A 57,671-nucleotide genomic window follows, 5' to 3' on the forward strand; every position below is an offset into this window, starting at 1 on the left:
AAGTATTGAATTAAGACTATTGCCAACGCGAAAACCAAGCAATGATAGCGGTAGTCTTTCTTGTAAATCTTAAGAGAAATATCGCGTCTGGCTAAGGCGTACAAGTCTACCAAGGGATAACCGCTCCCATGCTCCCGTTGAAGTAGAAAGTAAAGTCTAGATTTGTCTAGGTTTTATATAGCAGGTACAAGGGGTTGACCACTCTCACCAGACTTATCCTCAAATATGCCCAAATTTACTCAAAATTGAGCGGTAAAATGCCTTGACAAGGGCGATTAATGAATTTAAAATCGCGCAGAGGTAATAACCACCCCTGGAACTATGAAAATTTCCGGGTATGGCTAGCTCGGTCCAATCCTAAAGCCTGTGGATTAAGTCAGCGCCTTCGCTCTTAAAGTGAAGCAGGAAGATGATTTCGGACTTTTAGGTGAGTTTGAGGAAGTTTAGTAGAGCAGAATAACCACAGAAGTTATTAATGGAGTATCTACTCATCCCCTGACTTCCCCTATCTGGACAAGTTGTAGACAACTTGCGCTAAAACCATCTATACTTGAGCGTTCACTTTAACCATGAGGAGGGAATTATTGCTGAATCACTGAATCTAACCGTGAGCCTGAGAGGCACTCGCGAAGTCCGGGATAACTGTCAGCTATTCCGCCTCACAGGTTTGTTAGACGCATTTTCTGAGCCGACGTTTCGCAAGGTACTGGGCAATAAAATTGATGATGGTCCAAAGCACATTATTCTGGATCTCTCACAAATTGACTTTGTTGATAGCTCCGGTTTGGGCGCTCTGGTGCAACTGGCTAAACAAGCTCAAACCGCCGGCGGTACTTTGCAAATTGTCACAAATGCCCGAGTAACTCAAACGGTCAAGCTGGTTCGCTTAGAAAAGTTTCTAGCCCTGCAAACTTCAGTTGATACGGCTTTAGAAAACATCAAGTAATCTTGATCGCTTTATAGAGGCCGGGGAAATGCCGATATCGTCGATTTGATGCGGAGTAAGACCGAAAAATCCCAAGCTAGAAAGGTGTCTGTCGATGAAACCGGCAGCCTACACTTATCTACAGGAGAGTGTGGGTAATTTACCGAAGCTCAAACATAACCTCTCTCCTGGTGAGAGAGGTTTAACAATTAGCTAAAACAGCAAGAAGGCTCTGGGCTACCGTCAGGAAGGCGATCGCACTCAGTTACACAGGAGTTGACGACACCCCTGTGAACTAATGCCGGAAGCCAGATCACAGGATATGGAGGAAATGAGCAAAATATTTTGTTTGCGCCCATAAATTTGATAGAATAAGTCGGGTAGACCTCACCCCCATCGGTGTCTGAACAGCCTCTGTCCACTAGCATTGCGATTATTGGTAAGCGACTGTATTCCACAGAGTAGAAGTCAGTAGGCACATCTTGATTAATATAAGTCGTATCCGGGTGGGTCATCAGCTCGCGAAGAAGCCAGCATATCATCGGTGGGCAGTGAAATTTGTAGGAAGGTAAGAAATTTACAGTCGGCAATAGGGCATTAAGTGCACTTAAAACAAAGCCCATCGCCACCCAGTCTATGGGAGGCCTAGCCATAGCAATAGCTGGATTGGGTGAGAAGCCTACACTCAATTTCTCAAAGAAATTCAGTTAGGGGAGTATGTCACTGGGTGTCAACCTTGGAAGACATGACGGCTGGTATTGTCACTTTGAGATGCCTATAATATCCCAATAGTTTGATAAAATACATTAATACTCAAAATCAAGTGTGGATCAAAAAGGTTACAATTAGTCGGTAATATTTGACAGTCTCTTTTATGTTCGGTGTACCAACATGGCTGGCTTCAGAAGTCATCAATCTATGAAAGCTCTGTTGAAGATGCCTGCTAACTATAGCCCGTTGAGGAATGATGAATTTGTGACATCACAGGGACAAGAGCTATTAGAAGGGAAAAATGAACCCCCCCCGCCCAGTTCGTCTTGGCATCAAGCACTGTTGGCTACCACCGGGACACTACCTGTGCTTTCTCAGTCACAAATACAACAAATGTCGCCTTTGGCCTTGGCCTATATAGGTGATGCAATTTATGAATTGTATGTTAGGATGTTCTATCTGTTGCCAGTGCAACAGACCAAAACCTACCACTGTTTGGTGGTAGCACAGGTAAGAGCTGAAACACAAGCGCTACATTTGCGATCGCTGACTCCGCATCTGAGTCCAGCCGAATTAGAAATCGTCCGTCGAGGCCGTAATGCTGCTTCAGGACGGACTAAGCGGGTTGAACCCCAAATTTATCAACAAGCAACAAGTTTAGAAACTTTAATTGGCTACCTTTATCTTACGGATTTCCCCCGCTTAACCGAATTGTTGCAAAAACTCCATCTAGAGAAATAGTGAGCGACTCAGTCTCAAGATAGGAAAGTCAGCACTTGGGGTTGACTAAATTCAAAGAACCCCAATCTCCCACTCATAAACTATACCCAAAACTTATATGGCTAACAAACCCAGGAAAGTCCAGACTCCTAGCGAAGCGAATCGCATCAAACCTATAAAATTAAAGGGGAAGCGTGTTATTACTAGTTCGGTGCGCAGTCCCCGCCTCAGTGACAGGGATAAAAAACCTGTCTCCAGAAGCACAAGCCAACATCCCATTAATACCCACTCATCCCCAGTAGCACAATCGCCAGAAAATAGTGATCTCATCTACGGTCGCCATCCAGTTTTGACTGCTTTGGAAAGTGAACGGGGACTGAACCGCATCTGGATTACTACTCGTTTACGTTACGACCACCGCTTTCATCATTTGCTCTTACAAGCGAAGGAAAATGGCACAGTCATTGATGAAGTAGAGCCAAGACGCTTAGACCAAATCACCGATCAGGCCAATCACCAAGGTATTGCGGCGCAAGTAGCCCCCCACGCATATATTGAGTTACCTGATTTAATTGCACAAGCGAAATCTGTAACGGATCCTGTAATTGTTGTGGCTGAGGGAATTACTGACCCCCATAATTTGGGAGCAATTATTCGCACAGCCGAAGCCATAGGCGCTCAGGGTTTGGTGATCCCTCAAAGAAGGGCATCAGGAATTACTTCTACTGTGGTCAAAGTGGCCGCAGGTGCTTTAGAAAACTTTTCTGTAGCTAGAGTAGTTAATCTCAGTCGTGCCTTAGAAGAATTAAAAGAGGCGGGATTTTGGATTTATGGTACTGCTAGCACAGCCAGTGAACCCCTGCATACAGTTAAATTTACTGGACCTATCGTTTTAGTTATTGGTTCGGAAGGCGAAGGGCTGAGTATGCTCACGCAGCGCTCCTGCGATGTCTTGGTTTCAATACCCCTTTTAGGCAAAACCCCTAGTCTCAACGCCTCAGTAGCCGCTGGTATGGCGCTTTACGAAATCTATCGCCAAAGGTCATTAAACACTTTGTACCTAGATAAATTACAAAAACCCCTTTAAAAAAATAGGGGTAAGTTTCCACCCATAGGAATGCTAGATGCGATAAAAGCCAGGTGATAACGAAAATAGATGGGACTGATTCAAACCCAGGTTGATGAGAGAGTGAGGTGTTCATAGAGTCACAAATAGCTTCTCTTCATCTGGACTTTTACTACAATATATGTAGAATATTAACATAATGTAAAAGCAAGATCAGTACCATATCCTTTCCTTTAATATTCAGTACCACATTGATAAATCGGCTACAACTATGCAAACAATTTGGAATAACCTGAAGGAATCATTAACTAATCAGTTCCACAACATGGGTCTAGCCTGGTGGGTGGAAATTGTGACGCAAAATCCCCGGTGTACCTACTACTTCGGTCCATTTTTGAATTCTGCTGATGCTAAAGTGGCAATCAAGGGCTATGTAGAAGATTTGGAGGTTGAAGGGGCACAAGGAATACTTGTGAATGTCAAGCGGTGTAAACCCGGTACTTTAACAATTGCTGAAGACTTGGGGGAAAGGATTGACCGCAAAGTAAAGCCTGTCTTTAGCGGTCAGATATAATCAAAATTCAAGGGCTATCATGGTTCTCAGTCGGTTCCTCTGGGAACTATGCTTTTGGTATTTGAGCTATTCCTAAGCTGACAATTTTATAAACAAACCTATACTTATATAGACAAAAGTTAATTTCTCTTGAGTTAAAAAATCAACTACCTGATATATAATCGTCAGATATGAACTATTGAATTAAGACCATTGCCGACGGGCAAACCAAGCAATGATAGTGATAGTCTAGTTTTGTCTAGGTTTGATATAGCAGATTCGGATTCGACAACGCCGGGATTTGTGTCTTTCGGTATATGACTTGCATGGTGAAAAATCTAAAATAGAATTATGGCAAGAATCCTAATTATTACTTGTAATCACAGATAAACGTAGTTGTAGAGCCATTGTCAAAGATGGAATACCTTCCCATGAGGAATACATCTAAGTTTATCTGTGGTTTTTTCATGAGAATAATAGCGAATCGCGATCGCACAGGGGTGATTAATCAGCAGACCGGCGATACTGGTTTAATTTCCGGTCGGAAAACCTTCCAGGGGATCTTTGGGGAAGGTGTGAAAGTGTTTCACGCCATTAGTGGGTGTTTACTTGTCCCCAGATGCGACTTGCTGAGGAATTATAAAAAGATAACTCTTGGTAATTATTCTAAGATATCCTTAGATAAGTGAGAGAATTGCCAAATAAATTAAGCATGAAGCTGGCAGAACGAGTAAGTAAGGTGACCCCTTCTTTGACCTTAGCGATCGCAGCTAAAGCTAAGGCCATGAAGGCTGAAGGAATAGACGTTTGTAGTTTCAGCGCTGGTGAACCAGATTTTGACACTCCGGCCCACATCAAAGCCGCAGCAGCCAAAGCCTTGGATTCAGGTAAAACCAAGTATGGCCCAGCAGCTGGAGAACCAAAGTTAAGGGAAGCGATCGCCCAGAAGCTGAAAACCGACAACGGTCTCAATTATCAGTCGGAGAATGTGATTGTCACCAACGGTGGTAAACATTCTTTATTTAACCTGATGTTAGCCCTGATTAATCCGGGGGATGAGGTAATATTCGGTGCCCCCTATTGGCTAAGTTATCCAGAAATGGTAACCTTGACTGGTGGGAAGTCAGTAATTCTCACCACAGATGCGACGACGGATTATAAAGTTACCCCTGAACAACTACGTCAAGCAATTACACCCAAGACTAAGTTATTTATTCTTAACTCTCCATCTAATCCTACTGGGATGGTCTACACCCCAGATGAGATTAAAGCACTGGCCCAAGTGATAGTGGATGCAGATATTTATGTAGTGTCTGATGAGATTTACGAAAAGATTCTCTACGATGGCGCAGAACATATCAGCATTGGTTCCCTAGGGGAAAAAATCTTTGAGCGCACCTTGATTAGTAACGGGTTTGCTAAAGCTTATTCTATGACTGGTTGGCGACTGGGTTATTTAGCAGGACCTGTGGAGATTATTCGATCTGCTATTTCTATTCAGGGACATAGTACATCTAATGTGTGTACTTTTGCTCAATATGGAGCGATCGCAGCTTTAGAAAACTCTCAAGACTGTGTAGAATCAATGCGCCAAGCATTCGCCCAGCGGCGACAGGTAATGTTGGATAGACTCAACGCCATTCCGGGATTGAGTTGTAGTAAACCAGATGGTGCTTTTTACTTGTTTCCCGATATCAGTAAAACAGGTCTTAACTCCCTGGAATTTTGTAACGCCCTGTTAGAAACACAGCAAGTAGCTGTCATTCCAGGTATTGCCTTTGGTGCTGATCAAAACATTCGTTTGTCCTACGCCACTGATATGGACACGATTCAAAAAGGAATGGACAGGTTGGAGAAATTTGTGAGTTCCCTGGTTTAATCAACGGTATAACCTTACTCCTAAGTCTACCTCACAAGTTTGGCGGGAGTAAGGTCAAAAAGTGACATATAATTTAGGCTATTTTAAATACTGGCGCTACCTCAAATCAATTAAGTTTAAGTCTTATAACTTACCAGTAAACTACCTACACTGAACCAGCTAAAGCAACTTGTTAACAGCAGCAGTAAACTCTTCATAAGGGGAAACTCCCACAATAGTTTCTGCTAACTCACCATCCTTGAACATTAAAACTGCTGGAATGCTACGCAGACCAAACCTTTTGAAAATTGGCTTGTTATTGTCAACATCTACCTTCACCACCTGAAGGCGACCCTGATATTCTTCAGCGAGTTGTTCCATTAAGGGAGCGATAATACGACAAGGACCGCACCAAGTAGCAGTGAAATCAACAACAACAACTTTTTCAGTACTTAAAAGAGTATCAAATTCACTACCTTCAACATAAGCAACTGTATCAGTGGACATTAATTAAAGTCTCCTATTAAAACTTAGAGTAAAAACCTAACTTTCAAGACTATACTACTTTGTTGCAAGTTAAGAAACCATCATCTATGACTGGCTTCCCATTTTCATATATGAAACAAAATCAAAAGACTATAACTTACTCACAGGTCATACATCTAAGTCATATAATTGATATAGATATTCCCCAATGGCCAGGTGATCCCCCAGTGGAATTTACCACCGTCGCCAACATCCCAGAGGATGGCTATTACCTACGACGGTTGACCATAGGAGAACACAGTGCTACTCACATTAATGCACCCAAAAGTTTTTATCCTCATAGTGCGGGAATTGACCAATACCCACCTGAGTCCCTAGTGTTACCTGCGGTAGTTATCCACATCTGCGCAGATGCAAAGTTAAATCCTGACTACGCCTTGACTGTTGCTGATGTTTTGGCTTGGGAGAAAAAAAATGGTGAAATTCCTCCCAGTAGTTTAGTATTGCTTCATACTGGCTGGGAAAATAAATGGTTAGATAAAAAGCAATTTTTTAACCAAGATCCTCAAGGAAATATGCACTTTCCCGGTTTTAGCTATGATGCAACTGAGTTTCTGTTAGAACAAAGACAAATTGCTGGTTTAGGAACGGATACCCATGGGGTAGACCCTGGACAAGATCACAGTTTTAATATTAACCGTCTGGTATTGGCACAGCAGAGGATTATTTTGGAAAATCTCACCAATTTACAGCACTTACCACCAAAGGGTACTACTTTAATGATTGGTGTGTTGAGGTTGCGGGATGGTTCGGGTTCTCCTGTGGGGGTGCTAGCTTTAGTACCTTAGTGGTTTTTACTTCTATGACCTGGATGGTCATAATTTAGAACCTGTACATAAAATTGCAGGAGCAGTCCAGATTGATTAATCTCGACCACTCCTGCTACACCCCTTGCACAATCAAAAGATACCACTTTGAAAACCGGTATGTGTGCCAAATTGCCAAATAACCGTGTTTTCCCCATGCATTACCTGGGTGAAACACTGGGTTTATTTGTGATTTCTGAAGATGTTGGCTTTCCTGGGTCATATTTTCTCACATAGCTAGAGCGATCGCCTTGAGGACCTAGAGCATCGGAGATTCCTCCTGACTTCCTTCAGCAATCCGTAATATTTATCTTTTAGTGGGTCGTTATAGAATTGCTAAAATATTACTATTACTTGGTAAAAATTTGACAGGTTGAAAAAATTACATGACAGCACCTCAACCGAAAGTCTCGACAAACTCTCAACTTTACGACCAAGATTTTTATCTATGGCTACAGATGACGGCGGAACAATTAAAAGCGGGAAATTTTTCCGTCAAATTATCCAGCTAATGATTCCGGTACAGCCTACATAGATTTTTTTCAATTTGATACCAGGACGAATACGCGCAAAGGAATTATTGCTATAGATTTACAAAGGTGGAAACCATGATGATCAAAAATGAGCAACAGTATCAAAATTCCTTAGCTTGGTTGCAACGCTTTGAACAGTCTATAGCGGAATTGGATAACAATGAACAATTGAAGGCAGAACCAAAAAGGTGGAAACTTCACAGAGATTCATATCAGAGTCAAGTTGACGAGTTAAAGTCAGAAATCACCGAATACGAAAGACTGATTAATTGGGACACCAGTAAACCTTTAAAAATTCAAGTCGATTCTTTAAATAAACTGCCAGATGCTTTAATTAAAGTTCGGTTAGCAGCCAAAATTACTCAGCGAGAACTTGCTGATAGATTAGGAATTGCTGAACAAAGAGTCAAGGAATATGAGGATACAGATTATCAATGTGCCAGTTTTGTAGAAATTCTCGAAGTCAGCACCGCTTTGGGTGTCGAATTTGAAACGGCAACTGTGCAAGTAGATTTTGCGGAAATAGAAGCAGTTAAAAAAAGCGTGGATAAATGGCGCAAAGAAAAAATGAATATTAAAACTAAAGCCTCATAAGTATGGTTGACATTTTAATTAATAAGTTCAAAATTATATGATGGGGACTTAGAGGATGTTTGTCAAGTCATGATTAGTGTATCTAATATTTTTAGATCCCCCTAAATCCCCCTTGAGAAGAGGGACTTTGACTCTATTTCCCCCCTTTTTAAGGGGGGTTAGGGGGGATCAATAAGTGTCTAAAATCACCTGATAAAACTTATCAAATATCCTCTTAGACCATCGGAGATTCCTCCTAACTTCCTTCAGCAATCCGTAATATTTATCTTTTAGTGCGTCTTTATAGAATTGCTAAAATATTACTATTACTTGGTAAAAATTTGACAGGTTGAAAGAATTACATGACAGCACCTCAAACGAAAGCTTCGATAAACTCTCAACTTTACGACCAAGATTTTTATCTATGGCTACAGATGACGGCGGAACAATTAAAAGCGGGAAACTTTGCCGAAGTTGACTTAGCCAATTTAATTGAAGAAATTGAATGTATGGGGAAAAGTGAAAAAAGAGCCTTAGAGAGTAATTTAATTGTTTTATTAATCCACCTACTCAAATATAAATACCAGCCGGAGAAACGCACTAATAGTTGGTTATCTACTATATATGAGCATCGGCGGAGATTAAATAAAAATTTGCAAGATAGTCCAAGCTTGAAAAAATATCTTGGGGAAATCTTGGGAGAATGTTATCAAGATGCACGTCAACAAGCAGCCCTAGAAACAAGTTTACCCCTTGATACCTTTCCTCTAGAATTTCCATTCACCACCGCACAATGTTTACATCAAAACTTCTTACCGGAATAACTGGCGCGTGATATATCCCACATTTAATTACCGGGTAGATTAGGGCTTCCCTAACCCACCCTAGATCATTTTGTTAACAGCACCTACAGACCCAGTAATTCTTGTCTACGTCTCTCCCGTTCCTGTTGCTCAACTCTTGCACGTGCTTCCCTGTATTCTGCGATTGCTGCGTTGGATTGTTGCGATAGATTGCGACGCAGGTTTCTAGCATTATCTTCATCTCCTAAAAGGGACATCACTTGTCTTCTTTCTGATTTGTCAAGGGTGAGAAACCATTTCATAAAGGCTCTTAAAATCACTGTTTGTGAACCTGATACTTCATCATGGGCTACCACACAAGAGGGACAAACATAAATTAGGTAATCGAAGTCCCACGAAGTGTCCGAACAACAACGCAATTTCACGCCTGCAGCGATAGTATACCTAGTTGAGGAGCATACATCACTAGAAGCATCCTCAGAAATCAAACAGTCTAATAAACCCCTCAGTCCGTACTTATAGCGCGCCGCCAGTAGCCCAACAACTACAGACCCAGGATACCCACGTATGATTTCTCCCCCGGAACTCAGCCCAGGAAATTGCTCCAAAACTAAGGAGAAATGATATCGTTCCCTGATACATAGTTCAATAAATGCGTTTCCAGTCGAAGACTCCCTACTTAACCTTAATAACATTTGCTGATAATACCTTCGAGAAACCGCATCTTTCTGACAACTTTTTGCCACCTCAGCCAAAGTCGTCATATTCACTTGGGCGTGACTTTTGGTGGGTGTTAATAATAAAGCCGAGCCAGCAACCACTAAAGTAATTAAGGTTTTTACCGTCAATTTCACGATCAATTTCCTCCTCTTATGACCTGTTCTAATTTATCGGAAGCTCTGGGAATAGGATGTGTAGATTCCCAAGGTTTATTCACATCAACTACATGATGATGATGACCAGACCCAGCATTTTGCTGTTTTCTCCTTTCTATTTGTGGTGGGGGTGGTAGTTGTGGTTTTTTGGGAGTGGGGACATTTGTTGTTTGTCGGCTTTTTTGAGAACCTGGTTTAGCTTTTTCTGGTTGAATTACTGCTTTTTGGGGTTGTTGTTCTCCCATTGCAGCCCGCTTTTTCTGTTCTGCTAATTTAGCCGCCTGACGTTCCTTTTCTCGCCTCTGCTCATCAAGTTTTTTTTGTGCTGCTATGGCGGCTTGTATTTGTTGTTCAGCTTTTAAAGCAGCCGCACGTTTTTGTATTTCTATTTCTTGAGATGCAGTTACATTTACAGGAATTTGGGTAATTTTGGGTTGAGTATTTGGTGTCGGTTGAGTAATGGGAATAACTGGGGATGTATTAGAAATACTAGGACTGAATCCAGGGATTTTTTCTTGAGGTATAACTGTATTTTGATGATAAGGTTTCAAGAAAGTAGCAATAGCCAAACATCCCACACCTAAACCAATACTCCATTGCCAATATTTTACCCAGTTTTGAGTTAGTTGACCTGTGGCGTTATTCGATTTACTCAGACCAATGGAAACAGTGGGTAAAGAACTATGGTTTGATTGACTTTTAGTGGTGTTTATGGAAGTATGAGGTTTATTTAGACTTTTTTCAATTGCCTTCAACCTCTGCAAAATTACCTGTGTATTCTCAGGGCGCTGATTTGCAGTTGGAGCCGTTAAATGATCTATTAAATCTGCTAACAGCACAGAAAGATTAACGGCATATTTTCGCCAATGTAACTCATTATTGAGAGGATCATAAATAGCCTGATCCTGGGGTTGTTTACCGGTGAGCAAAAATATAAAAGTCCGTCCCAGTGCGAAAAAATCTGACTGTTGTACTGAATAACCGTTTTGTTGTTCTGGGGGTGAATAGCCCTGTGAAATAATTCTCGTATGGGAATTTCCTTCTAAAATCGTGGTTGTGATTTGTCGTACAGCACCAAAATCAATTAAAACCAGTTGCCCACTGGGTCGCAGCATGATATTTTGGGGCTTAATATCACGGTGAAAGTATTGATAGCCATGTACTAAGGCCAGAATTTCGACAAGTTGCTTCAGCCAATCAAGAGCTTGAGTTTGGGTAATTGGTTGATAATCACGGGAATCCATCCACTGCTCTAAATCAACACCTGAAATTTTCTCCATTACTAAGCAGTGTAATGGTACTTGGCTATTTCTAGGGAAAAAAGTAAAGTAACCATCCTGGTCTACTCTAGGTATACCTGCACTCTGAAGCTGAGTTAAAACTTTAGCTTCTTGTTGAAACAGTTCCACAGCTTTGGTGTTATTTTCAGTCAGTACCTTTAATACTTTAGTTTCCCCACTGTCATCAATTTCAAAAGTGTTACCAAAACCACCTTGACCTAGTTGTTTAACTACACGATAGCGATTTTTCAGGATTAATTCTGACCCACAGTTACGGCAAATACGATGATGAGCATTTGCTAGATCAAAGGGTTTGGGACAGTGGGGATTGATACAATAACTCATGTGGAAGTCAACCCCAGTAATAAGAGAGTTTAATCCTTGCCAGATACATTCGTGCCCTAGACAACTGAGTACTGATTTATTTTGCCATGATTTGATTAATGCTCAACCAAATTCCGTGATTAAAATTACTTATATTAAATTTTTCTGCCCAATTGGGGCGTTTATCCATTACTTGTTTTTGGCTTTCTCAATCTTCTTTGTCTCTAATCCCCATTTGCATAGAGTGTAAACACTTATACATTTTATTGATAAATTGACACTCCCCCGTCTAGAGGCACGTGGGCTTTATGCTGTGGTTTTTTGTAAAATGGACGGAGTAAGTTGTCAGTTGACAATTCACTCAAGAAATGATTACTTCTGAGGAGAGAGTAATACTTAAATGAGAGAATATGAATTTACTCTGAAATTCAAACTGCCAAATCCTATGACTGATACTGGTATGTTTGTCGATGCCCTTTATGAATCGGGCTGTGATGATGCTATTATTGGCACTGGGACAAAGGGTTTTATCGCTCTTGATTTTATTCGTGAAGCACCATCGGCCTATGATGCAATTTCTAGCGCCATAAATAATGTCAGAAAGGCTATTCCACAAGCGGAGATTGTCGATGCTTCACCCAATTTTGTTGGTGTGACAGATGTAGCGAAGCTTTTGGGATGCTCTCGACAAAATATTCAAAACTTACTATCAAAAAGCATTTCAGACCCTCCCCCTGCTATCTACGGAGGGTCGCAGTCTGTCTGGTATCTCCTTGATATCCTTACCTGGCTGATTGAACACAAGAACTATCAAATCGACGAATCTTTGGTAGAAATTGCTAAAACCACTAAGAGTTTAAATCTTGTCAAACAATTGGAAATGCTCGACTCTGACACGCACAGAAAATTTCAGGATCTTGTTTGTGCTAAAAAATAAATATTTAGGCTTGTCAATTAATAAACAAGGTATCAATGTGTGACTCATATCTTGTTTTCTTCCTTGGTGCGAAAAAAAGGGAGGAGCAAAACGCCCATCCCCCAAAAAGCAACTAGTTAATTAAGATTAGGTTCCAGACTGCCAAGAATTGATATACTCAACTTGCCCAGGAGTTAAGCTATCAATGTAAATACCCATAGCTTGCAACTTCAAACGAGCAATTTCTTGATCAACTTCTACAGGAATAGAGTGTAACCCAGGCTCTAATTTACCTTGATTCTTCACCAGGTATTCACAAGCTAAGGCTTGGTTAGCAAAACTCATGTCCATAACGGCGCTGGGGTGTCCTTCCGCAGCAGCGAGGTTAACTAAACGACCTTCACCTAAGACAATTACAGATTTACCACTGTTGAGTATGTACTGTTCGGTGAAGGGACGGACTGTTTTAATTTCTTTGGCTTGACCGGCTAAATATTTGAGGTCAATTTCAATATCAAAGTGACCGGAGTTACAAACGATCGCACCATCTTTCATGATATCGAAATGTTCGCCTCGAATCACGTGTTTATTACCGGTGACAGTAATAAATAAATCGCCTTCGGGCGCTGCTTCGGACATGGGTAATACCCGGAAACCATCCATAACCGCTTCAATGGCTTTGATGGGGTCAATTTCGGTAACAATGACGTTAGCGCCTAAACCACGGGCCCGTAAAGCAGTACCTTTACCACACCAGCCATAACCAGCAACTACGATAGTTTTACCAGCTAATAAGATATTTGTCGCCCGGATAATACCATCTAGGGTTGATTGACCTGTACCATAGCGATTATCGAAGAAGTGCTTGGTGTCAGCGTCGTTAACATTCATGGCGGGGAACGTAAGAACGCCATCGTTGAACATGGCGCGTAACCGCACGATTCCGGTGGTGGTTTCTTCGGTTGTCCCAATTAAATCGCCAATTTGGTGTTGACGGTGTTGCACTAAATCGGCAACCACATCACTACCGTCATCAATGATAATGTTGGGGCGATGATCTAAGGCGATTTGCACATGGCGGTTATAGGTCGCTGCGTCTTCGCCTTTAATGGCAAATACGGGAATTTCGTAATCGGTGACTAAGCAAGCTGCTACGTCATCTTGAGTTGATAAGGGGTTACTGGCGATTAAAACTGCATCAGCACCGCCCGCTTTGAGGGCGATCGCTAAATGTGCTGTTTCTGTGGTCACGTGGGCGCAAGCTACAAGGCGTAAACCAGCAAAGGGCTTTTCTTGCTCAAAGCGATCGCGTATCTGCTTTAATACTGGCATTTCCCGCCCAGCCCAGTCAATACGCTGTCTTCCCAAGGGAGCTAGGGCGAGGTCTTTAACCTCGTGCTTTAGTCGGGGAGAAGTTGCAGTCATTAAAAATTTCCTCAGAAAAATCAAAAAAGTTACGTAAAAATCACGTACCTTACTAGGGTATTGTACAGCTGATGATTTTGGCTTGTATTCACCAACAACCTTGTTAATTGTACTTTGTTCTAGGTTGACATTGCATGGTTTTCAGGTTAACCTCATCCCTAATTTTTGTGAGGAGTGGATCAAGATCATCTGTTACTTTAGGGAGGTATTTGAGTGCGCTTTCAAATTTTGGCGATCGCCAAGCAAGTCCTATGGTCAAATTTTGGTTATTTTGAGCATAAACAGACACTTTTAGGCGAAGGTCGCCTTAGTAATACCCGCAGTGCTGCCAAGCACAAATCAGGTAACAAGGTATCTGATCCAGCCTCTCTCACACCTAGACAGGGGGTATCATCCAAAAGAATTTTAGCTAGAGGTATGATAGTGACAATTGCCAGTTCAATGGCGATCGCTGTTGTTTCTATACCAAAAGCCTCCGCTCAACTCCCCATTTTGCCTTTTCTACAATCTCCCAGTACAACCGGTAGTGATGCAGATAATAGAATTGTGTCTGGCTGGATTTATCTAGATGGTTACCCAGTATTTCAAATAGCAGCAACCAGAACGAATTTTCCGGAGCGTTCCCGGAATATACAACAAAATCTCAATCAAATCCGCCAAAATTACCTAAGTTCCTCTGAACGAAATATTAACATTGAGACAGAGATACTGAATAACTCACCAGTAATTTATGTCAATGGTCAATACCTGATGACTGTGACAATGGAAGATGCCAGACTACGAAGAGAAGAACCATCTGTATCCGCAGTTCAAATTACCGAAGAGTTAAAAAAAGCCTTGCAACGAGCAGGTAAAGAGCGCACAACTGAAATTTTAATCGATCAAGGTAAGGTTACAGTTGGGGTGGGAGTGTTAATGATTGCGTTGAGTGGGGGAGTCTATTACCTTCAACGCCGTTTAAAAGAACATTCGCAACACCCCATCCTACCCATAGCAGATAATGCTCAACAGCTAACCACCCAACTACATCAACAGCAAGATCGAGATATTCAAGAAGTTAAAACCAGACTGTTTCAATTAACTCAAACCGGGATTTGGTCTGGTGGATTTCTGTTCATATTGGGTCTATTTCCTTATACCAGAGTATTTCAGGTAGGTATCATTACAGCTGCTCAAATTCCTATAGCATTGGTCGTGATCATAGTAGGAGTTTATGTCGCCACCCGGTTCACCTATGCGCTGATTGACCGGTTGACCTCGACTTTGATCAGCACTGGTGTTTTATTAAATACAGAAGCTTCCAGACGGATGGAACTACGAGTTTCTACATTTTCCGGTGTGACTAAAAGCATTATCACTGGAATTTGGTTAGTGGTCGGCATCTTACTATCTCTGCTGTCCTTGGGTATAGATATTGTTCCCCTGCTAGCAGGTGCGGGTTTAATTGGTGTGGCTGTGTCTCTAGCTTCCCAAAGCTTAATTAAAGATGCGATTAACGGTTTTCTGATCATTTTTGAAGACCAGTATGCTTTGGGCGATGTGATTGCTGTGGGGGATGTAGGAGGATTAGTAGAAAATCTCAATCTGCGGGTTACCCAGCTACGGGATGCCGAAGGGCGTTTGATTACGATTCCCAATAGTGAAATTAAAGTGGTTGCTAATCTTTCTAGCCGTTGGTCACGAGCCGATTTAACTATTCCAGTTGCCTATGAAAATAATATTGATGATGCCATGGAGTTGATTAAACAGGTAGGCTCGCAGATGAATCAAGATCCTCTCTGGAAACCTCAAATACTGGAAATGCCTCAAGTTCTAGGAATAGATAACTTTGGCGATCGCGGTTTAATGATTCGTGTGTGGATCAAGACACTACCACTTAAACAGTGGGATGTGGGGCGCGAGTTTCGTCGGCGCTTAAAAATCGCCTTTGATCAAGCTGGATTGTCAATTCCTGTACCTCAACAAGGTATTTGGCTGAATCAAGGTGAATTGCCGCACTCAAAAATCAATGGCAAATCTGAGTGATCAAGTAATTCACAGATCCCCGACTCTTTGCAAAAGTCGGGGAGTCAGTGTCTTCTGTACCTATATGATTTATTAGTGAGCAATTAAATAATTCAACGGTGGCTAAGAGTACTTTTTATACTAAAACTTATAGAAGACAAATTAGAACATTTGTACTATAATAGATTGCAGCGCGAATATTGCCTAACAAAGAGCAAAGGTTTGCTGCAACAGACTTCTGGAAGATGGATTTAAGGGTTAGTCCAATGATCAAGCATTATATTCTCAACCTCGATCCGACTGCCCGGCACGAATGGGACAGGTGTACTTTACGTGACCCACTGACGGCGAAACGTCCGGATATTGCTCAATTAATAGCTGAAGCTGTTGGTAATGAAACTGGTAGTTATTTAGTCAGTGTGAATATCGAAGTGCAAGTTTTAGAGCAAGCTGTAGCGCCACCATCCGAACAACTGTCACGACCATTCCCAGAAATAAACATCCCCTCACAAATGCGAGAAGTGGCGTAGTAAAATAACGTAAAAATTACGGGAGCGACACAAACTTATACCGATTGTCCCACCCTGTGGGACAATAGTTGAGCTATTTGCTGATTAATAGCTTTGATATCAAAACGCTGACAAGCCATCTCCCTGGAGTAACTGGCTATACTGGTAGTGATTTCTGTCTTTTGAAGACAGGTATTAATCACCTGTGCTAATTCCTCTGGTAAACCCGGTGTCACCAGAAAACCGTTAACGCCATGTTCTATTAATTCCATCGCCCCCCCAGCTTTTGCAGCTACCACAGGCCTACCGCATAACATAGCCTCAACAATCACCCTCCCAAAAGGCTCTGGGGCTATGGAGGTATGTGCTACCAAGTGACACGCTCCCATTAGCTGGGGGACATCCCCACGAAATCCTAAGAATTTGACCCGGTTTTCTAGTCCTAACCTTGTGACTTGTTCATGGAGTTCTTGGACATAATCTTGTTCACCAAACAGAGCATCACCAACTAAAATTACTGACACTTCTGGCGGACATTGAGACAAAGCGGCGATTAAAATATGTTGACCCTTCCAAGGTGCAAGCCGGCTGAAGTGTCCAACTATAAATTTTCCTTCTAGTCCTAACTGTTGCCGTAATTCTTTAACTACAGATGGAGAGCTTTGATAATTTTGAGACTCAAAACCATTATAAACAATTGCCGTCAGTTTTGAGTTTCCTCCTGCTTGGATAAATGCCCTTTGACTAGCTTGGGAATTAGCAATTACTAATGAGGCAAAACGATTTGCTAACGTAACAGCAATCCGCAGGTTAGTTCGGCTAAAATGTTCTGAGGAAAGAATATCATGTAAATGATAAACCAAGGGACGACGGGCTAAAAAGCTAGCCAGTGCGCCAATAACTAAGGCTTTTTGTGTATTGGCGTAGATGAGATCATATTTCCTTGCTGTTTGTACCACTTTAGCTAACAGTGGTATAAGTTGTCTAAAACTAGCCAAAGCTTGTAGAAAATTGCTTTGTTTATAAACTGGTATTGTTTCAGTGGCGAAAACTTTTACCGGGATATGATGCTGCTCAAGTAAGTTTGTCAAAGGGCCATCTGCGAACAAACCGACTAAGGCTTGTTGTTTATAGGGTTTAGCAATATCTATTAGACAAAGTTCTGCACCGCCAGGTTTACCACTTTGGTCTAAAAATAAAATTTTCATAGAAATATCTGATTATTGATAAAGTTATTAAAGCTCTTCTGTGTCGGCAATTAGAGTTGATATAGAACATAAATACAGCACATTTCATCTGAGTAGGTACAAGGGCGGGCAAGATGCCCACCCCACAAGATTTATGATCTTTATGCTCGATACTACCTCCGGCTGATTTGAATTTCAAGGCCGATTTAAAGACATAGAGAAATTGGATCTGCAAACTACATCTACAGCTAAATTATTGACTTTTATCGTACCATTTAACTGTTCAAATATGTATGTTGCTACAACTGTTTCTGAGCATTTATTATGCCACCAATTTAGTGATTTTTGGTGCATTTCTTCCATAAGTTGTGGATTGTGTAATAGTTGTTTTAAGACTTTTGACCATTCGCGCCCATCTTTAATTTGAATTACAGGTGCTCCATCTAAATACCAGCGAGAAGGTAAAGCTTCTGTGACTAGGACACAACCATATTTCATCCCTTCAAATAAGCGCGTTGTTTCAAAAGATGTGCCTCTAGGAACAAGACATATTTTTGTATCCATCATAATTTCACTATAGCTGCGCTCATCTTCGCGAGTTCGGTCGTGAAAGCCAGCGGTAATCCCTAATTCAACTCTAAAATTTTGGTTTTGGCGTTGGAATTTGATGACGTTTGAGATCATCAGTTTCCGTGCTAAACTTTTGGGAGTTCCTAACCAACGCTTAAAACACCATATCGGATAATTTACGTGGACAACACTACCAGAAAAGTAAGTATCATATAGACGTTCTTGGAGAGGCTTGATAGGTAAATGTTTAGAATTATTATACCCTAGAGGAATATCATAAATTTGAGTTATTTTACCTTTACCTAAGAACCAACTTTTGAAGTTTTGAAATTGATAGTTGACTAAGCCGGGTAAGCAAACAAATAAAATTCTGATAAATTGAATTAATGTCAGTAAGTTGAGCCAAGAAGGCTGAAGTATAGGATTACATCCTAAAATGGGGCGGGTACCTATACACTTAAATACAGCTTTTACTTTATGAAAATATTTTGGTATACGATACCATTCGTCTCCGATGATCAAAACAACCACATTCTCACCGTAGGAGGGGATTTCATCCATTGCATCCCAGGTGACGTAAAATACTAGACCAGTTAGAGTCGAATTTTCTTCTATGGCTTGAAATACTTTACAAACATAGTCAGCCAAGCTAAATTTAATTGGTGGATTGGTCTGGTATATATCCCAAGGAATTGGTTTTTGACCTTTTTTGATGTAGATGTAGTATTGATTAGCTAGTAAAGTATTCACAACCATGGTGCGCTCTGGGGTGTAGTATGTAAGGATTTCTGGTTACAGTGATTTGAATTAGGGATTTTGCAGCAGCAATTATTATTTTTTTGTTGCTTTTAAGCCAAGATAATTTGACGCACTTGTTGAGCGATTTTTTCCCAATTGAAGTTAGTGACAGCATACTGAAGACAACTCTCACGCGAAGGGGTTGATATTTGTCCTAGTAATATCTCTTCTAATTTTTCAGCAATAGCTGAAGCTGTGTGAGATGTGGTAATTAATTCTGGGGAAAACGGTTGTAAAATTTCTGGCATACCACCCACTGGTGTACACATAACTGGTGTTCCACAGGCTAAAGATTCCACAATTGCTAATCCAAATCCTTCAAAAGATTGGCTAGGTATAACAGTTAGGTTAGCTGCTTGGTAAGCTACAGGTAACTTTTCGTCTGGCAAAAAACCTAAAAATTTGACATGGTTTTCTAAGCCTAAATCTTTAACTTGTTGTGTTAGAGATTCTTGCATATGACCCCGACCTGCGATCGCCAACCAAACATCAGGTATTTTTGGTCTAATAATCGCCATAGCGGCTAATAATTTATCTACGCCTGTGCGATGAACTAAACGCCGGGATGTAAATAAAATGGGGCGACTTTCTGACCAGCCTAGCTGTTGACGGGCTGCTTTTTGCTCTAAGCTGGGTTGGAATTTATCGATATTAACACCACCGGGTATAATATGAATTTTATTCCATGAAACTTTATATTCTCTATGTAGAATATTAGCAAATGCTTGACTGAGAACAATAAAGCGATCGCAACGGTTATAAGTTGCTTGTTCTATCAGCCATCGCTTCACAAAAAAACTGAATTTATTACTAACTGTTTCCTCCTGACTTTCAGAAGCCCATGGTCCATGAAAGTTAAAAGTTATGGGTACGCCTTTGGGTAAAAGATCCAAAATTGGAAAGCTATATAATGCAAAATGGAGATTAACAGCATCCGGTTGACTAACTCGTGTTGTTTTGAAGTTATTACGAATAGTTGCTAGTCGTTGCAAGATTCCCTGATTTGGATCGGCTAAGTTAGTCAACTTTATGGGTAAATTTAGTTTAGATTCTGGTAGACCAACTCCGCACAGTTCCACTTTGTCTTGATTGGCTGCTAATGTATGAGTCAGTTCATAAATGTACCTTTCTAATCCGCCGGGTTTTTGAGGAAACCAGCCTGTTCCCACTGTGATAATAGATGCAGGTGTTGTTTGAGATTTTTCTTTTTTACTTTCCACCTACTACTTAGCTCCTATGATCTAGATGGATGCTATTCTTACCTCCTGCTATTATCTAAAGAATCAGTCATTTTCCTACTCTAGTCTATAGAGTCTTTAAGTATGTGTTTTTTGCATGAATATTCATTTTTGAATGGGGATTATTTGTTATGAAATAAGATATTTCATAATTGAACTGATATAAATTCTCTATGATGTATCACAGATTTAAACTTGTAAATTTTGTATCTATTATAGCTGTAGTCATAATTTTGACTTCTCTGGTATTTGCCAATCATGAGGTTAATAGCAGAACCCCTCAACGGACATATCAAACCTCTTGGATTGGTAATACCTTTGGTGGTGGAGAAAAATGGGTACAAAATTATATTCAGGCCATGTATGTTGCACCCAATGGTACAGTTTATACTAATAGTCTCTGGGATGAAGCAGGTAGAGAGGCGGGAATATACAAAGATGGTGATGTGATTGGGAGATTGGCGGATCTTCACGGTTGGGGTCGTCTCGGAGGACAGGCTGTGACAGCCAATGATAAATATGTTTATATTGGCATGCGCCAAGATTTTGTGAATAGGAAAGATCAAGACTATCCCCCAGAAGGGACAACTTGGCATTGTGTCAGACGCTACCACTTATCTGGGAAATCAGCACCCTTTGCTCAAGGACGTGGCTGGGATAAAAGTATGTTAATTGTCAGTAACCAAAGTCCAGTTACTGGATTAGCAACTAGGGGAAATGAATTATATGTTAGTGATGCTGCTACTAACCGTCTGCGTGTGTATAATACAGAAACCATGCAGGAAATACGCAGCTTTAGCGTTGGTAGTCCGGGGGGGATAGCTGTTGATAGACAGGGTAACCTCTGGATTATTAAAACCAAACATGGGAGTAATCCCGCGAAAATTGTCCATTATTCCCGGGAAGGAAAGCGGTTACCCCAGGAAATAACCAATATTGTAGAACCCAGTGCGATCGCAGTTGATCTGCAAAACCGAATTTTGGTAGGAGAAAATGGTCCTCGTCAGCAAGTGCTGATTTACCAAGTTAAAGATCAACCTGTTCTGGTGAGTACCTTCGGTACTCCGGGGGGAGTTTATGCGGGTGTTAGTGGTGAAATCCAAGATTTAAAACTGTACGGTTTGACGGGAGTCGGTACAGATTTTGCAGGTAATATCTATGTAAATAGTAATGGGTTTAACAACTCAGGTACAGATTTACGCAAGTTTTCATCATCAGGAAAATTATTATGGCAGTTAATGGGATTGATGTTTGTTGATAATGCTGATGCTGACCCCACCAGTGATGGAGTACGCTTATTTACCAAACAAGAAGAATTCTTGATGGATTATAGTCAACCTGCGGGTAAGCAATGGACTTATAAAGCCTACACCTTAAATCCTTTCAAATATCCCCAAGATCCACGGTTACATACCTCCCCTGATGCTACTTGGGTGCGTCGTATCCAAGGGAAACCGTTTATTTTCCTGGTTGATATGTATGAAAGTTTTCTGCAAATTTATCGCTTTAATCCTCAGACGGATGGTAAAATCGCGATTCCGTCGGGAATGTTTGTGGGAACTCGTGGGGGTGGGGGAAAATCAATTCTGGGAAATTGGCCTCCTGATCAGCCACAAGAGGGAGAATGGATTTGGCGCGATCGCAACAATAACGGTAAGTTTGATCGCATCGAATACGACAACACCAAAGATTATCCCTACATTGGGGGATGGTGGGTAGATACTCAAGGGGATGTGTGGAAAACCGTACGAACTAAGGAGGGTATCCGACACTATCCTTTGCAGGGACTAGATGACCATGGTAACCCCATCTATACCTACGCATCCATGGAAAAGGAAGCAACCCCGACTATGTTTACCGATTTGCGGCGGATTGAGTATTTACCCGAAACCGATACCATGTATTTATCAGGCTTTACGCTAGATCATCCAGCGGTTGGAGATGATACTAAAGTTGTGGGTTCTGAGATTGTGCGTTTTGATAATTGGAGTCGGGGAAATAGAACACCCCGTTGGCGGATAGTAGTTCCCTACGATAATACCGGTAAACGTGAAGTTTCTACCTCAGCCATGAGTGTAACGGGTGACTATGTTTTTGCTGTGACGGGGAAAACCGCAAAAGTATATATATATAATGCCAGAACCGGGGCGTTTGTGAAAAACTTAACACCCGGTCCAGAAGTTGCATCGGAAAGTGGTTGGATTGATATCCCCTATGGGATTCGTGCTATGCGACGAAATAATGGTGAGTATCTCCTATTTGTAGAAGAAAATGCCAAAGGTAAAGTGATTATCTATCGCTTCAGACTGTAACTATATCATCTAAATGGGTTTCTGGACATTCTCTAGTCACCCATTTTTTTTGTTTGTGTTAGTCCTTAACTTGATTTTAATAATGCTTTTGTTCCTGACTCCCCTAATGTTTTTAATTGGCGTTTAATTTGCCAGAGTAATAGCCCGAAAATAGCTATATGTCCCATAATTGCGATCGCATTAGTTATGGCAGCAGTTTCTGAGGATATAATTAGCAGTCCTGGTGCGAACACAGAAAACAATAGTGAAGTGTGAGCAGAGTCCGGAAAAAGCATTGTGAGCAAAACCACTGGTACGATCATCACAGCAGCTAAAATCACATTAGTCCATAACAACCGCTGCCCATTTTTCATCAATAAAAGTAATTGTGCTAAGGCTGCATGAATTATTATTAGAGTAAATGCAAAAGTTAAAGCAAGAAAAATATTTAACTTATACAATATAGGCTCTGATAAGGCTAAAATGAGTATACTGCTACCGATGACATAAATTATAGCATTGATGGCGATCGCCAATATATTGGGACTTTTTTCACCCCAAATTAAATCTTTGATTGATTTGTGCTTTCCAGGATAAGTATGACTATAAACGTGCTGATATCTCGCCCACTCTTGAATTGTTTGCCGATGGGGTGTTAATGCAGCAATCAGATATAAAAATAGCCAGAAATTGGCAAACATTAACATTAAAATTTCAATATTATCTTTATTAAGATATGTCAAGTCTTGCCAACCAGCGGCTCCTACAGTTAGGATAGTAAAACTACTAGTTAATAGATAACTCTGCTGTTTACTTAACATGGTAGTATGGCATAAACTATAGCAACGCTTGAGAGATTGCCATAAAAAGTAAGTGCCAACTATGGAAATTAATAAACTAAAGCTGATAGTCATGGCAACATTATTTCCTAGTGATATACCGAACCAATGAAAATTCCTAAAGCTGAAATCACCCGAAGAGTTAGGAATGAAATATTGCGGCATAATTAGCTGCAATGCCATCAGTGTATATGGTATAAAATTCCTGCTATCTATAACTTTATAGAATAGAAAAATAGCTATAAGTAAACCAGTTCCTACCCAACTTTGAACCCCACCTAACCAAGAAGCTATTAAACCAAATAGTAATGCACCGCTATAGTAGAAAATGGTAAAGACCAGGGAAATGCCATAAAAAATTAGGATCTGTTCTAAGGATATTTGAGCATTTAAACCTAACCACAAATGCCAAGGAATTGCGAATAAAATGGCAATATATAAATTGATGGGAACCCCAAGGATTTTACCCACAAGAATGCTTTGAGGTGATTGGGGAGCTAGACGTATAAAACCGAGGGTATCTCGGCTGGTTTCCCTGGCTAAATCATCGATGAGTAAATAAACTCCGACCAACACAAGAGCAAAAACGATGATTAGACTCAGAGAAGAGAAAACATCATCATGCCATGCTCGCCAATTAATAATTACCTTACCATACTGATCAACAGCACATTTAAATTCTGAATTTATCCATTCACCTTGACAATAACCTGGAAGGGAATAATAGATACTTTCCTTTGTTGGTAGTTCAGCTTGGTAGTAAATAAACAGCATCAACTGAACGAGAAAACTGATAAATAATGCTAATAAAACGTTGCGAGTTTTTAAACGTCCCTTAATTTCTCGTAAGAATTGAGGGTTTAATTCACCTAAGCCAGAGATCATATTCCCCATCATGAGCCTACTCCCCGAACAGATATACACAGATAATTATTGACTTGTTAGGATGCTTGTTTGTGCCCTAATTTTAAGAAAATACTTTCTAAATCTTCTTGTGTACTGTGAAAGTTACTGATAGAACAACCCGATAGAACCAGAGAACGCAATAAATCAGCGCCATCTTTTGGTGTTCCGGTAAAACTGACCTTGAGACTGTTTTCACCGGGGATTTTTTGCCAACTTTGCACCAAGGAATAGTTTTGTAATTCCTGCTCGATTAACTCTAAACTTCCAGGGGTTGATAAGATAATGTGTTGTTGAGAAAATCGTTGGTAGATTTCTTCCAGGGAAGCGGTTTCTACTAAACACCCCAATTCCATAATGCCTATACTAGTGCATAGTTCCGCTAAATCACTGAGAATATGGGAAGAAATTAAAATAGTCATTCCCGCAGATTGCAAAGCTGTAATGATGTCGCGAAACTGCATCCTAGCAATAGGGTCAAGTCCAGAAACCGGCTCATCTAAAATGAGTAAAATTGGTTCGTGAATAATCGCCCGCGCCAAACCTAAGCGCTGCTTCATCCCCCGGGATAGGGTAGAAATTAGGGCTTGACGTTTATTCTCCAGTTGGATAAGTTCTAAAACTGCGTGTAAGCGTTGGGTACGATATGGTTCCCGCAAATGATACAACCGGGCAAAATAGTCTAAGTAATCCCAGACTGTTAAATCTTCATATAGGGGATAGTTATCGGGTAAGTAGCCAAGACGACGCTTGAGAGTTGAGTTACTCTTGTCAAATTCTAGGGGATGACCATAAAGATAAATTTCCCCCGTGGTTGGTTGTTCAGCAGTGACCAACATCCGGATGAGAGTGGTTTTCCCGGAACCATTGGGGCCAATTAATCCATATACTTCACCCTCTGGGATTTCTAAATCAACATTGTTGACAACAATATGTTGATCAAATTGCTTAGTTAATCCGCAGGTACGAATTGCTAATTCTTTTACCATAGCTGTTTTGGTGCAGTTATGTTTGAGATAGTAACATACCTTTTGGATACAGCTTTGATAAATATTGTGACAAAATTACGATGGACTGCGAAGCAAAGCGATCGCGATAACGTGAAACTAGAATCCGCCGGACTCTAGCCGTGGGGAGTGTCAATAGTTTGACCATGTTTGGTTAATCAAAGCAGGTTTGTGTAGAGGGATAAACTGTTTGCCAAACTTGGCGTAGAGAGCCGGAATGACTAATAAAGTCAAAGCGGTAGAAGTAAATAAACCGCCCAAAACCACAATTGCCAAGGGTTGTAGAATTTCATTTCCTGCTCCACCGGCGATCGCCAAAGGCAGCATACCTAGTGCGGAAGTAAACGCGGTCATCAGGATAGCATTAACTCGTTCTAGAGAACCGTTGACAATCACATCTTTGAGGGGCATTCCCTGAGCCAACTTATGGTTATAGTTGTCTACCAACAACAAGCCATTGCGGACAGCAACCCCAAATAGGGTAATGAATCCAATCAAAGAAGCAATGGACATCACACCGCCACTCAAGGCAATAGAGACAATACCACCCACCAAAGCCAAAGGCAGATTGAGCATGATGGCGATGGTCGCGCTGAGGGATTTAACACAGAAGAACATCAACACCGCAATCAAGATCGCTGCCAAGATACTAAATACCAGTAGATTATTAGTAGCCCGTTGCTCCGATTCAAACTGTCCGCCGTACTGGATGAAGTAGCCATTGGGGAGTTTGATTTTCTGTTTAATTTGGGATTGAATATCACTAACAACACTGCCCAAATCACGCTCGGCAACGTTTGCCGAAACAACTATCAGCCGCGATACATCTTCCCGATTCACCACATTTATTCCCATACCGTAGTCTACCGTAGCTACAGCACCCAGTTCGATGGTTTGCCCAGTAGGGGTAATCAGAGGAATAGCGCGAATGGCATCTAAACTATTGCGGGCTTTCTCCGTCAAGGAGACATAAACATCAATGAGTTGCTGATTTTCTGCCACTTGCGAGACTACACGACCATTGAGGGCAGTTTCCACCACGTTCGATAACTGCCCCATACTCAATCCATAATTAGCGGCCGCCGCGCGATCGTAATGGATTTGTACCTGACGAATGGGCAGTTGGGGTTCGAGCTGCAAATCTACAACCCCAGGGATGGGCTGAATCACATCTTGTACTTGTTCGCCAATCTTCCGCAGTTCGATTAAATCAGGGCCAAAGATTTTGACAGCGATCGCACTTCTCACCCCCGACAGCACTTCATCCATGCGGTGAGAAATAAACCCACCAATGTTAGATGCCACACCAGGCAGTTTATTGAACTCTTGCCGCAATTGTTTAATGCTGGCTTCCCGGTCTTGGAGAGCGAGATCGCTGAGTTCTACATCTACATGAGCCATACTTACTCCCGCCCCGTCTGCATCCCCTGGAGTGCGTCCCGCCCGTACTTGCACCCACTCATATAAAGGATGATCTTTAAGCGCACTAGACAGAGCCATCCCCGCCCGATTGGTCATATCCAGAGAAACCCCTGGATATAAAACCATAGAATTTACCAATGATTTCTCCTGAAATTCCGGCAGAAACACCCGTCCCAGGGAGGGAATAATCGCAAAAGCGGCAACCAATGCTGCCAGGGCCACACCCAGAATGATTTGAGGGTATCGCAGGGACAGATTTAACAGTGGACGATATAACCGTTCTGCCCCACGGGAAATGAATGTACCTTCAGGCGGTAGGGTTTGGTTTGCCAGCAGAATTGCACACAGGGCAGGGGAAAGGGTCATAGCCACCAAAGTAGAAGCACAGATGGAAAGCAAATACGCCCAACCCATTGGGGCAAAAATGTTGCCTTCAACCCCTGTCAAACTAAAAATTGGTGCAAACACGACGACGATAATCACTGTAGAAAAAATCACGGCTAACCGTACTTCCACAGATGTGTCATAGACCACCTGAAAGGGATGCTTGGGGTTGCCCTGGGCCTGATTGCTTCGCAGACCCCGATAACAGTTTTCCATGTCCACGATTGAGTCATCCACAACTGAGCCAATGGCTACGACTAAACCCCCCAAGGTCATAGTGTTAATGCCTAAGCCAAAAGCTTTCATGAACATTAAGCCAATTAACAGTGACAGAGGAATTGCACTCAGTGTAATTACCGCAGTACGCCAATTCATCAGAAATAACAGCATAATTACTGATACAATGATGATGCCTTGCATCAGGGAACTGCTGACATTGACAATGGCAGTATCAATAAAGTTAGACTGCCGGAACGTTTGTTTCACTTGCACATCAGGGGGAAAGGTTGTTTGCAGGGATTGCATTACCGCTTCTACTGCTTTTGTCACCGTGGGAGTATCAACATCAGGCTGTTTGTTAATCATCATCACCACAGCCGGCTGCCCATTAAAACTAGCATCACCCCGCTTGAGTGCCGCACCGGTTTTTACTTGCGCCACATCTTGAAGCAAAATCGGTTTCCCATCTTGCACCTTGACCACCGATTGCTGCAAGTCTGCAATTGATTTTACCTGGCCAATACCGCGTACCAACAGTTCTTGACCGCCACCAATGAGAAATCCACCAGGAGCGTTAGAATTTGCACCCTTAGCCCCATTGGTAACTTCCGTCAAGGAAACCTTGAGCGATCGCAATTTTGCCGGATCAACTAACACTTGTTCCTGTCGTTCATCCCCACCGTAAACGCTAACTTGGGTGACTCCCGGCACAGACAAAATTTGATTGCTCAGGGTAGTATCCACCAGACGGCGCAAATCCATCAGGGAGGTTTTACCCTGGCCATTCACAGTTAAGGCATACTGTAAAATTGTCCCCAATGGTGATGCTAAGGGTGAAATTGCCGGCGGATGCACCCCTTCAGGTAACTGATTGGTCACCTGTTGGAGTCGTTCGGTCACTGATTGCCGGGCTTGATAAATGTCGGCATCCTGGTCAAACACCACCTGCACCATTGACAGACCGACTTTGGAGGAAGAACGCACCGTAGTTACCCCTGGCAAACCATTCACCGCGCTTTCAATCGGCACGGTAATTTGTGATTCCACTTCCTCTGCAGCTAGTCCAGTCGCTTCGGTGTGAATATCCACCTGGGGGGGCGCAAATTCAGGAAACACGTCTAGTGGCATCTGAGTGACAGTGAACACTCCCCACAGGGTCACTAAAATCGCACAGATAACTATGAACCAACGCTGGGTAATTGAGTTTTTGAGAATCTGATTGACAATGGAGTTCAACATCTCAATTAAACGCCTCCCTTGTTCTTGCGATTCCCTGCAATAACAGCGATCGCACCGCCCACAAGGACGACTCCACCACCGACTCCTGCTAAGATACCCATTGGTAATCCACTAGCCTGCTGTGTAGTATCCTGATTTTCTGCTTCAGCTAGGGTTGTGGGAGTCTCACTGGCTGTTGGAGTCCCAGGGGTATCCGCAGTTTGGGTTTTGCGCGATTCGGCATATAGGGACAAACCACCTTGAGTAACCAGTTTTTCGCCAACTGACAATCCTGTGGTGACTGCGATTAGTTCGCCTTTGGTCGCACCGGTGGTGACTTCCACAGGCTCATAAAAATTCTCATACTGTACAAAGACTATCTGCTTACCGTTGGCATCAACCAATGCTGTCACCGGAATCATCACGGCAGACCCGCCTTGAGCAGAGGAGGCGATCGCTGTGACCACAATACCTAATAGTTGATCGGTTTGGGGATTGACTTTCACCCGATTAATGCCACCGGTTGCTTGAAATTCATCACCATGTCCGACATGAGGAAACCCGACTGTAGGGACACAAACAATTAAACTGGCTGCCAGAATCGAACTCATTAGGCCAAAGGATTTCATGATCACTCCTCACAAGATAGGGGTTAAACAAAAGTTCTCCATAAGTTTGCCAAAGGGCAGATGAAATTCAGGTGAAATGGCAGATGTTTTTGTAAAATATATGAAGCTCCCTCATAGTTGATTCTCTGGAGCAATGCGAATTTTACTGGTAGAAGATGAAGCGGATTTGGGACTGGCAATCAAGCAAGTCTTAATTAGCGAAAGATATGTAGTGGATTGGTTGACAGATGGCACTCAAGCCTGGCTATGGCTAGAAAGCCAGTGGACAGATTACACAGTTGCGATTGTTGATTGGCTGCTCCCCGAAATGTCGGGATTGGAGTTATGTCGGCAGATCAGACTGCACCAAAATCCCTTACCAGTGCTGATGCTCACTGCTTTGGGGCAGCCGTCAAATCGTGTGGCGGGGCTGGATGCGGGAGCTGATGATTATTTGGTCAAACCGTTTTTCATGGAAGAATTGCTGGCACGGTTGCGGGCGCTACAGAGGCGATCGCCTCAACTACAACCATCCACCCTGACTGTTGCAGGTTTTACTCTGGATACAGCCAACAATGTCCTAGGAGTGAATTTAGATCGGTCTACGCCCCTGCTGATTCCCTTAACTACCAAAGAATTTCAGCTGCTCATGTATTTGATGCAGAACCCCAATCGGATCATTCCCGGTAGCAAATTGCGTCATCAACTTTGGGACATGGAAGAAGAACCTATTAGTAATGTAGTTGCAGCGCAAATGCGCTTATTGCGGCGTAAGTTAGCAAATCATGGCTGTCCCTGTCCTATTGAAACTGTTCCAGGTGCTGGCTATCGCTTTAACCCTCAACTTGATTCTCGGCTATGAATAGCTACTCACTTTTTTGGCGCAGTCGTCTACGGCTAGCCCTTTGGTATGCTGGGGTCATGGGTGTGATTTTGAGTGTTTCTGGGTTGGGGATGTATCGAGCAATGGTACAAACAAACTGGGCAGCAATGGAGCGCGAAATAGAATCAATTGCGGGAACTTTACACGATAGCGTCGAACCACTACTACCCGCTGGGGAAGAACCTACTGCTGTGCTGCAACAAATTTTTCCTGATCTGTGTTTGAGTGGGGAACCTTGTCAGGCTACGCCAACCCTGATTCAACGACACACCATTGGTATCAGCGATCGCACCACATATTATATTCGGCTGTTCAATCATCAAGGGAAACTCCTGGCTTTTTCACCCAATCAACCCCTATCTGTGCCGCCAACTCTCAACCGCAATTCATGGCAAACCTTCCGCACCGCTAAGGGTATTCGCTATCACCAATTCACCACGATTTTACATAGTGCCAATGCTGATTCATCCTGGGGCTATTTGCAAATTGGGCGCACTTTAGAACATTTTGATCAGGAAATCAGGCGAATTCAATCGATTATGGCCATTGGGTTGCCTATTGCTTTGAGCTTGGTTGCTACTTCTAGTTGGTGGCTTTCAGGATTAGCAATGCAGCCGATTTACCACTCCTATCAGCAACACCAACAATTTACCGCCAATGCAGCCCATGAATTGCGATCGCCCCTGGCTAGCCTGTTGGCAACTGTGGAAGCTATTCTGCGCATACCCCAATCAAATCCACAGGATATGCAAATAATGCTTTATACTGTTGAGCGCCAAGGACGACGATTGAGCCATTTGATCGCGGACTTACTCTTGTTAACCAGTCTTGAGCAAAATTCAGATGGAGAGCAATTTTCGGTTCCTTGTTGCTTAAATGATTTGGTGAGCGATTTGACCGAAGAATTTTTAGAGATGGCCACTGCTGGTGATATTCACTTAACCTGCCAAATTCCCACTTACGAGGTTTATACTTTAGGTAACGAATCCCAACTTTACCGTTTAGTGTCAAACTTGATTGCCAATGCCATTCAGTACACACCCACTGGGGGATATGTAACTGTTAGCCTAGTCAAGAGTGATTACACTGCTGTGATTGCGGTGAAAGATACAGGGATTGGCATTGGGCTTGCTGATCAGGAGCGAATTTTTGAGCGCTTTTACCGTGTTGATGGCGATCGCTCTCGTAAAACCGGAGGTACAGGGTTGGGGCTAGCGATTGCTCTGGCGATCGCCCAAAAACATCAGGGGATTCTCAAAGTTGAAAGTCAGGTGGGAAAAGGTAGCATTTTCATGCTAGTATTGAAAATACAACGGCTAGAAACACGTGGCACTGAACTACCTCACGAGTAGTATGGCTAGCGCCACGCTATCGCTATCAGAAACTATGACAGCGGTAAACCAATTTTCTGTGCTGTCTCCCTGGCCATATCCCAGACATCTTGGGATGTGATGCCGCCGGTACCTCGCCAATTGCCACTGATGCCTGTATAATCTCCCATGGGCTGAAATACGTTACCGTCGGTGATGTGGGCTGGTTTGTGATCCTGAAAGTGATCCTGATCAACTTGCTTTGCCATCATCGGTTCATATAGGTCTGGGGCTAAGGTTTTTTGTAATATCTGCAAGTATACAGCTTGACCAACGACAATTTCTCGCTGTGGTTTATTCACTAACTCGACAATGGCATCAGCTACCTGTTTAGCCGGGTATACAGGGGTCATGGCCTTAGTTTGGCGACCGGTGTAATTGGCAGCGTGTTGAAAAATTGGTGTATCTATAGAACCTGGTAGTACTGTGCAAACATGAATGTCTTTGGCATTATCTAAATACAATTCCATGCGCAGAGAGTCGGAAAGACCACGAATCGCATATTTACTGATGGTGTAAGGGCTGGTGTATGGCTGACCGGTTACCCCCACTACTGAGGAAACATTGATCAGGTTACCGCTACCTTGTTCTCGGAAGTACGGTAACACAGCCCGCGCACCGTAAATATAACCAAATAGATTGGTTTCAATTACCTGGCGAAATACTTCCGGGGGTGCTTCTTCAAATCTGGCAAATAAACTAACAGCGGCATTATTTACCCATACATCAATTCTGCCAAAAGATGCGATCGCCCGCTGGGTTAATTCTTGAACTTCCGACTCATTACTAACATCGGTTGGTATGGCTAGAGCCGTTCCACCCAAGTGTTGACATTCTTGGGCTACTTCTTCGAGTGCTGTTTGATTCCGTGCTGCTAAAACTAATGTTCCCCGTTTTTTGGCAAATTCTAGAGCTGTCGCCCGTCCAATACCGGTTGATGCACCTGTAATTACAATGACTGAATTTCTAATCGGTCGTGTCATATTTCTTTCTCCACCAGAGGATGTATGATTTAGCGTTATTGCCTTTAATTACTTAAAAATACTCGTACCAATCCTATAGAAAATATTGACATTTTTATCACAACCTTAAGATAGATATTTCTAATTATGATTATTCCCAGTCCAGGAGTAACTTGCAGTTCATTAAAGCCTTTTTCAGGCTCATGAAGTACACACCAATTCCCTATTCCCTGTTCCCTGTTCCCTGTTCCCTCAAACTAAAAAAAATTGTATCTCACGACCATGGGAAATGCTATATAAATCTACCTCTGAATATTTCCAGTGATGGAATAAAAAGCGTCATTACCGAGCTAAAGTCAAATTACAATCATTCTCTGGCGGTGTTATGAAAATTGGCACTGATTATTTAGGTGATGGTGTTTGTACATTTACCGTTTGGGGTCCCAATTTAGCAACAGTCTCACTGGAAATTATCTCCCCCCAGCGGCGTTTACTTCCGATGCAGCAGTTAGGGGAATATTGGCAATTTACCGGGAGAGATATTGCTCCAGGAACACAATATTTATATCTATTAAATAATAGTGAGTCTCGACCTGACCCAGCATCACATTTTCAGCCTTTAGATGTACATGGACCTTCCCAAGTGATAAATCATAGTTTTGGTTGGAGTGATCACAGTTGGTCTGGTATTCCATTGGAAACCATGATTATCTATGAGTTGCATGTTGGTACTTTCACCCCGGAGGGAACCTTTAGGGCGATTATTCCCCGACTCCCAGATTTACGAGAATTGGGAATAAATGCTATTGAACTTATGCCTGTAGCCCAATTTCCCGGAGAACGCAATTGGGGTTATGATGGTGTTTATCCCTTTGCGGTCCATAATTCTTATGGTTCCCCTGAGCAGTTAAAACAATTAGTTGATGCTTGTCATCAAGAGGGAATAGCTGTAATTTTAGATGTGGTTTATAACCACTTTGGCCCAGAGGGTAATTATACAAGTCGCTTCGCACCTTATCTCACAGAAACTTATCGCACTCCTTGGGGTAGTGCGATTAATTTTGATCATGCACATAGCTATAATGTCCGGCAATTTTTTATTCAAAATGCCATATATTGGTTAACTGAATTTCATATTGATGCTTTACGCTTAGATGCTATTCACGCTATTTATGATTTGGGTGCAAAACACTTTTTAGCTGAACTGGCTGAAAATGTAGCTGTGCTTTCTGCGCAACAGGGACGGAAACTTTATTTAATTGCTGAAAGTGATTTAAATGACCCGCGTATTATTCGCCCACCTGAGTTGGGTGGTTATGGTATTGATGCTCAATGGAGTGACGACTTTCATCATTCATTATATAGTTTGTTGACAGGCGATCGCACAGGATACTATCAGGATTTTGGTCTGTGTGAACATCTAGTAAAAGCTTACCAAGATACTTTTGTTTATGACTGGCAATATTCCCATTATCGCCAACGTTATCACGGAAATAACCCCAGCGATCGCCCTCCATCTCAATTTATAGTTTACAGCCAAAATCATGACCAGATAGGTAACAGAGTTTTAGGTGAAAGATTATCGCAACTGGTAAATTTTGACTCCTTAAAATTAGCTGCTGGTATAGTTTTGCTTTCTCCCTATATTCCCCTGTTATTTATGGGGGAAGAATATGGCGAACAATCACCATTTATATACTTTGTTAGTCATTCAGACCCCCATTTAATTCAAGCAGTTAAACAAGGACGTAAACAGGAATTTTCGGGTTTTTCTGCTCAAGGAGAACCTCCACCCCCAGAGTCAACTAACACCTTTAACCTCTGTAAGCTGAATTGGGAAAAACGCCAAGCAGGTCAGCATCAAGTTTTATTATCATTTTACCAAAATTTGATTCAGATACGCCGCGAAAATCTCTCTTTATTACAAAGCAGCAGAGAAAATTTAGAAATAGGATTTTATGAAGATAAAAAGCTAATTTTATGGTGTAAATGTCGGGAAAATAACCAGATATTTTGCGCCATGAATTTTCATAATTATCAAGTTAGGTTTAACCATAACTTTGCAAGTAATAATTGGGTTAAAGTTTTAGATTCTGCTGCAACTAAATGGTTAGGTAGGGGTTCACAGTTACCGGATAAAGTTAAATTACAGCAGCAATTAACCCTACCTCAGCAAAGTTTTGTAGTTTATCAAAAATCAACACCCACAGACAAAGAATAACCTAAAAAGGAGTTATTTTTGCTATGCGCATACCTACAGCAACTTATCGCATTCAATTCAATTGTACATTTAATTTTAATTCGGCTGAAAAAATTGTCAATTATCTGGATGATTTAGGTATTTCTGACCTATACGCATCACCAATATTTAAAGCCAGAATAGCTAGTACTCACGGCTATGATATAGTTGACCCTAATCAGTTAAACCCAGAGTTAGGAACACCAGCAGATTTTGCGGCTTTAGTTGCAGAACTAAAACAGCATAATATGGGGTGGTTACAAGATATTGTTCCTAATCATATGGCTTATGATAGCCAAAACCAATATCTGATGAATGTTCTAGAAAATGGTAGTAATTCTGTTTATGCAAACTATTTTGATATTTCTTGGAATTCTCCCATAGTTAATGGATTTGGTGAGAATCAACAACAACTATTAGCACCTTTACTTGGTAACTTTTATGGTGATTCTTTGGAAAATGGGGAAATTAAACTTAAATATGGTCAAAATGGCTTGAGTGTTAATTATTATGATTGGAGCTTCCCCGTTAAACTGGAATCTTACGCTACATTTCTGAATCAAAATATAGCTAAATTATCTGAAGTTTTAGGGAGAAATAACCCCATATTTGTCAGACTTCTAGGTATTCTTTATATAGTCAAACATATACCTGCTGATGTCACAGCAAAGGAACGACAAGACCAAATTGATTTTGTCAAAGGATTGTTGTGGGAACTCTATACAGATAATAGAGATTTTAAAGGATTTATTGATAATAATATCAATTTTTTTAATGGTCAACCCGGTAACCCAGAAAGCTTTAATCTTTTAGATAGTTTACTCTCTGAACAATTTTTCCGCCTCGCTTTTTGGAAGGTGGGCGCAGAAGAGATTAATTACAGGAGGTTTTTTACTATTAACGAGTTAATTTCTGTTAAAAGTGAAGATTTTCAGGTATTTGAACACACCCACAGTTTAATTACTAACTTGGTGAAGGAAAATCAAATTACCGGTTTACGAGTTGACCATATTGATGGTCTTTATAACCCAACTGAGTATTTGCAGAGATTACAAGCAAAAGTAGGTGATACATACATCATAGTTGAAAAGATTCTGGAAGCGGGAGAAGATTTACCTCACCACTGGTCAGTTCAGGGGACTACGGGTTATGATTTCTTAAATTATCTGAATGGTATTTTTTGTCAATCTGTAAGCGCACAAGCTTTAACCAAAACTTACTACAATTTCACAGGTTTTAGAACCCCCTATGAGCAACTGACTGTTGATAAAAAACACTTAATTTTAGAAACAAATTTAGCAGGAGATGTTGATAATTTAACTTATATTTTTAAGAAAATAGCGAGTAAACATCGTTATGGTAATGATTTCACCATTAATGGTTTAAAAAGAGCGATCGCCCAAATCCTCACTTTATTTCCCATTTACCGCACTTATACCCATCAGAGTGAGATTTTAGCTGCAGACCGCCAATATATCACAGCAGTAATTCAACAAGCTAAATCAAATCTACCTCTATTACACCATGAATTAACTTTTATTGAAAAAGTCCTGTTACTGGAATATGAAAATTCTCTCACACCAGAAGACCAAGAGCAATGGCTGTATTTTGTCATGCGACTACAACAGTATACTGGTCCGTTAATGGCTAAAGGCGTTGAAGACACTGCATTATATGTTTATAACCGGTTTATTTCCTTAAACGAAGTCGGTGGAAACCCAGCTAAATTTGGTTTGAGTATTACCGATTTCCACGACTTTAACCAACAGCGCCAAACTCGTTGGCTAAACTCGGTGAATACTACCTCTACCCATGATACTAAAAGAGGTGAAGATGTTCGCGCCAGATTAAATGTTTTATCAGAAATACCCGAAGAATGGCAAAAACAAGTTTATGGATTTTGTGAAATTAACCGTGTTCACAAAACCAGTATAAATAAAACTTTATCCATACCAGATACTAATGACGAATATCAATTATATCAGATGCTCATAGGGGCATTGCCATTTTTTGAACATGAGTATAGCAATTTTAATAAACGCATTCAAGATTATGTACTCAAAGCTGCTAGAGAAGCTAAAGTTTATACAGCATGGCTGCGACCCAATCAAACCTATGAAAATGCTTTAACTAAATTTGTGGCCGAAGTGTTAAAATTATCCCCAGAAAATAAATTTTGGCAGAAATTTTTACCCTTTCAGCAAAAGGTCGCCTACTATGGTATTTTTAACTCTTTATCTCAGACATTAATAAAAATCACATCCCCAGGAGTTCCAGATTTTTATCAAGGAACTGAACTTTGGGATTTGAGTATGGTAGACCCGGATAATCGTCGTCAAGTTGATTTTGAAATTCGCCAGGATCATCTCAAATTCATTAAACAACAAATCCAGAGGGATATTTTAAACTTGATAGATGAACTATTAGCCACCAAAGAAGATGGTAGAATCAAGTTATTTCTCACTATCCAAGCCTTAAAAGCCAGAAGGGAAAACATCAGACTTTTTCAAGAGGGTAGCTATATCCCGTTAGAAACTGGGGGAAAATTCTCAGACCATATCATTGCTTTTGCGAGAATACATGGTGATGCTCAAATAATTACCATTGCACCCCGCTTTCTTACCAGTGTAATTCAAGCAGGTGAATATCCTCTTGGTTTATCAGTCTGGGATGACACTTATATTAGTTTACCACCATCCGCGTCTTTGATGTGGCAAGATAGCATTACCGGGGAAAAGCTCAAAGCTGATCAAAATATCATAGTTGGGGAAGCACTGCAAAACTTCCCCGTAGCACTCTTAAAAAAAGTGTAACTCGGATCAAAAAACTTGGCGATAACGTGGCTTAAACTATGCCTTGATAAATTTCAAGGAGCTAACCGAGCTTTACCTTGACGCTGCTTTTCATACCATTGTGCGATCGCCGGTGTCCATTCTACAAAATGAGGCCACATCAGTTCACACAACTTTTGAATTTCCAATTGAGCATCCTTTTTATATCTCATATCACAAAAGTGCATGAAGGAGCGTAAATTGAAACTGACCACAAAATGCTGGCGATAATCAAAAGGTACCTTACCTCTAGCGTGTTCCTCAGACATTCCCCCCTCAAAATCGGCTTTATAACGCTTCGCAGCTTCCAGACACCATGCTAAGTCCGCTGTGCGTTGTTCGGGAGAATAGTAATATTTTTTACCATTTCTATCGGAGTAATGACCAACTGGACGCAGGTAAAAAACCTCTTCAATGTCTTTTTTGCCTTCCACTACATCAATAAATTGGTTACCCGTATACCTAAAAGACTGGACATCGAAAGATACAGATATTCTATGAGTACGAGCCTGCTGCATCACACTATGGGGGAAATAACCACAGTTGAAAACAATTTGGGGATGCTCCAATGGTCCATAATGTCCCCTCTCCCCCGCTAATAGTCGCTTAAGAATAATTTCGCCACATTTTGACTCTGTAGGCCAGGAGTCACGCTGATCATACACCAAGCCATCACTATAATCTTGGTGCATCGCGGCGTAAATCACCTGCTGAGGATTTGGTGTTTTGGCAATAACCTCTACTCGAAATCGATCCATTGATAAATTGCAGCCTGTTCGTTAAATTTATGTCAACCTAATTTAACCCACTACGCAACCAAGATCAGGGACTATCCTCAAAATTAATTCAGTTCAGGTAGTTTACAAAAATTAATCTGTTTGTTATAATTATTTACATAAGAAGTAAAAAACAGGAAAAATTATATGCGTAGCAACACAAGCATTGTTGACGACCAAGGTCTAATGAACAACTTTGCCATTGAGCCAAAGGTTTATGTAGATGAGCAAGGCGATCGCACCGGGTTTACTCCCTACGCCGAATTACTCAACGGTCGTTTAGCAATGATTGGTTTTGTCTCTCTTATAGCCTTAGAAGTATTCACAGGACATGGTATCTTCGGCCTTTTGGCAAGCCTGTAAAAATTAATCTTGACTTTAACATATAAAATATTATTAAGACGTTTATAGTAAACGTCTTTAATTTTATGGAGAGTTCGATGGTATTTTGACAGTAACGCACCAGCAAGAGCCGTTGTCAGATTAAATTATCAGGGTGAACTATGGTTTTAACTGCTTCCACAATGTTGCCATTAGGCACACAAGCACCAGATTTTCATCTACCAGAAGTGGTATCTGGAAAAACAATTTCCCTAAATACATTTGCTGATAAAAAAGCATTGTTAATCATGTTTATTTGTCAGCATTGCCCATTTGTCAAACATATTAAAACGGAATTAGCCCTGCTAGGAAAAGATTATTTCAACAGTGAGTTAGGTATCCTTGCTATCAGTGCCAATGATGCGGAAAAATACCCAGATGATGGGCCAGAGTCTTTGAAAGCAATGGCCAGAGAACTTGATTTGAAGTTTCCTTTGTGTTACGACCAGACCCAAGAAACTGCAAAAGCTTATACAGCAGCTTGTACACCTGATTTCTTCCTATTTGACTCAGAAGGTAAACTGGCTTATCGGGGACAACTAGATGATAGCCGTCCCAGTAATAATCAACCGGTGACAGGTGCAGATTTACGCAGTGCGATCGCCGCAGTGTTGGCCGGTCAACCCATTACCATAGAACAAAAGCCTAGTATTGGCTGCAATATTAAATGGAAACCCGGTAATGAACCCAGTTATTTTGGGTGATTGCGGTTGGGGATGAAAGCAATTCATCCCCGGTTCCCAGTCCCAAAAAAACCTTGGTTAGTGATGAATTTCCAGATTCAAGATGTAACTTCCCAATTGGACTTTTTCAGCCCATAATTCATATTCCAGATGCAAATACTCTGGTAAATAACTTCCCTTGAGTGAGAGGATTTTCGTAAAATTTCGTAACCGCATGGGGGTATGAGATTGCAAAGACTCTGTAGGTAACCAATAACGGCTCAGTCCATAAACGCCTTGTTCCCAGAAATGACGATAACTAACTTGATCATGACCTTGCATAGTCATAATTACGCGGTAGGGCGAAATCTCCAGCCACAAAATTCGCGGACTTCTGGGGGTTTGAGCTTGCTTGTGATTTCCGTGATAGATGTCTTGTGAACCTAAAGAACTGGCCACTTCACAGGTAATTAGGGGCGGTACTGTCAACAGTAAATGGAATTTATCAGTATCTTTTTGATACAGTGTACCGTCAGTCTCAACCACAGACCGGAGGGGCAGATCAGTGGAAATAAGTGATAAACATACGGGTTTGCGGTGATGGGTGAGCATGGGAGCGAAGGGAGCTAAACGCTATTGAATGAGAGAAAAATAACACTAATACTTTTAGCTGTGACAATCAGCAAGTAAAGGGTCAAACATCCTCAATACTAACTGAATTTGCTGATTGGGTAAGTGAAATAAGTTAACACAAAAATCCATATAAAAATCAAAAAATCTAAAATATTTTAGAAGGAACTACCTCTAGTTGGCTTCCCCTAAACTGGAGGTATAGCAGTAACCACAAGTGTTAGGACATTTCCCTGTTCCCTGTTCGGTGTGTTCCCTGTTCCCTTAAAACCACAATTATGATGTCCTAACGTGTATGCGTAGTGCTATAGTTCATACCAAGCCGTCAAAGCCACCGCCAAAGCATCAGCAGCATCATCTGGTCGGGGGATCTCATCTAAGTCCAATTCCCGCGCCACAGCATCTTGCACTTCAGACTTATCGGCATTACCATAACCCGTTAGGGCTTGTTTAATTTGGGCGGGAGTAAATTCCACATAGGTCAGCTGATGCTGTGCTAAAGCTAACAAAAGCACACCTCTAGCCTGTGCCACAAGAATTGTACTCGACATCCGATAGAAAAATAATTTTTCTACCGCTACCAAATCTGGCTGTAATTCCTGAATCACAGTGTGTAAATCGTCAAATAAGGTACATAGGCGCTGTCCCATCTCCATTTTAGCAGAGGTCTGGATGACCCCGAAATCTACCATTTTCACCGATGTATCGGTGATTTGAGCCGGATTCTGGGTGCAACTAATTAGCCCGAAGCCCAAAATTGCTAATCCCGGATCTAATCCTAAAATACGTTTTTCCATTAAATTCAATTTGAAAGTCACACTGGCAAGTTTGACCACTTGCTGCTAATCTAAAATCCTGAATCAAGTTGAAATTTCACATTTGATGTTAAGACCAAGTAGGGTAAGTTTCCTGTTAATCATTTATTTTGTAGCACTGGTCTGAATCAGGTATGTCAATTGGTTTTCTCAATCGGCTTCTTAAAGCCCTGCAAAAGCAGTCTACCTGCTTCACCTCTCACCGTCTCAACCAGTGGTTCAAGTGGTTATCCCCAGGACTAGCTATAAAACGTTGGTTACTTATCAGTCTGGGGGGTGTACTGTTGGCAATTTTGGGGTTAGCAATATCGGTGAAGCTAACCCCAATTTTTTGGGCCATAGAGTTGCTTAGGAGTTTTTTGGCAGTAATTGCTGAGGTTTTACCCCACTATATTAGTGGACCGTTGGTGTTACTGGCTGGTTTACTGTTGCTGCTTTGGGGTCAAACTCGGACTGTAGGCTCAATTACTCAGGTGCTACGACCAGATAGCGAAGAGGAATTAATTGACGTTCTGATGGCACATCGCCGATTATACCGCGGTCCAAAAATTGTCGTGATTGGTGGTGGTACAGGACTTTCTACTTTGTTACGGGGATTGAAAACCTACAGCGCCAATATTAGCGCTATTGTAACTGTAGCTGATGATGGTGGGTCTTCGGGGCGGTTACGTCAGGAATTTGGTGTTTTACCACCGGGGGATATTCGTAATTGTGTAGCAGCACTGGCAAATGAAGAAAAGTTATTAACAGAATTATTTCAATATCGTTTTAAGGCTGGGGATGGGTTGATAGGCCATAGTTTTGGCAATTTGTTTTTAACTGCTATGACTGATATTACTGGGGATTTAGAACAGGCGGTAGCAGCCAGTTCTAAGGTGCTAGCTGTACAAGGACAAGTGTTACCGGCTACTCTAAGTGATGTTAGTCTCTGGGCAGAATTAGAGGATGGTCGTCGCATTGAGGGAGAATCTAGTATTCCTGAAGCCGGGGGTAAAATTGTCAAAATTGGCTGTATCCCCCCAAAACCGCCGGCTTTGCCCGCAGCAATTAAGGCCATTAAGGAGGCTGACTATATTATTATTGGCCCTGGTAGTTTGTATACTAGTATCATTCCGAATTTACTTATACCAGAAATCGCCGATGCGATCGCCAAATCTACAGCCCCTCGCATCTACATTTGCAATATCATGACTCAACCGGGAGAAACCCAGGGATATACTGTTGGTGACCATATTCAAGCTATTGATGCAGTCTGCGGAAACAGACAACTGTTTGATGCGGTTTTAGTACACAAAAAATCTCCCTCTGCGACATCACTCATACGTTATGCTCAACAAAATTCCCATCCAGTATTCTTGGATAGAGAAAATGTCACCCTATTAGGGCGGCGAATTGTTCTAGCTAATGTCTTATATGAAGATGAAACAGGTTACGTGCGTCACAATCCCCAGAAACTAGCACGAGTGTTATTACGGTGGTACAGTGGAAATCATCATGGCAAGTGAATTCAAAATGGAACCAGAAAAAATATCCCATTTTGACCCGTCTGGGAATATTGTACTTACAGATGCACAGGCAACTGTCAGCTTAGGCATCACACTTGGTCAAAACCTCACTCCTGGGACTGTAATTTTATTAGAAGGTGATTTAGGCAGTGGTAAGACTACCCTAGTGCAGGGAATTGGTCAAGGTTTAGGCATCACTGAATCAATTGTTAGTCCTACTTTTACCCTGATTAATGAGTATACCCAAGGGCGTATCCCTCTATACCATTTAGATTTATATCGCCTAGAACCCGCTGAGGTTGTGGCTTTGAACCTAGAAACCTATTGGGAAGGTGTGGAGGTGATACCGGGAATTGTGGCCATTGAATGGCCAGAACGAATGTGCTACAAGCCAGATAGTTATCTGAGGGTGTTATTGACCTATGGGGAAGACGGGACTCGTCAAGCCCAAATTACTAGGCTCTAGATATGGTTTACCTGTAGGCTAAAAGAGCGATCGCCATTGCTTCCCTCGCCCTAGGTATCAGGTTACCTAAAAAATGGATGAACTCAAACTAAAGTAGCAATTCTCTAGATTACCAAGATTATATTGCCAATCTTGGGTAGTATTGCACATAAAACTAAAGGAGGGGGAGAAGAAAATATTGTGAAAACATCCTCTAAGAGACCACCAGAGCAAAGATGAAGACCTCACAGAACAGCATTGACATCTCCCCACCCATTTATAACGGGGACCGGTGAACTTCAATAGAAATTCAGTTGTCAAGGTGCAGCATTTTCCTTATAACCTTTCTTGTCCCCCATTCATACTAAATGCATGAAGATACCGCTATCTACCACTACCACGCTCATCAGCAAAACTTACAGTTATCATTGTTGTTTTCATGATTCCAAAATCAATTAAATATTCCTCAACATTTAAACCGGTGATAATTGACATCTAATAGCTGTTCACTGCGGTTAACTAGAGTTACCTATTCTCGCAGATGATATGGTACTAGATGAACGTCAACTAACTCAAACCATCCGATGAGATTGCTTTGATTAGCAATATCTGTGAACTTACCAGCAGTTTTTAGTAGTTACCCTGTTTTTTTATCTGCTGCTACTACTGTTATTCCTATTGCTTCATTGTTTTGACTGTCCCGGTAAATAGTGATTAAGTTTGTGTGATAAGATGCTGATTTATCTGGTTGTGCTTCGACTGACTACCTGCTGTTAAGCTAGTGATCAAAGTTACAGAAGAGAATCAAAAATAATCTAAAATATCAGAATTAAGTTTTCAGACGTTCAATTAAATGAATACAAAATTTTTATATGTATCAAACATAGTTTTGAAAAAAATGCCTGTTTACTTAACCCTAGTTATTGAATACGTGGTTTAAATCCAAAATCCGGATAGTTTCCACACAAAAACTCATATTTTAAATATATATCCTGAACTTATATTCCTCAGTGGTATTCCCCGGTGGGATTCGGGATTTACAGAGCAACAGTTACTGATAGTAGATGAATGAGATTAATTTATTTAAATGATTTTTATCAGAAGTTATACTTATAAATCTATGTAGGTGAAAATAGCTATAAACATCAGATTATATATTGACATATAGTATTTCCCATGATCGTGAGTTACAAAGTTTTTTAGTTTGAGGGAACAGGGAACACCGGAACAGGGAACAGAATATCAGGGGGTATTGTGGTTTCGACTTCGCTCAACCACCGAAATCAATAAGTTCCCGTAAGCGCAGTCGAAGGGAACAATATCAGGGGGTATTGTGGTTTCGACTTCGCTCAACCACCGAAATCAATTCACTAGATAAAGCTTAAAGCCCGTCCCCGTACTTGTGTATTTACCTTACCTTGGTCATAAACAATTTCACCACTGACGATAGTGGTTACAGGCCATCCTGTGAGGTTCCAGCCCTCAAAAGGACTCCAACCACACTTAGTTAACAGTTCCTCCCGGCGTACAGGATGATAGGTGTTTAAATCTACTAGAACTAAATCCGCATCGTAACCAGGAGCGATCGCCCCTTTATTGGGGATACCATAAGCCACCGCCACGGCGTGAGACATCCAATTAACCACTTGAGACACAGTACAGCGACCTTCCTGAGCCGCAGTTAACATCACTGGTAGAGAAGTTTCTACCCCCGGCATTCCAGAGGGGGTATTGGGGTATTCTTGAGCCTTTTCTGCCAAGGTGTGGGGGGCGTGGTCTGTAGCAATAAAATCAATCACACCGTCGCGCAGAGCCTGCCACAGTACCTCATTATCGTGGGGCGATCGCAAAGGTGGATTCATCTGGGCTAAAGTGCCAATTGTATCATAAGCACTAGTATTTAATACTAAATGCTGTGGTGTTACCTCTGCTGTCACCCAACTTGGTTTATCCTGACGCAGTAACTCAGCCTCCTCCGCCGTGGACATATGGAGGATATGCAGACGGCGTTGATATTTACGAGAAAGTTTTAAGGCTAATTGAGTGGCTAAAAGTGCCGCTTGATTATCTTGAATCTGAGAGTGAACCGCCGGATCATGAATACCAGCAAATTCCTGACGACGTTGGTTAATTCTCGCTTGGTCTTCCGCATGAACAGCGATTAGGCGATCGCCTCGAGCAAATATAGCATCTAAAGCTTCTTCTTGATCCATCAGTAACTGACCATGCATCGACCCCATAAAAACTTTAATTCCTGGGGTCGGCGTTGCCAAAAGTAAATCTGGGAGATTCTCAGGGGTAGCGCCAATAAAAAAGCCATAATTAACCACGCACTTACTGGCTGCACGTTGCAACTTATCATCTAAAGCTTGCTGAGTGGTAGTCAGCGGGCGGGTGTTAGGCATTTCCAAAAAGGAAGTCACACCACCTTTGGCGCAGGCACAACTGGCCGTAAACAAGTCTTCCTTATATTCTAGGCCTGGTTCCCGGAAATGCACCTGGGGGTCAATAACTCCCGGCAACAAAGTTAACCCTTGAGCGTCAATTTCTGTAGTTGGTGCGGTGGTGGAAATCTGGGGCGCAACTTCGACTATTTGGCGATCGCGCGTTAGCACATCCCCCACCATTGACTCACCATTGGGGAGAATAATATTAGCGCCGCGAATTAGTAAACTATATGGAGATGACATGAGGTTAATAGGATTTGAACAGATACTCGTGCTTTTAGGATGAACTTGATTGCCAGTTAATTTCCCTGATTGGGATGTATTTTTACATATCCTGACTACCTTTGGCATCCCAAAGCACAAAAACTTAATTTTTAATGGCTTCAAGCTTCTATGATCAATGATCACTTCGACTCAGAAAACAGAATTTACTCGTTAAGATTAAAGAATATATTCTCCGCCAACGAGTTAATTACTGTCCTCCTGCCAAATTTTCAGTAATTTCATGCAAAATCAAGTGTCTGATAACAACTCCGCTCAACAATCTGATAATTCGTGGTTTGCCGAACTAGCTAGAACAGTTGTATTAAGCATTGTGCTAGCTCTAGGCATTCGTACCTTTGTAGCCGAAGCTCGCTGGATTCCTTCTGGCTCTATGGAGCCTACACTCAATGGTACTCCCGACCAGTGGAAGGCAGACAAGATAATTGTCGATAAATTGAAATATAGGTTTTCTCGCCCACAGCGCGGAGATATTGTCGTCTTTTCTCCCACACAAACACTACAAAACGAACAATACAAAGACGCCTTTATTAAACGTATAGTAGCCCTACCAGGAGAAAAGGTACAACTTAAGGATGGGCAAGTGTACATTAATAATCAACCCCTGAAGGAACTTAGCTACCTATCCTCCGAGCAGCGCACGGAAATTGATGTTTGTACATCAGCCGCGCAGCAAGCATACTTAGCACAAACGCAAACCATACCCCCTGACTCATACCTAGTTTTAGGTGATAATCGCAACAGTAGCTATGACAGCCGCTGCTGGGGTGTTGTTCCCCGGGAGAATATTATCGGTCGTGCTGTACTCCGTTTTTGGCCGCTAAATAATATTGGGGGACTGAATTAGCCGCTATTGTATGCCTAGATTCAATTACAGTCAAACCCCCCGGATGGGGAATTGCGCTCAATTCCTGGCGTTCATTCTTGTTCAGCAGCAATGAATACCAGGAGGTATGAATTTATGCAAAAAATCAAATAGTCACAGCCAAATATCTATCTATAGAGGCTTGACAGACTATTCACACAATGAGACTCTAACTACTAAGAACTCAAGATTCACAAAATCAAGACTTTTTTATATATTCGAGACTACTATTTTTAGTTTGATAACAGCATAATAGAAATGTGACTGATTTGTTAGCCCCTTTACAATCCTTGAAAGCAGGAAACTGGTTCAAACTGATCTGCGGAGCCAGCTACCAACATTTGCCGGCCGTCAGAAGTTTAACATTAGCCTATACATTGGCGGGTGCTGACTGTATAGATGTGGCCGCTGACCCTGCTGTGATCGCAGCAGCCCAGAAAGGGTTACAAGCAGCCAAGAGTTTGGTCAAGGATGCACAACTGAGGGGTTATAGCTATCAGGGCAATGTACCTTTTTTGATGGTGAGCTTGAACGATGGGGAAGATCCCCATTTTCGTAAAGCCGAGTTTAACTCTAGTGAGTGTCCCCCAGATTGCTCTAGACCCTGTGAAACTATTTGCCCAGCACAAGCGATCATATTTAACAGTATAAGTGAATTTTCGGGGGTTGAAGCCCAAAAGTGTTACGGCTGTGGACGTTGCCTACCCATTTGCCCATATGATAAAATTTATACAAAGTCCTATATATCCAGTGGGACGGCGATCGCACCATTAGTGATTTCCCAGGTAGTAGATGCCTTAGAAATTCATACAAAAGTCGGAAATTTGGCAGAATTTAGGCAACTATGGCAAACAATTGCACCATGGGCTGACCAACTGCAATTAGTAGCCATTAGCTGCCCAGATGGGGAGGGAATAATTGACTACCTCCGAGAAATTACTGAGATAATCACACCCTTATCTGGTGCCTTAATTTGGCAGACAGACGGCCGCCCTATGAGTGGTGATATTGGGGATGGCACCACCTTAGCAACGGTGAAATTAGGGCAGAAAGTTTTGACAGCTAACTTACCGGGGTATGTCCAATTAGCAGGTGGCACTAATAGCTACACAGTTGCTAAGTTAAAAGCAATGGGGCTATTGAAATCTCTCAACAGTGCTCATGTTTCTGGCATCGCTTACGGTAGCTACGCCCGTGTGCTGCTGTCACCAGTGCTCGAACAGTTAGAGAATCAGGAGGTGAGTCAAACCAGTGTTAAGGCCAAACCGCGCCTGGAAGAAGAACCCGAATTACTCTGGCGAGCAGTCAAGCTTGCCCATTCCCTAGTTTCCCAGATCAAGTCATAGCAGGAGCTATAACTCCTCCTTCACTTTGGCCGCCTTCAGTGTAAACGTTATCTCTCAAAAGGTCACCATAGAAAGCATGACGATTAAAGAAGACCTTCAAAAGTTATTAGACATTTTACCCCAAGACCTGCAGAAAGTTCTAGAAAGTCATCCCCAACGAGATAATTTAGTAGAAGTGGTCTTGGATCTTGGGCGTTGTCCAGAGGCTCGCTTTCCCAATCAAGCTGAGTATCTGAGCGAAACACCGGTGACTCAAGCACAAATCGACGATTGTATTCAGCGCGTGGGAATTTTTAGCGGAGATAACCGAGCCGGAATTGAGCTAACTTTACACCGTATCAGTGCTATCCGTAACCGCAGTGGTAAAATTATTGGCTTGACCTGTCGTGTGGGTCGGGCAATATTCGGCACTATTGGCATGATCCGCGATTTAGTGGAAACTGGTAAATCAATTCTGATGCTGGGGCGACCAGGTGTGGGTAAAACCACGGCTTTAAGAGAAATTGCCCGGGTTTTGGCGGATGATTTACGTAAGCGAGTAGTAATTATTGACACATCCAACGAAATCGCCGGGGATGGTGACGTGCCGCACCCGGCTATTGGTAGGGCTAGACGGATGCAGGTAGCACAACCGGAACTACAGCATCAGGTGATGATTGAGGCTGTGGAAAACCATATGCCAGAAGTGATCGTTATTGATGAAATTGGTACGGAATTAGAAGCTTTAGCGGCTCGGACTATTGCGGAACGGGGTGTACAGTTAGTTGGTACTGCTCACGGTAATCAAATTGCCAACCTGATTAAAAACCCGACCCTTTCTGATTTAGTTGGCGGTATTCAGGCTGTGACTTTAGGGGATGACGAAGCTAGAAGGCGGGGTAGTCAAAAAACGGTTCTGGAGCGCAAAGCCCCACCGACTTTTGAAATTGCTGTGGAAATGTTAGAACGGCAGCGCTGGGTAATACATGAAAGTGTAGCTGATACTGTAGATACCCTCCTGAGAGGTCGTCAGCCTAGCCCACAAACTAGAACCGTAGATGACCAGGGGAAGGTTTCCATTACGCGGCAGTTATCCCTGGTTAAAGGTCTGGGTGGGGAGTTTCCCAGCACAGAGGAATCTTTGCCACCAGTGCGACCAACTAATGGCTGGCGTTCATCAGGACAAATGGTAGCACTACCTCCCCTGTCTTTAGAACGGGAGCGGGTAAGTGCACCTACTGAGTTTGACCGCTTGCTGGATGAGTCTTTTAACTATTCTGAGAGTTTTGATGTCAAGACCAGTAGATACACCGGCCCCAATGGTGAAGATTTACCACTACATATTTATCCCTATGGTGTCAGTCGTCACCAACTAGAACAGGTGATTGGTGTATTAAATCTGCCAGTGATTTTGACTAAAGACATTGACACATCTGATGCAGTTTTAGCACTGCGATCGCACGTGAAAAACCAGGCGAAACTCAGGCAAATGGCTAAAGCCCGCCATGTGCCAATTCACATGATTAAGGCTAGTACAATTCCCCAGATTACCCGTGGTTTGCGGCGGTTGCTGAACATGGAAGATCCGGAAATGACCGATGAGCTAGAACTACAACTGTTTTTACACAGTGGCACTGATGATGAGGTGGATGCCCTAGAAGAAGCTAGACTGGCTGTGGAGCAGATTGTCATTCCTAAAGGACAGCCTGTAGAGTTATTACCCCGTTCTTCTAAGGTACGGAAGATGCAGCATGAGTTGGTAGAACATTATCGACTCAAGTCTGATAGTTTTGGGGAAGAACCAAATCGGCGGTTACGGATTTATCCAGCTTAATTCAAAACTGGGGATGGGGAAAATTACCCTACTTTCCTCATCCCCTATTAACCCTCTTTTGTCACTCTAGGCAGAGGAAAAGTGGAAATACGGGATATTGCAGTTTTGAAAAATTGAAGGAGTTAGATTATTGACAAGCATTTGAAGTTGAAAACAACCGTCAGATAATTGTCGTTATTTGCCAATATCTAATTTCTGATTTTTTCCCAAATATTATCTCTCTAATATATCTATTTTCGTAACTTAAATCTGAGAATACACGCTTGAATCTTTGCCAATCAGAGTATTTTACTTCCGAGTCTGTAATTCCCCATTATCTGTGATTTGAGCGAATCGCTACCAGAAAATTAAGATTTAATTCATTGAGGACACTTACAAAATTTTTACCACTTTCACCATATAAACTATCTGCCAAGACAAGATTAAATCTAAACCCCTGTTATGCAATTATTAATAACGGAACATCATACAATTTAAACTTATGGTCTACCGTAATTATTGTTAGGCCTTCTACCAAAGCCTGAGCAATTAACATTCTATCAAAAGGATCTTTATGATGCATTGGCAAATCAGCAACCTTTATTGCATGTGCCAATTTCATCGCTAAAACCTCTAATCGACTAAAACGCAAAGCTTCCTCTAAATTATTAGGAGCTATTAACTTTCCTAAAGACTGTTTAATCGAAATTTCCCAAGCACTAATAGCACTAACAAAAATTATATTTTTAGGATTAATAATTACTTCTCGTACCTGAGTTGACAACTTAGAATCATTTTCTAAGAACCATAACAGGATATGAGTATCTAACAAAAAACTCATTAGTCTTCACCATAAAAAGCAGCAATCACCTCTTCCAAAGTATCATCAAAATCCTCAGAAATCTTAACTTGTCCTTGCCAAAAACCTGGAACTCTTGGTTCTAAGACTTCTTCACCATTGATCGCCATTGAGCCATGATTTAAACCCGCTTTTTCGACTGTAGAGTCTTCTGGCTCAAGAGGTAAAACTTTTGCCCAAGGAACGCCCTGACGAGTTAGAGTAATTTCCACATGATTTTGAATATCTGATAATAAATCAAGTAAATTTTCAGATAAGTAAGCAATATCAAAAGTTTTTTCTGACATTTTTATTTGTGTCCTACTCACTACAAGTATTATATAGCAATCCGGTTTGACAATCTCGTTTCTTAGCCTCTAGCTGGGAACACAATTCTCAGAGGATGTCTGAAAAGTAAGAAAGCCCACGTAACTGACTTTAGCTCGATAAAGTAGCTTTTCGCCTTGTACATAGCCTGTGTAACGTACTCTCACTGTTGCGCCTGGTTCTGCTGTCCCTTCGATTAATTCGTGCATTTGGGGATTATATGCTACCTCTGCTCCCACTGGGGCGATCGCCTCTATTCCCCACTCCTGTAACAGTCTTTCTAAGGGTTTCTGCACCAAAGGGACAATTTTAATTGCAGCTAGCTGGGGATTTTCCTCAGCTTTATAGGCTACTGTGGGCCATTGTAATAATAAAGATTCCAGTAGTTGTAAACTCGACTGCTGGAACTCCTGTATTAACATTTCTCGCTGTTGTTCTAATTGCTGTTGCGATCGCTGGTACTCTGTTTTTAATGCTTCTATCTCGGTTTGGCTCCGGGGTAGGTCATCCTGAGTAGTCACCGGTGAAAAAGTCTCTATTAATTCAGCCAATGAAATCTTCAGCACTTGGGATAACTTCAGCAGCACATCCACCCGCATTTGTGTTAATTTCCCTTGTCGCAGCCGTAATATTTGCCGTTCTGAAACCCCAGCATCACGACTTAAGGCTTTAAAACTAGGGATATTTACACGCTGCATCAAATTTTGCAGCTTTTGGGTGTGATTACTCATTGGTTAAGCTGTGACATATTTAACTTACATACCATGGGCGGGCAGGATGCCCACCCCACAAAAGTTTCATGTAAATATTTTTTAGGTTATTCTTCCAGTAAACTTCTCAACATCCAAGCGGTCTTCTCATGAACTTGCATCCGTTGAGTTAATAAGTCGGCGGTGGGTTCGTCGTTCACCTCTTCCAATACAGGAAAAATAGAGCGTGCAGTTCTGACTACCGCTTCTTGTCCTTCCACCAGCAAGCTAATCATTTCCTTAGCTTTAGGAACTCCCGCAGTTTCCGCAATTGAACTGAGTTTAGCATATTCGCTGTAGGTTCCCGGTGCTGGGTATCCCAAGGCTCTAATCCTTTCTGCGATTAAATCTACTGCTAAAGCCAGTTCTGTATACTGTGTCTCAAACATTAAATGTAAGGTTTGGAACATTGGACCTGTAACGTTCCAATGAAAGTTATGGGTTTTGAGATACAGTGTATAAGTGTCAGCTAATAAACGAGATAACCCCTCGGCAATTTTCGCTCTACTCGCGTCGTCAATACCGATATTGACATTTTTAGCTGTTGCTTGAGATGACATATTTTTTCTCCTGTTTACTTCTATCCGATTATGCTAAGTGCATCTTGAGTACCCTAGGTGTAGCTTTACGGACTCTCGCCTTGATTGTTGCTTTACCTAAGCGCTGACAAGCTTCATAACGGTGACAACCGGAAAAACCATAATACTGTCCGTCCACTTCTAGGACATCGATGGGTTCCTGTTGTCCGATCGCTGCAATAGACTCCATTAAGGCTTGGACTTTATCAGGGTCGTTGACACGGGGTAAAGGGCGTTTGATTTGATTTAAGGGGATTTCTTCAACTCTCATCATCCTTCTTTGCTCTCCTGTCTTAATCATAGTCGTTATGAGTTTGATTTTACAATTAAGTTGAGTAAAAAATTGTAAATGTATATTAAATAACTACTTACCGTAAAGTAGGCGATCGCCTTGACACCAGCAATATCCTTAAATTTTGGAGCTTCTGAAAATTTAGTTATAGCAGTTTATACCTAGATAAAATACAGATATTAATTGTATAACTATTGTGGGGTGGGCATCCTGCCCGCTCTACCGTACCCACTTAGATGAAGTCCGCTGTAAGTGCTTACTCACCTTCTGCATCTATTTCTTGTATATTGAAAATTGGTAACTCTGTCTCCACTTCTAAAGAGTTGGACTTTTCTAACTCTGTTGGTTGTGGAAACTCCGTAGCTGCAAATAATTCACTGTTAATTACTTCCGCAAATAAGGAAGATAAACTAGGATATAAATCTACAGTAGCATCTAAAACCCAGAGTAAATCAAGCAATTCACCATCAAATTGCCAAGTTTGAGGACGAATATCATCCAAAGGTGAGGACTTTTTCCCAGCACCGTCTCTCATCCTATAAGCTAACCAGGACTTGACAACTTCTAAACCTGAAACACTAAAATGATAAACTTCTGGGCGGACATTTTCAAATACACCTCTACCAACTTTTAATTCTTGTGTACCCACATCATAAGAAAATTCTGTGGGATAATCATTTACTGTATTGGGTATTCCTACTTGACAACGAACTTTACCAACAGGAATTTTACCTGGTTTTTTACCACTGGGAACAAACCTTTGACCATAGGTATGTAACCAAACTAAAGTGCGTCCTATTTCCACTACTTTGATAAATAAATCCCTATTTTTAGTAATGGGAATCCTTGGTCCAGGTGTTTCTAGTTCATGCCAAAATTCTTTGACATATTTGGGACTTGCTAGTATGGCATAACAATAAGCAAAAAAGTCTTCTGGGTGAATATTGTAATTGAGTATATTACTAATAACTTCTAAAACTCCAGTGGTAATATTAGGTTGATTAGCTTGCGAATTTCTCCAGAGAGCAATAATATGTTTAGCACCAAAAGAACCACGAAAATGATCTAAATCAGGAATTAAAGCAGTAACAACAGCAGCAGAACCTTCACCTAGAACATTAGTTAATAAACTTGTCATATAAACTTGCTGATCACTGTGAGAACGTCGTAAATTGGGTCTAGGGCGATCGCACAATCTATTATCTAATAAAGCCCACTGGCGATCAAAACTGCGATAAGCATAACGAATTGGTTCTACAGGTAAATCCTTAGATAATAAATTAGCAATGGGAGCTAATAAATTTCCTTTATCTTCTAAAGATGAATACTGTTTACTAATTTTTCTAGCATCTGTTTCTTTAAACAGTTTTTTCTGTATCCCTGGCGATTTACTAGCATTAATCAAATTTTCCCAACGTTTATGTAAAACTTCCTTATTTTCACCAATAGTCCATTTTCTTTTAAATTGAATACCATTTTCTTGCCAAGGAAATAAATCAGTTAACTTTGCCCAATTCCAATAATCTGTATCACTAACAGGTAAAAATAAATCAGTCCAATTCTTGGGACATTCACGCCATTGTAAATCTTTAAAAGAGTGAATATTATCTAAAACTGCTAGTTTTTCTTGAGTTGTACCATCAATTCTAGTAAAATGAACTTTAGCAGCAACTTCAGGTTGAGGTTGGTTGTAACAAACCCCAATAGCAATAGCCACAGGAGTTTGAATTGCAAACACATTATCTGTTTTTCTAGCCCCTAAATTATCACCTTCCAAATCAATAATCCACAGTTCATCAAACGTTTGACGCATCACCTTACGCATTCCCGCAAATCCAGGGCCACGCAAATAGGAAGAAGCTGTTATAAAACTGATAATTCCGGCTTGATTTTCTGTGTTAGCTTCAAATACTTTCCACAAAGCCCATCGCCAAAAATAAACATAGTCATTATATAAATTTTTAGCATGAACACCATAACCCATTTCTGTTAATGGTTCTAGAAAATCCTCTAAAATAGGACGTTTTTTAATTAATTGCCGATTTTCATCTACCTTTTGCTCATCATCTCCAAATCTGACCCATCCACCCTTTCTTTTTTGATTAATTAAATCATCTTCATCAATTGTTTGACGGTTATAAGGTGGATTTCCTAAGCAAACCATCACCGGTGTATTTTGTTTAATTTTTTGAGCGCGTTTATATTCTTGACCTAAAGATTTGTAAATTAAAGGTAAATTACCACTTAATTCAGCATAGGGAGATTCTAAAGTATCACTCAAATAAACATGAACACCATTTTCAGGTAAAGTACCACCTTCACTTAAAATTTGTTGAGTGAGACGTAAATGAGCAACAGCATAAGGGCCAACTAAGATTTCAAAAGCGTGAATATTTGCTGCTGCATTTGTAGCAGCAGAAACTCTCATTCCTTTTCCTCTTAAATTACTAATTTGATCCAGTCCATGTTTAATAGCTGTTAAAATATAAGTTCCTGTACCACAAGCAGGATCTAAAGTAATAACTTTATCATCTACAAAGGAAAATTCAGCATCAAAATGCTCTCCTAATAATTCAGCTACTAATCTTACTTGTGTTTTAATAACAGGAATAGGAGTATAATAAACTCCTCTTTCTTTTCTCATCTTTGGATCATATTGAGCCAAAAAATCCTCATAAAAATATAACCATGGGTCTTCAGAATCATTTTCATTTATTGCCGTAATATCAATAGCTGCAATTATTCTTTCCAATAGACTTACAGAAACTTCTATTTGTTCGCGTGCTCCTTCATCACCTAAGATTTTTAAAGCATCAGCTAGTAAATTATGACCAGTTCTAATAGTTTTAACAGCTTGTGGTAAAGATAGATCATCAGCACCGGAAAACCTCGCCAATAAAAGTGCATAGGTTAAGGTTTGAGCATAAGCATCTGCAAATTGTTGATTATCCGCATCAGGAAACAAATAATGTCGCCAATCTTTAGCTACTTGACTTAAATTAGATTCAGGATTCTCAAGAGCATTCAAAACATCTTTTCTTAATAACCGACAAATAGGAGCAAGCATTTCTGCTAAAGCTTTTGGCGTAGAAGGAACAATTGGATGCCAATTGAAAAAATCTCGCAATAATATTAGTAAATCATTAGCATTTTGAGAACTAATAGCTGATGCACCCTTGCAAGTAATATCTCCTGAAAATTTAATGATCTTTCCGACCTTTTCACCTGTGCGATACAGTCCCCAATTATTGCCATCTGTATAAATTAAATTGGGAAGATTTTTAAACTTTTCCCACTGTTGTTTATCATCTCCTTTCAATTTACTAGTATCTGCGCCCTTTCCTGGTGCTTTTAGTTCAATATGTCCAATTAAAAGACCATTAATTGTTATTCCCATATCTGGTCTTCCTGAAAGTAGCTTTTCTTGTACCTCAGTAACTACTACAATAGATAGATTCAGAATATTTGCTGCTGATTTTAACAAATTTTCTATAGGTGATTTCAGTTGATCTTCAGCACCAAAAGAGACAGAAGAAAGTGAGAATTTATTAGTTAATTCCTTTGCGTAAGCTTGAAGATTAGATAAAAATTGACTCTGATTATTTTTCGCCATATTCATAAATAAATAACAATTATTGATACATAATCTCTGTATCAAAACATTTCATATGTATTTTATAATGATTGGTGATACATAGAAAAATATACAAAAAAATTAATACTTATATTACTTTTTAATAAAAATAATTGTATAATATTTGTGCTTGTAAGTTTTACAGCCCCTGTCATCTGAGTTAGGTACACTAGGGCGGACAGGATGCCCACCCCACAACATATATGATATTGTGGATCAAAATTAGTCAGCCAAATATTACCCCGTCTAGGGACAGAAGAACTAATAATCAAGTCTCCTGTCTGTAATTCTTGCCATTCTTGATTATGCTGGTAGTGCATTAACATTAGATGATCATATAATTAATTATTGTTAATACTTACCAACTACTCACCATCTCTTGATTATGAACCAAGCCAAAACAGGAATACTGGAAAAGTTCGTCAACACAGTTATGGGGGTCAAACCTGGTAAACAAAACCCCCCTAACACCTCAAAAGCGACCACACAAGAACTAGATATCAACGCAGTTTTAGTTTATAAACTAGGGACTATCCTACAAATAGCAGTGATGATTCTTGTGTTGCTGGGAATGGAAAAATTAATCATATTCATTGAACATAATTCCGGTTTCCCCAGTTGGGTTAGCACTGCATTAACTGCATTATTTTTTGCCGTCTTAAGTATCCGTTCCCGGATTTTTTCCCTTTTAGATAATACTCGTTCTCGTACCACCTATGACCAAGTAATTAGACCCAGATGGTCTCCCCCACCTTTAGCATTTCCCATCGTTTGGATGATCATAGCAGTTTTGCGGGTTATTTCCTCTGTATTAGTTTGGCAAACAATGAATCACCAATTTTTGGTATTACCTTTAATTCTGTTTGTGGTACATCTAGCTTTAGGGGATACTTGGAATACAATTTTTACCGTAGAACGGAGATTAGGCGCTGCTGTTCCGGTGGTGATTTTAGGTCCTTGGTTGTCTGCGCTAGTGGTGACAGCAATTTATTGGGAAACTAATCCTTTAGCAGGGATGATTTTATCATTTTCCTGTGTTTGGTTAACTGTAGCTGCTGTACTAGTGTGGAGAATTTGGCAATTAAACGGATCAGAGCCATTGTATCCCTTAAAGCTTGCATCTGGGGAGAAATAAATAGGGCTGGCTGAATAATAAATGTAAAACCTATATACAGCACTTTTCAAGTAAATAAAGTACACACCTTAATATCATAAATCTTGTGGGGTGGGCATCCTGCCCGCCCTTTTGTACCTACTCAGATGAAATGCGCTGTAAATCAAAGGTTTGAGGTTGCTAAAAAAGAAAACAGGTGCAGGGTTTTTGAAGGCTCTACCATCAAAAGTGTACATTTTGGGTTAAATAAATCAGAAAATTTAGGGATGACAGATAGCTGAAACTGTTCCCTGTTCCCTGTTCCCTGTTCCCTACCCCCACGAAAAGACTTTCTGTTGCAAACCCTAAATCATTAAAATTTACCTGGGAAAACAAGGGACAATCTCACTTTATTTTTGAGTAGTGGATTCAAGATACCTGAAAACAGGTAGGGAAAAATTATTCTCTACCTCTTAACTGAATACTTAAAATATTTGATAATTTTCTTGATAATAAGTGTAAAATTATGTTGTAGTATTCTGCTCAAAAATATTCCTTTCTATCACATCCAAATTTAATTCTTGACCATTTTTATTTTTAACCTGATGATTTTTCTCAGGTGGTAAAAGTTGCTCTCCTTTATACTCTATTAATTCTAAAACCCGTCTCAAACCAATTTTTAAATATTCTTCCTGTAGTTCAATACTGATAGATTTTCTCCCTAACCGTTTAGCTACCGCAGCAGTTGTAAAAGTACCAGCAAAGGGATCAAGTATTAAACTTCCCTCATGACTACTTGCTAAAATAATTCTTTCTAG

At 41.1% G+C, this 57,671-nt stretch carries 49 protein-coding genes and 2 pseudogenes (1 of these 51 running past the window's edge); 26 read left to right on the forward strand and 25 right to left on the reverse strand.

Going from position 1 to position 57,671, the window contains the following annotated elements; all coding sequences use genetic code 11:
* Positions 1-550 precede the first annotated feature (550 nt).
* The 6 genes and pseudogenes from NWP21_RS07320 (at position 551) to NWP21_RS07345 (ending at position 5,854) form a co-directional block, all read left to right on the forward strand.
* Positions 551-946, forward strand: coding sequence for an STAS domain-containing protein (locus tag NWP21_RS07320; protein ID WP_280792176.1), 396 nt, complete (start codon positions 551-553; stop codon positions 944-946).
* A 954-nt stretch (positions 947-1,900) separates the two neighbouring features.
* The gene (locus tag NWP21_RS07325) at positions 1,901-2,377 is read left to right on the forward strand and encodes a ribonuclease III domain-containing protein (protein WP_271733824.1); all 477 of its coding nucleotides are present in this window, start codon (positions 1,901-1,903) and stop codon (positions 2,375-2,377) included.
* Positions 2,378-2,474: 97 nt separating this feature from the next.
* On the forward strand, positions 2,475-3,443 hold the full coding sequence (gene rlmB, locus NWP21_RS07330) for a 23S rRNA (guanosine(2251)-2'-O)-methyltransferase RlmB (RefSeq protein WP_271733800.1): 969 nt from the start codon (positions 2,475-2,477) through the stop codon (positions 3,441-3,443).
* Between the two features lie 250 nt (positions 3,444-3,693).
* Positions 3,694-3,996, forward strand: coding sequence for a DUF1816 domain-containing protein (locus NWP21_RS07335; protein WP_271733802.1), 303 nt, complete (start codon positions 3,694-3,696; stop codon positions 3,994-3,996).
* A 470-nt stretch (positions 3,997-4,466) separates the two neighbouring features.
* Positions 4,467-4,664 (forward strand): annotated as a pseudogene (locus NWP21_RS07340) (hypothetical protein); the annotation flags it as partial.
* Between the two features lie 23 nt (positions 4,665-4,687).
* Entirely contained in the window at positions 4,688-5,854 is a 1,167-nt protein-coding gene (locus NWP21_RS07345; protein WP_280792178.1) for a pyridoxal phosphate-dependent aminotransferase, read from the forward strand.
* A 159-nt stretch (positions 5,855-6,013) separates the two neighbouring features.
* On the opposite strand, the gene trxA is transcribed toward NWP21_RS07345, so the two are convergent.
* Entirely contained in the window at positions 6,014-6,340 is a 327-nt protein-coding gene (gene trxA, locus NWP21_RS07350; protein WP_280792179.1) for a thioredoxin, read from the reverse strand.
* A gap of 110 nt (positions 6,341-6,450) precedes the next feature.
* Between trxA and NWP21_RS07355 the strand changes: the two genes are divergently transcribed.
* The 4 genes from NWP21_RS07355 (at position 6,451) to NWP21_RS07370 (ending at position 9,115) form a co-directional block, all read left to right on the forward strand.
* Positions 6,451-7,167, forward strand: a complete 717-nt coding sequence (locus NWP21_RS07355) for a cyclase family protein (RefSeq protein ID WP_280792180.1) — start codon at positions 6,451-6,453, stop codon at positions 7,165-7,167.
* Positions 7,168-7,571: 404 nt separating this feature from the next.
* A complete protein-coding gene (locus tag NWP21_RS07360; RefSeq protein ID WP_280792181.1) occupies positions 7,572-7,697 on the forward strand; it encodes a DUF29 family protein in 126 nt (41 codons plus the stop codon).
* Between the two features lie 96 nt (positions 7,698-7,793).
* The gene (locus NWP21_RS07365) at positions 7,794-8,312 is read left to right on the forward strand and encodes a helix-turn-helix transcriptional regulator (RefSeq protein WP_348519760.1); all 519 of its coding nucleotides are present in this window, start codon (positions 7,794-7,796) and stop codon (positions 8,310-8,312) included.
* Between the two features lie 341 nt (positions 8,313-8,653).
* Complete coding sequence (locus NWP21_RS07370) at positions 8,654-9,115, forward strand: DUF29 domain-containing protein (protein ID WP_280792183.1); 462 nt, start codon at positions 8,654-8,656, stop codon at positions 9,113-9,115.
* 83 nt (positions 9,116-9,198) lie between these two features.
* Here the strand turns inward: NWP21_RS07370 and NWP21_RS07375 are convergent, their stop codons facing one another.
* Both NWP21_RS07375 and NWP21_RS07380 read right to left on the reverse strand, forming a co-directional pair.
* A complete protein-coding gene (locus NWP21_RS07375; RefSeq protein WP_280792184.1) occupies positions 9,199-9,948 on the reverse strand; it encodes a hypothetical protein in 750 nt (249 codons plus the stop codon).
* 2 nt (positions 9,949-9,950) lie between these two features.
* The gene (locus NWP21_RS07380; protein WP_280792185.1) at positions 9,951-11,594 is read right to left on the reverse strand and encodes a protein kinase; all 1,644 of its coding nucleotides are present in this window, start codon (positions 11,592-11,594) and stop codon (positions 9,951-9,953) included.
* A 379-nt stretch (positions 11,595-11,973) separates the two neighbouring features.
* On the opposite strand from NWP21_RS07380, the gene NWP21_RS07385 reads away from it, so the two are divergent.
* Positions 11,974-12,510 (forward strand): DNA-binding protein, encoded by a 537-nt coding sequence (locus NWP21_RS07385; RefSeq protein WP_280792186.1) that lies wholly within the window; start codon positions 11,974-11,976, stop codon positions 12,508-12,510.
* A 126-nt stretch (positions 12,511-12,636) separates the two neighbouring features.
* On the opposite strand, the gene ahcY is transcribed toward NWP21_RS07385, so the two are convergent.
* Positions 12,637-13,914, reverse strand: a complete 1,278-nt coding sequence (gene ahcY / locus NWP21_RS07390) for an adenosylhomocysteinase (protein WP_280792187.1) — start codon at positions 13,912-13,914, stop codon at positions 12,637-12,639.
* 441 nt (positions 13,915-14,355) lie between these two features.
* Between ahcY and NWP21_RS07395 the strand changes: the two genes are divergently transcribed.
* Positions 14,356-15,939, forward strand: a complete 1,584-nt coding sequence (locus NWP21_RS07395) for a mechanosensitive ion channel family protein (RefSeq protein WP_280792261.1) — start codon at positions 14,356-14,358, stop codon at positions 15,937-15,939.
* Positions 15,940-16,184: 245 nt separating this feature from the next.
* The gene (locus tag NWP21_RS07400) at positions 16,185-16,448 is read left to right on the forward strand and encodes a hypothetical protein (protein WP_280792188.1); all 264 of its coding nucleotides are present in this window, start codon (positions 16,185-16,187) and stop codon (positions 16,446-16,448) included.
* 35 nt (positions 16,449-16,483) lie between these two features.
* Here NWP21_RS07400 and NWP21_RS07405 read toward each other — a convergent pair whose 3' ends face one another.
* From NWP21_RS07405 to NWP21_RS07415, 3 genes are all read right to left on the reverse strand, one after another.
* On the reverse strand, positions 16,484-17,635 hold the full coding sequence (locus tag NWP21_RS07405; protein ID WP_280792189.1) for a glycosyltransferase family 4 protein: 1,152 nt from the start codon (positions 17,633-17,635) through the stop codon (positions 16,484-16,486).
* Between the two features lie 174 nt (positions 17,636-17,809).
* Positions 17,810-18,940 carry a glycosyltransferase gene (locus tag NWP21_RS07410; protein ID WP_280792190.1) on the reverse strand — a complete coding sequence of 377 codons (1,131 nt, stop codon included), beginning with the start codon at positions 18,938-18,940 and terminating at the stop codon, positions 17,810-17,812.
* Positions 18,941-19,032: 92 nt separating this feature from the next.
* Positions 19,033-20,202, reverse strand: a complete 1,170-nt coding sequence (locus tag NWP21_RS07415) for a glycosyltransferase family 4 protein (protein ID WP_280792191.1) — start codon at positions 20,200-20,202, stop codon at positions 19,033-19,035.
* Between the two features lie 194 nt (positions 20,203-20,396).
* Here NWP21_RS07415 and NWP21_RS07420 point away from each other — a divergent pair, with 194 nt between their 5' ends.
* Entirely contained in the window at positions 20,397-22,532 is a 2,136-nt protein-coding gene (locus tag NWP21_RS07420; protein ID WP_280792262.1) for a hypothetical protein, read from the forward strand.
* Between the two features lie 65 nt (positions 22,533-22,597).
* On the opposite strand, the gene NWP21_RS07425 is transcribed toward NWP21_RS07420, so the two are convergent.
* Genes NWP21_RS07425 through NWP21_RS07445 form a run of 5 tightly spaced genes read right to left on the reverse strand, consistent with a single transcriptional unit; the run spans position 22,598 to position 29,132 of the window.
* The gene (locus tag NWP21_RS07425; RefSeq protein WP_280792192.1) at positions 22,598-24,247 is read right to left on the reverse strand and encodes a hypothetical protein; all 1,650 of its coding nucleotides are present in this window, start codon (positions 24,245-24,247) and stop codon (positions 22,598-22,600) included.
* A gap of 44 nt (positions 24,248-24,291) precedes the next feature.
* Positions 24,292-25,242 (reverse strand): ABC transporter ATP-binding protein, encoded by a 951-nt coding sequence (locus tag NWP21_RS07430; protein ID WP_271733819.1) that lies wholly within the window; start codon positions 25,240-25,242, stop codon positions 24,292-24,294.
* Positions 25,243-25,258: 16 nt separating this feature from the next.
* Positions 25,259-25,408 (reverse strand): hypothetical protein, encoded by a 150-nt coding sequence (locus NWP21_RS07435; RefSeq protein WP_271733820.1) that lies wholly within the window; start codon positions 25,406-25,408, stop codon positions 25,259-25,261.
* Entirely contained in the window at positions 25,393-28,524 is a 3,132-nt protein-coding gene (locus NWP21_RS07440; RefSeq protein ID WP_271733821.1) for an efflux RND transporter permease subunit, read from the reverse strand. The genes NWP21_RS07435 and NWP21_RS07440 overlap by 16 nt, the downstream gene beginning before the upstream one ends.
* Before the next feature lie 5 nt (positions 28,525-28,529).
* Positions 28,530-29,132, reverse strand: coding sequence for a cobalt transporter (locus NWP21_RS07445; RefSeq protein ID WP_280792193.1), 603 nt, complete (start codon positions 29,130-29,132; stop codon positions 28,530-28,532).
* 133 nt (positions 29,133-29,265) lie between these two features.
* Here NWP21_RS07445 and rppA point away from each other — a divergent pair, with 133 nt between their 5' ends.
* Both rppA and rppB read left to right on the forward strand, forming a co-directional pair.
* Complete coding sequence (gene rppA, locus NWP21_RS07450) at positions 29,266-29,973, forward strand: two-component system response regulator RppA (RefSeq protein ID WP_280792194.1); 708 nt, start codon at positions 29,266-29,268, stop codon at positions 29,971-29,973.
* Positions 29,970-31,346, forward strand: a complete 1,377-nt coding sequence (gene rppB, locus NWP21_RS07455) for a two-component system sensor histidine kinase RppB (RefSeq protein ID WP_280792195.1) — start codon at positions 29,970-29,972, stop codon at positions 31,344-31,346. The genes rppA and rppB overlap by 4 nt, the downstream gene beginning before the upstream one ends.
* Before the next feature lie 32 nt (positions 31,347-31,378).
* Here rppB and NWP21_RS07460 read toward each other — a convergent pair whose 3' ends face one another.
* Positions 31,379-32,347 (reverse strand): SDR family oxidoreductase, encoded by a 969-nt coding sequence (locus NWP21_RS07460; RefSeq protein WP_271734345.1) that lies wholly within the window; start codon positions 32,345-32,347, stop codon positions 31,379-31,381.
* A 364-nt stretch (positions 32,348-32,711) separates the two neighbouring features.
* On the opposite strand from NWP21_RS07460, the gene treZ reads away from it, so the two are divergent.
* On the forward strand, positions 32,712-34,547 hold the full coding sequence (treZ, locus tag NWP21_RS07465; protein WP_280792196.1) for a malto-oligosyltrehalose trehalohydrolase: 1,836 nt from the start codon (positions 32,712-32,714) through the stop codon (positions 34,545-34,547).
* 23 nt (positions 34,548-34,570) lie between these two features.
* On the forward strand, positions 34,571-37,378 hold the full coding sequence (treY, locus tag NWP21_RS07470; protein ID WP_280792197.1) for a malto-oligosyltrehalose synthase: 2,808 nt from the start codon (positions 34,571-34,573) through the stop codon (positions 37,376-37,378).
* 53 nt (positions 37,379-37,431) lie between these two features.
* Here the strand turns inward: treY and thyX are convergent, their stop codons facing one another.
* The gene (gene thyX / locus NWP21_RS07475; RefSeq protein ID WP_280792198.1) at positions 37,432-38,154 is read right to left on the reverse strand and encodes an FAD-dependent thymidylate synthase; all 723 of its coding nucleotides are present in this window, start codon (positions 38,152-38,154) and stop codon (positions 37,432-37,434) included.
* 165 nt (positions 38,155-38,319) lie between these two features.
* Here thyX and NWP21_RS07480 point away from each other — a divergent pair, with 165 nt between their 5' ends.
* Positions 38,320-38,535, forward strand: coding sequence for a chlorophyll a/b-binding protein (locus tag NWP21_RS07480; RefSeq protein ID WP_271734349.1), 216 nt, complete (start codon positions 38,320-38,322; stop codon positions 38,533-38,535).
* Between the two features lie 140 nt (positions 38,536-38,675).
* Entirely contained in the window at positions 38,676-39,257 is a 582-nt protein-coding gene (locus NWP21_RS07485) for a thioredoxin family protein (RefSeq protein ID WP_271734351.1), read from the forward strand.
* Positions 39,258-39,314: 57 nt separating this feature from the next.
* Here the strand turns inward: NWP21_RS07485 and NWP21_RS07490 are convergent, their stop codons facing one another.
* Positions 39,315-39,827 carry a hypothetical protein gene (locus NWP21_RS07490; RefSeq protein ID WP_271734353.1) on the reverse strand — a complete coding sequence of 171 codons (513 nt, stop codon included), beginning with the start codon at positions 39,825-39,827 and terminating at the stop codon, positions 39,315-39,317.
* A 323-nt stretch (positions 39,828-40,150) separates the two neighbouring features.
* Positions 40,151-40,642, reverse strand: coding sequence for a crossover junction endodeoxyribonuclease RuvC (gene ruvC, locus NWP21_RS07495; protein WP_280792199.1), 492 nt, complete (start codon positions 40,640-40,642; stop codon positions 40,151-40,153).
* A 152-nt stretch (positions 40,643-40,794) separates the two neighbouring features.
* Between ruvC and NWP21_RS07500 the strand changes: the two genes are divergently transcribed.
* Together NWP21_RS07500 and tsaE are read left to right on the forward strand one after the other, a co-directional pair.
* Complete coding sequence (locus tag NWP21_RS07500; RefSeq protein ID WP_280792200.1) at positions 40,795-42,165, forward strand: YvcK family protein; 1,371 nt, start codon at positions 40,795-40,797, stop codon at positions 42,163-42,165.
* A 7-nt stretch (positions 42,166-42,172) separates the two neighbouring features.
* Positions 42,173-42,631: a tRNA (adenosine(37)-N6)-threonylcarbamoyltransferase complex ATPase subunit type 1 TsaE gene (gene tsaE, locus NWP21_RS07505; RefSeq protein ID WP_280792263.1), complete on the forward strand. Its 459-nt coding sequence runs from the start codon at positions 42,173-42,175 to the stop codon at positions 42,629-42,631.
* Between the two features lie 1,349 nt (positions 42,632-43,980).
* Here the strand turns inward: tsaE and NWP21_RS07510 are convergent.
* Positions 43,981-45,300 (reverse strand): dihydroorotase, encoded by a 1,320-nt coding sequence (locus tag NWP21_RS07510; RefSeq protein WP_280792201.1) that lies wholly within the window; start codon positions 45,298-45,300, stop codon positions 43,981-43,983.
* Between the two features lie 262 nt (positions 45,301-45,562).
* Between NWP21_RS07510 and lepB the strand changes: the two genes are divergently transcribed.
* The 3 genes from lepB (at position 45,563) to NWP21_RS07525 (ending at position 49,363) form a co-directional block, all read left to right on the forward strand.
* Positions 45,563-46,186 carry a signal peptidase I gene (lepB, locus tag NWP21_RS07515; RefSeq protein ID WP_280792202.1) on the forward strand — a complete coding sequence of 208 codons (624 nt, stop codon included), beginning with the start codon at positions 45,563-45,565 and terminating at the stop codon, positions 46,184-46,186.
* Between the two features lie 278 nt (positions 46,187-46,464).
* Complete coding sequence (locus NWP21_RS07520; RefSeq protein WP_280792203.1) at positions 46,465-47,550, forward strand: circadian clock protein LdpA; 1,086 nt, start codon at positions 46,465-46,467, stop codon at positions 47,548-47,550.
* Positions 47,551-47,626: 76 nt separating this feature from the next.
* On the forward strand, positions 47,627-49,363 hold the full coding sequence (locus tag NWP21_RS07525; RefSeq protein WP_280792205.1) for a R3H domain-containing nucleic acid-binding protein: 1,737 nt from the start codon (positions 47,627-47,629) through the stop codon (positions 49,361-49,363).
* A gap of 169 nt (positions 49,364-49,532) precedes the next feature.
* Here the strand turns inward: NWP21_RS07525 and NWP21_RS07530 are convergent.
* The 7 genes and pseudogenes from NWP21_RS07530 to NWP21_RS07560 all read right to left on the reverse strand — a co-directional run.
* Positions 49,533-49,799 (reverse strand): annotated as a pseudogene (locus tag NWP21_RS07530) (IS701 family transposase); the annotation flags it as partial.
* Between the two features lie 3 nt (positions 49,800-49,802).
* Entirely contained in the window at positions 49,803-50,183 is a 381-nt protein-coding gene (locus NWP21_RS07535; RefSeq protein ID WP_271731055.1) for a type II toxin-antitoxin system VapC family toxin, read from the reverse strand.
* Positions 50,183-50,488, reverse strand: a complete 306-nt coding sequence (locus tag NWP21_RS07540; RefSeq protein ID WP_280792206.1) for a hypothetical protein — start codon at positions 50,486-50,488, stop codon at positions 50,183-50,185. The genes NWP21_RS07535 and NWP21_RS07540 overlap by 1 nt, the downstream gene beginning before the upstream one ends.
* A gap of 69 nt (positions 50,489-50,557) precedes the next feature.
* Complete coding sequence (gene grpE / locus NWP21_RS07545; protein WP_280792207.1) at positions 50,558-51,238, reverse strand: nucleotide exchange factor GrpE; 681 nt, start codon at positions 51,236-51,238, stop codon at positions 50,558-50,560.
* A gap of 86 nt (positions 51,239-51,324) precedes the next feature.
* Positions 51,325-51,816: a Dps family protein gene (locus NWP21_RS07550; RefSeq protein ID WP_271731062.1), complete on the reverse strand. Its 492-nt coding sequence runs from the start codon at positions 51,814-51,816 to the stop codon at positions 51,325-51,327.
* 28 nt (positions 51,817-51,844) lie between these two features.
* On the reverse strand, positions 51,845-52,108 hold the full coding sequence (locus NWP21_RS07555; RefSeq protein ID WP_271731064.1) for a sulfiredoxin: 264 nt from the start codon (positions 52,106-52,108) through the stop codon (positions 51,845-51,847).
* 274 nt (positions 52,109-52,382) lie between these two features.
* On the reverse strand, positions 52,383-55,739 hold the full coding sequence (locus tag NWP21_RS07560; RefSeq protein WP_280792208.1) for a type ISP restriction/modification enzyme: 3,357 nt from the start codon (positions 55,737-55,739) through the stop codon (positions 52,383-52,385).
* A 406-nt stretch (positions 55,740-56,145) separates the two neighbouring features.
* Between NWP21_RS07560 and NWP21_RS07565 the strand changes: the two genes are divergently transcribed.
* Positions 56,146-56,895: a TspO/MBR family protein gene (locus NWP21_RS07565; RefSeq protein ID WP_280792209.1), complete on the forward strand. Its 750-nt coding sequence runs from the start codon at positions 56,146-56,148 to the stop codon at positions 56,893-56,895.
* A 482-nt stretch (positions 56,896-57,377) separates the two neighbouring features.
* Here NWP21_RS07565 and yhdJ read toward each other — a convergent pair whose 3' ends face one another.
* A protein-coding gene (gene yhdJ / locus NWP21_RS07570) for an adenine-specific DNA-methyltransferase (protein ID WP_280792210.1) crosses the window boundary here: on the reverse strand, positions 57,378-57,671 show its final stretch. Its footprint extends 600 nt past the window's final position; the window shows 294 of its 894 coding nt (coding positions 601-894); the start codon falls outside the window, past its right edge; its stop codon occupies positions 57,378-57,380.

This window comes from Anabaenopsis sp. FSS-46 (genome assembly GCF_029891665.1).
GTDB lineage: Bacteria > Cyanobacteriota > Cyanobacteriia > Cyanobacteriales > Nostocaceae > Anabaenopsis > Anabaenopsis arnoldii.

Coding starts and splice junctions, on each gene's coding strand:
- rlmB (WP_271733800.1), top strand. CDS start 2,475: ATGGCTAACAAACCCAGGAAAGTCCAGACTCCTAGCGAAGCGAATCGC.
- NWP21_RS07335 (WP_271733802.1), top strand. CDS start 3,694: ATGCAAACAATTTGGAATAACCTGAAGGAATCATTAACTAATCAGTTC.
- NWP21_RS07345 (WP_280792178.1), top strand. CDS start 4,688: ATGAAGCTGGCAGAACGAGTAAGTAAGGTGACCCCTTCTTTGACCTTA.
- trxA (WP_280792179.1), bottom strand. CDS start 6,340: ATGTCCACTGATACAGTTGCTTATGTTGAAGGTAGTGAATTTGATACT.
- NWP21_RS07355 (WP_280792180.1), top strand. CDS start 6,451: ATGAAACAAAATCAAAAGACTATAACTTACTCACAGGTCATACATCTA.
- NWP21_RS07360 (WP_280792181.1), top strand. CDS start 7,572: ATGACAGCACCTCAACCGAAAGTCTCGACAAACTCTCAACTTTACGAC.
- NWP21_RS07365 (WP_348519760.1), top strand. CDS start 7,794: ATGATGATCAAAAATGAGCAACAGTATCAAAATTCCTTAGCTTGGTTG.
- NWP21_RS07370 (WP_280792183.1), top strand. CDS start 8,654: ATGACAGCACCTCAAACGAAAGCTTCGATAAACTCTCAACTTTACGAC.
- NWP21_RS07380 (WP_280792185.1), bottom strand. CDS start 11,594: ATGAGTTATTGTATCAATCCCCACTGTCCCAAACCCTTTGATCTAGCA.
- NWP21_RS07385 (WP_280792186.1), top strand. CDS start 11,974: ATGAGAGAATATGAATTTACTCTGAAATTCAAACTGCCAAATCCTATG.
- ahcY (WP_280792187.1), bottom strand. CDS start 13,914: ATGACTGCAACTTCTCCCCGACTAAAGCACGAGGTTAAAGACCTCGCC.
- NWP21_RS07395 (WP_280792261.1), top strand. CDS start 14,356: ATGGCGATCGCTGTTGTTTCTATACCAAAAGCCTCCGCTCAACTCCCC.
- NWP21_RS07400 (WP_280792188.1), top strand. CDS start 16,185: ATGATCAAGCATTATATTCTCAACCTCGATCCGACTGCCCGGCACGAA.
- NWP21_RS07405 (WP_280792189.1), bottom strand. CDS start 17,635: ATGAAAATTTTATTTTTAGACCAAAGTGGTAAACCTGGCGGTGCAGAA.
- NWP21_RS07410 (WP_280792190.1), bottom strand. CDS start 18,940: ATGGTTGTGAATACTTTACTAGCTAATCAATACTACATCTACATCAAA.
- NWP21_RS07420 (WP_280792262.1), top strand. CDS start 20,397: ATGTATCACAGATTTAAACTTGTAAATTTTGTATCTATTATAGCTGTA.
- NWP21_RS07425 (WP_280792192.1), bottom strand. CDS start 24,247: ATGATGGGGAATATGATCTCTGGCTTAGGTGAATTAAACCCTCAATTC.
- NWP21_RS07430 (WP_271733819.1), bottom strand. CDS start 25,242: ATGGTAAAAGAATTAGCAATTCGTACCTGCGGATTAACTAAGCAATTT.
- NWP21_RS07435 (WP_271733820.1), bottom strand. CDS start 25,408: ATGGTCAAACTATTGACACTCCCCACGGCTAGAGTCCGGCGGATTCTA.
- NWP21_RS07440 (WP_271733821.1), bottom strand. CDS start 28,524: ATGTTGAACTCCATTGTCAATCAGATTCTCAAAAACTCAATTACCCAG.
- NWP21_RS07445 (WP_280792193.1), bottom strand. CDS start 29,132: ATGAAATCCTTTGGCCTAATGAGTTCGATTCTGGCAGCCAGTTTAATT.
- rppA (WP_280792194.1), top strand. CDS start 29,266: ATGCGAATTTTACTGGTAGAAGATGAAGCGGATTTGGGACTGGCAATC.
- rppB (WP_280792195.1), top strand. CDS start 29,970: ATGAATAGCTACTCACTTTTTTGGCGCAGTCGTCTACGGCTAGCCCTT.
- NWP21_RS07460 (WP_271734345.1), bottom strand. CDS start 32,347: ATGACACGACCGATTAGAAATTCAGTCATTGTAATTACAGGTGCATCA.
- treZ (WP_280792196.1), top strand. CDS start 32,712: ATGAAAATTGGCACTGATTATTTAGGTGATGGTGTTTGTACATTTACC.
- treY (WP_280792197.1), top strand. CDS start 34,571: ATGCGCATACCTACAGCAACTTATCGCATTCAATTCAATTGTACATTT.
- thyX (WP_280792198.1), bottom strand. CDS start 38,154: ATGGATCGATTTCGAGTAGAGGTTATTGCCAAAACACCAAATCCTCAG.
- NWP21_RS07480 (WP_271734349.1), top strand. CDS start 38,320: ATGCGTAGCAACACAAGCATTGTTGACGACCAAGGTCTAATGAACAAC.
- NWP21_RS07485 (WP_271734351.1), top strand. CDS start 38,676: ATGGTTTTAACTGCTTCCACAATGTTGCCATTAGGCACACAAGCACCA.
- NWP21_RS07490 (WP_271734353.1), bottom strand. CDS start 39,827: ATGCTCACCCATCACCGCAAACCCGTATGTTTATCACTTATTTCCACT.
- ruvC (WP_280792199.1), bottom strand. CDS start 40,642: ATGGAAAAACGTATTTTAGGATTAGATCCGGGATTAGCAATTTTGGGC.
- NWP21_RS07500 (WP_280792200.1), top strand. CDS start 40,795: ATGTCAATTGGTTTTCTCAATCGGCTTCTTAAAGCCCTGCAAAAGCAG.
- tsaE (WP_280792263.1), top strand. CDS start 42,173: ATGGAACCAGAAAAAATATCCCATTTTGACCCGTCTGGGAATATTGTA.
- NWP21_RS07510 (WP_280792201.1), bottom strand. CDS start 45,300: ATGTCATCTCCATATAGTTTACTAATTCGCGGCGCTAATATTATTCTC.
- lepB (WP_280792202.1), top strand. CDS start 45,563: ATGCAAAATCAAGTGTCTGATAACAACTCCGCTCAACAATCTGATAAT.
- NWP21_RS07525 (WP_280792205.1), top strand. CDS start 47,627: ATGACGATTAAAGAAGACCTTCAAAAGTTATTAGACATTTTACCCCAA.
- NWP21_RS07535 (WP_271731055.1), bottom strand. CDS start 50,183: ATGAGTTTTTTGTTAGATACTCATATCCTGTTATGGTTCTTAGAAAAT.
- NWP21_RS07540 (WP_280792206.1), bottom strand. CDS start 50,488: ATGTCAGAAAAAACTTTTGATATTGCTTACTTATCTGAAAATTTACTT.
- grpE (WP_280792207.1), bottom strand. CDS start 51,238: ATGAGTAATCACACCCAAAAGCTGCAAAATTTGATGCAGCGTGTAAAT.
- NWP21_RS07550 (WP_271731062.1), bottom strand. CDS start 51,816: ATGTCATCTCAAGCAACAGCTAAAAATGTCAATATCGGTATTGACGAC.
- NWP21_RS07555 (WP_271731064.1), bottom strand. CDS start 52,108: ATGATGAGAGTTGAAGAAATCCCCTTAAATCAAATCAAACGCCCTTTA.
- NWP21_RS07560 (WP_280792208.1), bottom strand. CDS start 55,739: ATGGCGAAAAATAATCAGAGTCAATTTTTATCTAATCTTCAAGCTTAC.
- NWP21_RS07565 (WP_280792209.1), top strand. CDS start 56,146: ATGAACCAAGCCAAAACAGGAATACTGGAAAAGTTCGTCAACACAGTT.